The organism is Lentzea flaviverrucosa (assembly GCF_003350445.1).
GTDB classification, from domain to species: Bacteria; Actinomycetota; Actinomycetes; order Mycobacteriales; family Pseudonocardiaceae; genus Lentzea; species Lentzea californiensis.
The window spans coordinates 57,064-113,305 of the sequence record NZ_QQAU01000022.1 but is presented as its reverse complement, the minus strand read 5'-3'; the positions used below and the strand labels follow the sequence as shown (position 1 = coordinate 113,305).

Genomic DNA, 56,242 nt, shown 5'->3' with positions numbered 1-56,242 from the left:
GTGTGCCGGGCAAGACCATCGTCAGGGACGTGACGCTGGCGGTCGAGCCGGGGGAGACGGTCGGGCTGATCGGGCCGAACGGGTCCGGGAAGTCGTCGCTGCTGCGGTGCGTGGCAGGTCTGCGCACGCCGACGGCCGGGGTGGTGCGGTACGACGGCGTGGAGATCGCGTCGTGGCCCGCCCGTGAACGGGCGCGCAGGATGGCGTTCGTCGAGCAGACGGCCGACACCGACAGCGATCTGCGGGTGTCCGAGGTGGCCATGCTCGGCCGGACCGCGCACCGGTCGCGCTGGCGTGGCCCCGATCCCGCCGACCACGAGATCGTCGCCGCCGCGTTGCAGCGGCTGGACCTGACGGCGCTGGCCGACCGGCCGTGGAAGCAGCTGTCCGGTGGTGAACGGCAGCGCACCCATCTGGCCCGGGCACTGGCGCAACGCACGGCCGGGCTGCTGCTGGACGAGCCGACGAACCACCTGGACGTGCGCCACCAGCTCGAACTGATGGAGCTCGTGGGCGGCACACCGCAAACCGTTGTCGTTGCACTGCACGACCTCGCGCTGGCCGCTCGCTACTGCGACCGGCTGGTCCTGATGCACGGCGGCACGGTCGTCGCGGACGGCGCCGCCGCCGACGTGCTGACCGCGCCGTTGCTGCGCGAGGTGTTCGACGTGGAAGCCGAGATCGGGCGCGACAGCCTGGGCCACCTGGCCGTCGGGTATCGCGAGCCGGTCCGCTGAGAGGGGGAAGCAAATGTCCACTGTGGATGATCTGATAGCCGAGGTGCTGGAGGGCCGGCACGGTCCCGATCCCGCGGAGGTGGCGGCCACCAGCGTGTTCTGGGTGCACCACGGCACCCGGCTGGCCGGTGGCGACACCACCTACCGCAACCAGTACGTGCTGGCCCGTGTCGGAACGGCGTTCGGCGCGTGCGCGTTCGCCGAAGGCGACGCCGACCCGGCGGTGTGCGCGAACTACTCGGGCGCTCCGGTCGCGACGCTGCTGACCGGAGCACCGGCTCCGGTGCGGGTCGCGGCGCTCGACGCCTACCTCGGCAGCGTCCGTCCACATCGGACCTCGGACGCCGAGCGGGTCCTGCTGCCCTCCGGCACGCCGGAGGAACGGGCGCGTGCCCGCGACGCCGCCGTGGCCGGTCTGCTCGACGTGCCGCCGGGCGCCAAGGTCGCGTTGATCGGCGTGGTGAACCCGCTGGTGGCCGCGATCCGCGAACGCGGCGCCGAGTGCCTGCCGTGCGACCTCTCGTTGCGCACGACGCAGTGGGGCGACCCGGTGACACCGGACATGCGGGACGTCCTCGGGGTCGCGGACGCCGTCGTGGCGACGGGCATGACGATCGGCAACGGCACGTTCGACGAGATCCTGCGCTCGTGCCGTTCGCGGGAGATCCCGCTGATCGTCTACGCCCAGACCGCGAGCGCGGTCGCCCGCCACTTCCTCGGCGAGGGCGTGACGGCGCTGTCCGCGGAGCCGTTCCCGTTCTCGCAGTTCAGCGCCGACGAGACCGCGCTGTACCGCTACCGAGCCCGAACATGAGAGAAGACGTGGACCACCACATCGCCGACGCGCTCAGCCGTCCCGCCCTGGTACGCCTCGACTCCCGCACCCTCTGCCTGCGCTTCGAGACGATGAAGGTCGCCTCGGCCCTCGAAGCCGTCCGCCACCTCCTCGAACGCGGCACCATCGCGCGCGGGGACACGCTGGTCGACAGCTCCAGCGGCATCTACGCGCACGCCCTGGCGCTGGCCTGCCACCGCCACGGCCTGCACTGCCACATCGTCGCGTCCACGACGGTGGACCTGACGTTGCGCACGCAGCTGGAGATCCTCGGCGCCACCGTGGAACCCATGCCGCCGTCGCCGAGCCTCAAGCTCGACCAGAGCCGCCGGGTGGCACGGGTGCGGGAGATCCTGCGCGACCACCCGCGGCACCACTGGATGCGCCAGTACCACGACGACGTCCACTACCGCGGCTACCGGCCGATCGCCGACCTCATCCGTTCCCACGCCGACTGCTCCAGGCTGTCCGTCGTGGGCGGCGTGGGCACGGGTGCGTCGACGGGCGCCCTGACGACGTTCCTGCGCGAGACCGCGCCCGAGGTGGAGCTCGTAGGCGTGCAACCGTTCGACAGCGTCACGTTCGGCAGCGAGCACGTGCACGACCCGGAGATCATCATCGCCGGGATCGGCAGCTCGATCCCGTTCGGCAACGTCGACCACACGCTCTACGACACGGTGCACTGGCTCGGCTTCGACGCCGCGCTGTCCGGCAGCGTCGCCCTGCTGCGCGAACACGCGATCTTCGCCGGCCTGTCGGCGGGGGCGGCGTACCTGGCGGCCCGGTGGGAACAGCGGCTGGACCCGGACCGGCACGTCGTCGTGCTCGCTCCGGACACCGGCCACCGCTACGTCGACGCGGCCTACTCCCGGCACGCGGAGGCGCCGGCGCCGGAGGACTTGCGGCCACGGCAGATCAGTTCGCTGGGCGACATGGACCTGCCGTGGTCCCGGATGCGCTGGAACCGGGCGGAGGCGCCGCCGAACGCGACCGTCAGCCGATCGATCCCGGTCGCTTCCTGAACGACACGGCGGCCAGCAAGGCGGCCGCGCGCTGGCGCAGGTTCCTCTGCGATTGAGGGCCTTCGCTCAGCGCGCGGGCCAGGTCCGGGTCGGAGACCCGGAAGCGGCCCTCCATGTCGATGAGCCGCTGGTGTTCCTCTCGACTGAGCATGGCGTGCTCCAGAGTGGGTTCCGGCAGTGCCACCCCGCCATTACCCGGATCTTGGTCGCTCAAACCTCTAAATCGGCCTCGGTTCCGGCGGCAGCGGGTCCGGATCCGGCCCAGGCGGGCGCAAGGGATCCGGGTCCGGTCCGGGCGGCTGGGGCTGGCCGGGTCCGGTGGGACGCGGCTGGTCCGGGCCCGGCGTGGTCGGCACGGGCTCCGCAGGCGGAACTGGTTGGCTCATGACCGAGGGGTACCCGCCGGCCAAACCTTCTCACCGCATTCCCGACCGCTTCGAATCAGCGCGTTCCCGCTAATGCGGAGGTCGTCCTGATCGACAATCCGACCAGGTTCCGTTTGGGGCCAGCGGAACGGGGGCGGGGAAGATGGCGCTGTCCAAGATCACGTCACAGGGGTGGTTCCTGGGTTCCGAGCAGACCCGCGGTCTCCAGTTCGGCGGTGCCATCGAGCTGCTGCGGCTGCTGGACCGACTTTCCAGCCGCCCGCGCTGGCCGTCTCGTGACGTGCCGCTGCCGATCGTCTCCCTGCGCCGGCCGCCGGGTGCGTCGAAACCGCTCGAGGCCTTGGCGAACCGGCCCGCCGGCGCGCGTGGGCGCAGGGTGCCGTTCGCGCTCGTCAACGGCGCGGTGGAGTCCCGGCGAAAGCTGCTCGACGAGGTGGTCTCGCAGCTCGCGAGCGAGGTGCGGGGCGTGGCCCGGTTGCGGTTCCCGCGGTTCGCGCTCGTCATGTGGTTGCTCGACCTGACGTTGCCCGCGGGAGTCGAGGCGGACGAGGAGGAACGGGAGATCGCGCGGGAGTTCCGGGCCCACGTGCACCGGCGCACGCGGGTGACGCAGGACGGGACGCAGCACCTCGTGCAGAACTTCCCCTGGTGGGTCGGGCTGCTCATCGGGGTGATGCCGCGCATCGGCCTGGCACTGACGGCGTTGCTGTGGCGCCCGGCGAAGTGGGTGGGCGAGCAGTCGCTGAACAAGCGGTCGTACCACGGTCTCTACCGGCTCGCGCGGGCCTTCGTGAAGGACCGCTTGGCGGAGAACGTGAAGGACGACGTCGACGACTTGCTGGTGCGCGCTCTGCTGGAGGACCTGCGGCGCTCGCACCGGCGCTGGACGGTGCGCGGGACCGGCCGCCGGCGGACCGGGCACCCGTGGCTGTTGCTCGACAACCACAACGGCGACTGCGCGGGGCAGTGGCTGGTGGACTCGATCTGCCGCGCTCGCGGCGCCGGCGAGAGCGAGCAGTCGTACGACGTCAACCCGTTGAGCAGCCCGGATCCCCTGCTCGTGATCGTGGCTGAGGAATCGGCCGACGTTCCGGCGACGCACGCCGCGGACGCGCTCGCGGGTCATCACGACTGGCTCCGCCGCCTGTCCCGGTCGCGCAACGGGGTGCTGGCGCTGGACACCGATGCCACCGAGCCGGCGCGCGGCATCGTCGGTGCTCTCTCCGAGTTCCCGCCGCTGCGCCTGCGCAGAGCCCTCGTCGCGCCGCTCGTGCTGCTGGTGCTGGCCGGATCGCTCGTGGCCGTGCCGTTCCTCAACCACGCCCGGTGCGACGAGTGGTGGTCGCCGTCGCCGCGCTCACCGCTGGAACGGATCGGCGAGGAGTGCATCGGGGTGTCGGCCGATCCGTTGCGGCACTTCGTCCCCGACTGGACACCGGCCGACATCCGGCCCGCGCTGGAGGACGTCTACGGCCGGATCACGGCCGAGAACCGCAGGGCGGCGCAGCGACCGGACGCGATCACCATCGTGTTCCTCAGCGTGTTGACCCCCAGCACCGCCAACAGCTTCCACGCCCTGGTGGAGGAACTGCGCGGCGTGTGGGTGGCGCAGAAGAACAGCGACGTGCCCATCGAGGTGCTGCTCGCCAACGGCGGCGAAGGACCGGGCGGGCGCGGCCTGGCGTCCGGTGACGTCGCTGCGGACAAGATCATCGAACTGGCCGCCCGCGACCGCAGCGTGGTCGCGGTGACCGGGTTGTCGATCAGCACCGACACCGCGAAGTCCGCGGTGAAACGGCTGGGCAGCAACGCTTTGCCGATCATCGGCACGCTGACGTCCGCCGACGACATGGCGAGCGTCAACGAGTACTACTACCAGGTCGGGCCCAACAACCTGCGCGAGGCGAAGGTCGCCGCCTACTACGCGCGGAGCCGCCTGAACGTGACGGACGTGGCGATCTTCTTCTCCGGCGACCCCGGCGACAGGTACAGCCAGAACCTGGCCGAGGACGCCCGGCTCTCCTTCGCCGAGCGAGGGATCACGGTCAGCCAGTACAAGTCGTACCGGGTCGCGAACGACGACGAGGGCCTGGCGCCGGCCAGCCTCGGCCAGGGCGCCTGCCCGGCTCCGGGCAGGCCCGGCTACGCGGTCTTCTACGCCGGCCGGGCCCAGTACCTGGCGGAGTTCCTGCGCGGGATGAACAGCAGGTGCCAGGGAGGCACGCCGCCGGTGATCGCGAGCGACTCGTCGACGCGGTTCATCCTCGAGGGCACCATGGCGCAGTTCCCCAACGTGCGGCTGGACTACCTGTCGTTCGCGAGCCCCGCCGCGTGGACCGACTGCGCGAAGGTGCCGTTCTACAAGAACTACCTCGACGTGTTCCGCAAGACCTGCCAGACGCTGGGGGACGGGCGTTCGGCCGCGGCCTACGACGCGATGCAGGTGCTGGCGGAAGGGGTCCGGCAGGTGCGGCGGACGGACCCCGGCGCACGGGTGAGGGAGGGACTGCTGGCCGGGATCGGGAGCATCCGGCCGGACAACGCCATCCAGGGCTCCACCGGCACGATCGGGTTCGGGGCGAGCACGAGGCTGCCGTCGAACAAGGCCGTGCTGGTGTTGCAGGGCAACACCGACACGACCTCGACGCCGCGGTTGCTGTGCGGCGAGCTGCCGTTCCGCGACGACCTGGTGCCGGGGCTCGAGCAGGACGGCGGGTGCCCGCGCGACCCCCAGTAGGTCAGCGTTCCGAGCCCAGCACCGGCTTGACGTCGATGATCGGCGTGCCGTCGATGGCCTCCAGGTGCGCGACCCGCACCCCTAGGCCGTCCACCGCCGTGATCCGGACGTGGTGCAGGCCGATGGGGTTCGGCCGGTCCGGCGACCGCGTGGCGAACACGCCGGTCTCCGGCCGGTCCAGGTCGTCGCGGGGGTGCACCGCCAGCACCGACCTGTCGGCGCGGTCGAGCCAGGTGAGGACGAGGACCTCCTGGCCCGCTTCCAGTTCCCGCATCGCCCGTGCGTACTCGGGCGCGAACACGAGCAAGGCCTCCGGCGCCCCCTCGTCCGCCTGCCTGGGCGCGGCGGAGCGGTCGGTGAGGGGCGATTCGACGTGGCCGATCGGCTGCAGCTTCATCAAGTCCCGCAGTAGGTCCGGTAGGTGGCACTGAAGTCCTGCGGCGCAGGGGCCGCGAAGTATTCCAGGCCGGGCCGTTCGCCGAACGGGGAGGTAACCGCTTTCAGCAAACGGTCGAACGGGCCCATGTCCCCGGCCGCCCCGGCCGCCAGCGCCTCCTCCACGAGGTGGTTGCGCGGCACGTAGACGGGGTTGACGCGGTCCATCGCCTCGCCGTCCGGGCCGAGCTCCCGCCAGCGCGCGAGCCACGCGTCGATGGCCGCGAGGTCCAGGAACAGGGAACGGGCGGGCTCCGCGTCACCCCTGGCCGCCTTGCCGAGCAGGTGGAAGAACGACGTGAAGTCGACGTGGTTCTCGTGCATCAGCGCGAGCAGGTCCTCGAGCAGGGGCTTGACGTCACCGGACACGCCGAGCTTCGCCCGCATGCCGCTGGTCCAGGCCTCCTCGAAGTGCGCGTCGAACGTCCGCAGCGCCGCGAGGGCGAGCGAGACGGCCTCGTCCTCGTCGTCGGCGAACAGCGGCAGGAGGGCTTCGGCGAGGCGGGCGAGGTTCCACTCGGCGATGATCGGCTGGTTGCCGTACGCGTAGCGGCCGCGGTGGTCGATGGAGCTGTACTTCGTCGTCGGGTCGTAGGCCTCCATGAACGCGCACGGGCCATAATCGATCGTCTCGCCGGAGATCGTCATGTTGTCGGTGTTCATCACGCCGTGGATGAAGCCGACGAGCATCCACCGGGCGACCAGGGACGCCTGGGCGGCGACGACGTGCGAGAAGAGCTCCAGGTACGTGCTGCCGGGGTGGTGGCGGGCGATCGCGTGGTCGGCGAGGCGGCGCAGCAGTTCCAGGTCGCCGGTGTTGCGGGCGTACTGGAAGCTGCCGACGCGCAGGTGGGAGGCGGCGACCCTGGCCAGGACGGCGCCCGCCAGCGGTTCCTCGCGCTGCACGACGTTGCCGGTGGACACGACGGCCAGCGCTCGGGTCGTCGGGATGCCCAGGGCGTGCATGGCCTCGCTGACGAGGTACTCCCGCAGCATCGGGCCGACCGCGGCCAGCCCGTCGCCGCCGCGGGCGAACGGGGTGCGGCCGGAGCCCTTCAGGTGCAGGTCGCGGAGACGGCCCTCGGCGTCGGTCAGTTCACCGAGCAGGAGCGCGCGGCCGTCGCCGAGCCTGGGGGAGTAACCGCCGAACTGGTGACCCGCATAGGCCTGTGCGACGCCCTTGCCGCTCACGAGGAAGGGCAGGCCGTCGGCGCGCAGCCAGGCAGGATCGAGTCCCAGTTCCGCCGCGAGCGGCCCGTTGAGTGCCAGGAGTTCCGGTTCGGCGACCGGGACGGCCTCCCAGGAGACCGCCATCTCCGGCACCGCGTCCGCGAAGTCGCTGCTCAGGCTGATGTTCACGCCTCCAACGGTACCGGGTGAGCTCCGCGGCGACTGTGATCGCGCTCTCACCTCGAACCCGGTTGAACCTTTCGGGGAAGCCGTACGTGAATGCGGATGAACAGGTTGGCGAAAGTCCACTCAGGAATGAGAAAAACAATGCGTCGCAAGCAAGTCGGGTTCGTTGCTGCCCTTTTCGCGGTCGGTGTCGTCGCTCTGACGGCCTGCGGTCAGGGTGTCGCGCAATCCGGATCTGCCGTTCCCGCAACGGAACCGGCCCAGGAGGCGCAGCAGGCTTCCGCCGATGAGTCCGGTGTGGACTTCCTCCGCGGATCGGCGAACTCCAACAAGGCCGACCAGAACACCGGTGACCGTGCTCCGGCCGCCGCTTCTCCTGAGGTGAAGCAGAAGTGGGTCGAACTGCGCGTCGCCAACGCCGGCGGTCTGGAGCCCGCCGTCGTCAACGGGAAGGGACTCACGGTCTACTGGTTCAGCGACGACCCGGTGAAGGGCGGAGTGTCCAACTGCAACGGTGACTGCGCGAAGACGTGGGCGCCGATCACGGTCACCAAGGGCACCAAGCTCTTCTTCCCCGGCATCGAGCGGGAGAACATCGGCTTCGTCAAGCGCCAGGACGGCGCGGTCCAGGTGACGATCGGCGGTCGCCCGGTCTACCTGTTCAACAAGGACGAGAAGCCTGGTGACATCAAGGGCCAGAACGTCGGCAACAAGTGGTTCGTGATCAACCCCGAGGGCAAGCGCGCCGTCGCCCCCGCCGAGGCTCCCGCCACCCAGCCCGCCCCGCCGGCTCCCGGCGCCAAGCCCGCGAACTCGGTGACCTTCTTCACCGGCAAGAACTTCGACGACTTCAGCGGCGACAACTTCGCGACCGGCGTCAAGGTTGCAGCCCAGTGCGCCGACCTCCGCGGTGGCTTCAAGTCGCTCTCCCCGGACGGCGCCGTGAAGATCTGGTCCGAGCCGGGCTGCAAGGGCAAGTCCGTCGTCGTGAGCGACGACGTCGCCGACACCACCGCGCTCGGCTTCCCGGACGGCGTGAAGTCCTACATCCGCGCATGAACCTGATCGGGTGAACGCAGGGCCGCCAGAGCCTCCCCGGCTCTGACGGCCTCGTCGTCTCGCTACTCTGCTCGGCATGCGCTACTCCGCCATTGCGCTGGCTTTCCTCCTGATCGGGTGCGGCACCGGCACGTCGTCCCTGCCCACGATCACCCCGGCCGTGACCTCGGCCACCGGCTCGCCGCTGCCGGACCTGCAGCCCCGGCTCGACGCGATCGGCGTCCTGCTCACGGACTGCGCCGCCCGGCTGCGCGGCGAACCCGTCGCGCCCGCCGACAACTGCAACCACGTCATGCCGGACGTGACGGGGGTGATCGACGAGGTCGAGAAGCAGTCCGCCAAGCTGCCGCCCGCCGGCCAGGCCGCGATCAGCGAGGTGCGTCGCCAGCTGACCGAGATCGTGCCGTGCGAGCCGTGGTTCGCGGCCGGTGGTGTGAGTGAGGACGGGCAGCTCAACGCCCGCTGCAAGAAGGCGTGGGACGCGCTCTACAAGGGGTACAACGCCATTCGCAACTCGGCTTAGAACAGGGCCTGGGCCGCTATTAGAGTCTCCGCATGCTCGAGATCAAGGTGGAGACCGAGAACGGCGAGCGGCACGTGCGCGTGTCCGCCGAGGCGCTGGCCGCACTGGTGCGGCGCATCGGTGGTGAGGGCGACCGGTTCCTGGTCGTCCAGCGGGTGCCCGACCTGCCCGGCGTCTTCGCCCAGGTCTGGCACGAGACCGGCGGCGACTACTCGGTCGAGCACCGCGACGGCGGAGCCGACCGGCACTTCACGGCGGCGGCCGGACTCGACGGCACGATCACGGCGCTCATCGGCTGGGCGCGCCAGGACGCCGGGTGGGACAGCGGTCTCACGTGGTCGTTGCTGGGTCTGCCGCCCGCGCCCGAGGTACCGCCGCTCGACCTCGCCGACGACGCCCGCGCGCAGCTGGAGGAACGCGTCCGCGAGGCGCTGACCGGCGGCTATTCCACCCGCGCCCAGCTCACCGAGCTGGCGGAGGAGTACCTGGTCACCGAGGACCGCCGGCCCGTGTCGCGTGAGCAGGCGGCGGCGCTGGTCGACCGGCTGTGGCTGGAACGGGTCGCGCAGCAGGCCACGTGGCGGGGCGAGACCGATCCCGAACGCCTCACCCGCGCGTTCGCCGCGCTGGAGCAGACCGGCATCACGGCCCGCGAGAACTTCACGTGCTGCCGCAACTGCGGTCAGGACGAGATCGGCGGCGAGAGTGCGCCGGGTGCGCGCGGCTTCGTCTACTTCCACAGCCAGTGCACGGATTCCGCCGCGGCCGGGAACGGGCTGACGCTGCTGTACGGCGGGTTCGACGGAACGGCGGACACCACCACGGCCATCGGCGACGAGGTCGTGGCGGCGCTGGAGGCGGCAGGCCTTCAGACCAGGTGGGACCGCGACCCCGGCCGGTCCATCACGATCACTCCTCTGGACTGGCGCCGGCGTCTGGTGGGATGACGAAGCGGGCGGTCAGCTCGTTCGAGATCTCGTAGTGGCGCACCAGGAACGTGCGCTCGTCGAGCTTCTTGCGCCGCAGCCAGCCCGTCACCTCGGCGTTGCACTTGCTGGCGTTGCACGACCCGCACGCGGGCACGACGTTGCCGAGCGTGTAGCGGCCGCCGCGCGAGATGGCCTGCACGCAGTCCTTCTGCAGCGAACCGGCCGGAGCCGTGCAGTACGCGCAACCGCCCCACGACGTCTTGAGGGCGTCCCACTGCGCATCGGTGAGGTCGTGGACGACGCGAGCCATGCGCTTCTTGCGCTTGCGCGCGGCGCGAACCTGTTTGCTACCGCCGGTCGGCACGGTGGGTGAGAGTACGCGTCGCGATGGTCAACAGGTCGGAGGCGGGGCCCCGGGGTGTCCGGCCGGACGGCCAGACCGCCCTCAAGTCGCGGTGCAGGTCCACCTCGCCGACCTCGACGCGGACGAGCGTGCGGGCGGCGATGTCCGTGGCCACGGTGTGGAGGCTGAGCACGGCCGGGCCGATGCCGCCGATCGCGGCCGCCTTGATCGCCGTGGTCGACGACATCTCCAGCAACGGCGCCGCGAACTCGCCGATGCCCGCGATGCCCAGGGCGTGCTCCCAGGCCTGCCGCGTGCCCGACCCGGACTCCCTGCTGACCATCGGCGTCGCGGCGGCCTTCGCGGCGGCGACCCGGCGGCGTCTGGCCCAGGGGTGGGCGGGTGCGACGACGAGGACGAGCTCGTCCGTGGCGACGACGCGGCTGGCCAGACCCGCCGGCACGTCGGTGCTCTCGACGAACCCCAGGTCGGCCTTCCCGGCCAGGACCTGCTCGGCGACGTGCACCGAGTTGCCCGCCGACAGCACGGTCGCCGTGCCGGGGCTGACGGACCGCAGCGCGATCAGCCACGCGGGCAGCAGGTACTCGGCCACGGTGAGGCTCGCGGCGATCCTGAGGTGGCTCTGCCGGTCCGCGCGCAGGCTGGTGATGCCGGCGTCGAGGTCCGCCGCCCGGACGATCACCTGCGCCGCCCAGCCGGCCACCAGCTGACCGGCCGTGGTGAGCCGCGCGCCGCGCGAGGTGCGTTCCAGCAACGTCACGCCGACGCGGGCCTCGAGGGTCCTGAGCCGCTCGCTGGCGCTGGGCTGGGACATGCCGTGCGCCTTGGCCGCCCGGCCGATGCTGCCCAGCTCGGCGACGCTCAGCAGGAGGTCGAAGCTGGTGAGGTCGGTGACCCTGGGCGGGAGAGGCATAGGGGCAGCCTATGTCCACATCGGCTATTGGTGTCTACCGAGGCAGGTCCTGCGCGAGGATTGTCATGTCGTGACCGCTCTCGCACCTCGACCACACCGTGCCCCAGAGGTGCGACGAGCGGCGCCTTTCGGCCCGAACCTCTTCGCGTCCGTGATGGGGACGGGGATCGTCGCCACGGCCGGTGCCTCGATGCCCGGCCTGCACACCGCCGCCACGTACGTGTGGGCGCTGGACGCCGCGCTGCTGGCGTTCCTCGTGGCCGCAGCCCTGCGGCGCTGGACGTGGAGGACGGTGCGCGCGCAGCTCGCCGACCCCGTGATGGCCCAGTTCTGGGGCGCGCCGCCGATGGCGTTGATGACCGTCGGCACAGGAGCGCTGCTGCTCGGGACGGACTGGATCGGGCTGCCCGCGGCGCTGGCCGTCGACTGGACACTGTGGACGATCGGCACGCTGCTCGGACTGGCCACGTCGGTGCTGGTGCCGTTGCGGATGATCGGCAGCGGCGAACGCGCGTTCGCCGGCTGGCTGATGCCCGTGGTGCCGCCGATGGTGTCCGCCGCCTCCGGCGCCCTGCTGGCGCAGCACCTGCCGGAAGGGTCGTCGCGGCAGGCCATGGTGCTCGGCTGCTACGCGTTGTTCGGCGTCAGCCTGTTCGCGACGATGGTGATCGTGCCGCAGATCTGGCAGCGGCTGGTGCAGCACGGCCTGGGCGCGGCCTCGACCGTGCCGACGCTGTGGATCGTGCTCGGGCCGCTGGGCCAGTCGATCACCGCGGCGAACCTGCTCTCGGGCGTCCACGTGCTGCCGGGCCAGGTCGCGTTCGGCGTGTTGTACGGCACGATCACGTGGGGCTTCGCCCTGCTGTGGGTCGCGCTCGCGGCGGCCGTCACCGTGCGGACCGCGCGGCGCGGGCTGCCGTTCGCGTTGACGTGGTGGAGTTTCGTGTTCCCGCTCGGCACGCTGGTGACCGGCACGAGTGCGCTCGCGGTCCGGGTGCCGTCGGCGATGTTCTCCGGAGTCGCCGTGGTGTTGTACGGCGCGCTGGTGCTCGCGTGGGCCACCGTGGCCGTGCGCACGATGTTCCAGCGGTAGAGTGTCCCGGACATGGGGGACAACAGCGCCAGCGAAGAAGGTCCGGACGTGCGGTACGTCGTCGTTCACGGTGACGGGCAACGGCTTCCGCTCGCCGTCGTGCGGCTGACCGGTGAGGCCGAGGAGTCCTTCACGCACGACCTGCGCTGGGAGCCGTCGGACCTGCTGAGCCGCGTTCCGTCCGAACCGGACTGGCAGGCCCGCGACGTGAACGCCGGCCACGCCAACGAGTTCCTGGTCGAGATGGTCAAGACGATCCGCGCGCGGACGCACGAGTCGGAGCTGACCGACTACAGGTACTACGGGTCGTTCAAGCAGACCTCGGACGTGCTCGACCTGACCACTGTGGACCGGTTGATCCGCCGGCCGGAGGGCCAGGTCGAGGAGGAGTACGCCGGGCACGAGACGTGGGAGCCCAGCGACAAGCTCCACCGCATCGACTCCGGCCTCGACGTGCACGAGGAGTACGTCGCGCTGAGCCTCACCGAGGCCGCGTACGTCAAGCGGCTCGTCGACGCGCAGTGGGACCGGGGCTGCTCCCACCACGTCGTCCTCGTGGACGGCCTGCCGGTCGCCGCCGTCACGAAGGTGGTGGACGACCCGGACGGCGAGCACGGTGAGCTCGCGTTCACCGGTGAGCCGGAGCCGCAGCCCTCAAGACTGCTCGCCCAGGCCACCCGCGAGCCGCGCATGACCGCCGTGCGGACGTCCATGGCGAGCGTCGTCGAGACGATGGCGCGCCTCACCATCCGCCGGCGGACCGCGCGGGTGCAGGAGACGGCCGGGTACGCGGTCTTCCACCGGCTGACCGACGTCCTCGACCTCGACTCGGCCTACGACGTCGTGCCGAAGCTCCAGCGCCGGCACGAGTTCTCCCTGCCGCTCACCGGTGCCGAGCGCGCCGCCCTCGGCGCACGCCTGCGCGTCCGCAACGCCCGCCGCGCCGCCCGGCCGATCGACGGCCACTTCCACTTCGCCGTCTTCCGGCGCCTGCACGACGTCACGAACCCCGACAAGGCGTACTCGCTCCTCCGCGTCCCCGCTGACGGCTCCGAGCAGTGGGAGATGTTCCTGCGCGACGGCCAGTGGCTGCGCACGAGCAAGCCGCGCACGCTGATCACCCTGCCGCTCACCAGGTCCGGCCTCACCCGTGTCACGCGCAGGATCGCCTCGGCGGAGCCCCGCTTCGTCGAGATCCGCGCCGAGGAGGGCCGAGTCGCGTTGCTGCGTCTCACCGGCGGTGTCGAGGAGACCTCGCAGGCCTCCGGCTGGGTGCCGTCCGAACTGCTGGGGCGGTGGCAGGACGAACCGGGCTGGGTGATCTCCGAAGTGGATGCCGCCGACGCCGAGCCGCCTCTGCCGCTCAGTCCGGCGGAGTTGGAGCGGTCGGCTCGCTGAGCGTCAGGTAGCAGCTCGGGGATCACCCACGGCTGTGATTCGCGAACGCAGCCGCGGTGCAGCGTGATCGTGCCCCGGATGGCGTTCTCGGCCTCGCTCCACCGGTCCAGGACGGCGAAGGACCTGGCCATCGCCGCGGTGGCGGTGGCGCACTCGGCCGCGTAGGCGGACGGGAACCGCTCGACCAGCGCGTACAGCACGCGCGTCGCGATGCGGTAGCCCTCCAGCGCGTTGGCGTGATCACCGCGGCCCACCAGGCGGTTCCAGAAGTTCAGCACCACCTGGGCGTACTGCGGGCCGTGCGCGTCCTGCCGGTGCAGGTCCTGGATCAGCGGCAACGCCTGCCGGTCGATGTCGAACGCGTGCTGGCCCGACTGGTCGAGCGCGGTCGCTTCCGCAAGGTGGTCGTCACCTACCTACGCGATCTACGTAACGACCACCGACGCGAACGACCCCGCTCCGGCGCGAACCTTGGAGCGTGACAACACGAACTGCGCCAACGCGAACGGCCCGGGCGGTGGTCCTGGCCTCCGCCACTCTCACGATCATGGCCGCGGCGATCATCGCCCCGAGCCTGCCCGCGATGGGCGAGGTGTACGGCGAGGGGGTCCTGGTCCGCCTGGCCCTGACCACCACCTCGCTGGCCATCGCGGTGAGCGCGCCGCTGGCGGGCCTGGTGGCCGACCGCACGGGCCGCAAACCGCTGCTCACCGCCGGCCTCGTCCTCTACGCGGTGGCGGGCACGGCCGGGTACTTCGTGACCAGCCTGCCGGTCCTGCTGGCCACCAGAACCCTGCTGGGCCTGGCGGTGGGCGGCATCATGACCGCCGTCAGCGCCCTGATCACCGACTGGTTCGAGGGTCCGGAACGCGGCAGGTTCCTCGGCTTCCAGCAGGCCGCGGCGAGCCTGGGCGGGGTCGTCTTCCTGCCGCTGGCCGGCGTGCTGGCGGGCGTCGACTGGCGGTTGCCGTTCTGGCTCTACAGCGTCGCCGCGCTGATCGCACTGGCCGCGGCGACCGGCCTCACCGCCGAACGACGCACCCACCGGCAGGCCACGGGAGCCCAGGCGTTCCCGAGGAAGGCCATCGGGATCTACCTGCTGGCCCTGGTCGCGACCCTGGTGTTCTACATGGCCCCGACGCAGCTGCCGTTCCTGCTGCGCGACCTGGACGCCGGTCCCGCCACGATCGGGTTCGTCATCGCGGGCAGCACCCTGACCAGCGTCGCGGGCGCCCTGGTCTTCCCGAGACTCACCACCACGAAGATCACCGCCATCAGCGTCGCGCTGCTGGGCGCCGGGTGGATCGTCATCGGTGCGGCCAACGGGGTCGTGCCGGTCGCCGCCGGACTGCTGATCGGCGGGTTCGGCGTGGGGCTGGTGGTCCCGAACCTCAACGTGGGCCTCGCGAACATGGCCGAACCGGCCCAGCGTGGCCGTGTCCTGAGTGGACTGGTCGCCGGCGTCTTCCTCGGCCAGTTCCTGTCACCGCTCGTCATCGCACCCCTCGTCCACGCGACCGGCATCGCCGCCGCGTTCGGCTGGACCGGGGTCGTCACCACCGTCGCAGGGGCGGTCCTCGCCCTGGGGAACAAGGAGAAGAACCGATGATCTACCACGGCAACCGCTTCACGCTGCGCGAGGACGCCTCGCCCGAGCAGGTCGAGGAGGCACTGGAGAGCCTGCGCAACCAGGGACGCGTCATCCCGTCCGTCAAGTCCTTCGTCGTCGGTCGCGACTTCGGTGGCGAGTACGAGTGGGGCGCCACGTTCGTCATCGAGGACCTCGACGGGTACTGGGAGTACCTGGTCCACCCGGCGCACCGCAACACCGACCGCGTCGGCCTGCCGCTCGTGGACAAGTTCGCCTCGTTCGACATCACTGACGACGAGGACCCCGAGATCGGCGCGAAGATCGCCGCCCTGCACCAGAAGCGGTACGACAGCGACCCCGAGCTCACGCAGCTCGTGTCCGACCTCGGCGAGTACACGGGCAGCGCTGCCCCCGGCTAGCACGGAGACAAGTGATGAGCGACCTCACGCAGGCCTGGCTCGACTTCTGGAACGGCGACCTCGCCCGAGCCGAGGACATCGTCCACGAGGACTTCGTCTGGCACGTCGCCCCGCTGACCGGCGGGCCCTCACAGGACCACACCGGACGCGAAGGGCTCGTCGAGTGGGTGCGCGGCTCCCACCAGACCATGCCGGGGCTGAAGTTCACCGTCGAGGTGGGGCCGATCTCGCAGGAGCCGTTCCACGTGCTGCGCTGGTTCGCCGAGGCCGGCGCGGTCTCGTTCCACGGCACGGACATCCTGCGCGTCGACAACGGCAGGATCGCCGAGTACTGGCTCAACGCGGACGGCCTCTGGGCGGCTCAGCAGCTCGGGATCACGCCGAGCTGAAGACGTCCTTGAGCTGACGGCGCGAGTTGATGCCCACCTTGCGGAAGATGTTGCGCAGGTGGGCATCGACCGTGCGGGGGCTCAGGAACAGCCGCGCGGCGACCTCCTTGGACGTGGCCCCGGTCGCCACCAGCCGCGCGATGTGCGTCTCCTGCATGGTCAGCTCGTCGGTGGCCTGGGCGGAACGGCTGCGCGCGACCTCCCCGGTGGCCCGCAGTTCCACCGCCGCGCGGGCTGCGAAGGCCTCCATCCCGATCGAGGACAACAGATCGTGCGCGGTGCGCAGCTGTGTGCGGGCGTCGACGCGGCGGCCGGCGCGACGCAACCACTCGCCGTAGACCAGGTGGGCCCGGGCGAGATGAGGCCGGGCCGCACTCGATCCCAGCTGCCGCAACGCCTTCACGAATGACTCCTCCTCGCCCGTGACGAGAGCCTGCGAGTACGCCGCGACACCGGCGGCCCACGAGGTCTCACAGGGCGAGGTGCGGGAAACGAGGTCCTCCAGCGCTTCCGCGGCCACAGCGGTCTCGCCGCACCGCACCGCCGCCTCGATCAGCTCGGGCAACGCCATCCCGGCCAGGTAGAGATCGCCGGGTGCGACCGCCTCACGGGCGGCGGCCAGCGCCACCGGGTAGTCGCCGAGACCGTTGTGCAGCACGGCGGACGCCCAGTGCGTGTTCGCGATCAGGCACCCTTCCCGCCGGGTGGCCTCCCGCAGCGAGTGCTCGATCTCGGCCAGCACCTCCTGCTCCTGCCCGCGGAACGCCGCCAGGTGCAGCCGCTGATAGCGCAGCGGCGGCAGCCCGAGGGCATCGGCGATCGCCTCTTCCTCCGCGATGGCGGACACGGCCTCGCCGAACTCGCCGGTGATCACCGCCCCGATCGCCAGCTGGGCGAGCCCGAGCCGCAGCACGAACGGCGATCCGTTCTGCTGCCCGGTCTTCACCAGCCAGCCGGTCACCGACGAGTGCACCTCGGTGTCCCACAGCTCACCCGCGAGGACCGTCGCCAGCGCGGGGTGCCGGGTCCACGCCAGGTCGTCGCCGGAGAACAACCGCCGCAGCAACGGAACGGCGGCCCCGTGTCCCTCGTCCGCGAGAAGCACCAACGCCTCCAACGCATCCGAGCCACGACCAAGCCCGCGGGCCTCCCGCACCACGGCGTCCATCACGCCGCTGGGCCGCCCGAACGCGAGCGCGATCTCCAGCGCGTCCAGCACACCGTCACGAGCGGCGGCACCGGTCATCCGCCGAGCCGCGTTCAGCACGAACGACGGCCCGTTGTTCGACTTGTCGCGCACGAAGGCGATCCGCCCGCGCAGCAGGTCCGCTCGCGGGTCATCCGCGGGGAAGGTCGTAAGCAGCTCGGCCGCCACGTCCACCGCACCCGCGTCGAGCTTGGCCTCGGCCGCGGCCAAGGTGCGCCCGGTCCGCAGGTCGGCCGAGAGCGACAACGCCGCCGCGCGCTCCAGGAACGCCGCCGCGGCAGCCACCCCACCGCGCGAACGGGCGCGGTCGGCGGACCGCTCCAGCTCCGCCGCCAGCGAGTCGTCCGGCCCGGTGCCGGCCTGCGCGCGGTGCCACACCCGCCGGTCCGGGTCGGTGCGCGGATCGGTGGCGGAGGCCAGTGCGAGGTGCACCGCCTGCCGTTGCGCGGGCGAGGCCGCCAGGTAGACGGCCGACCGTGCGAGCGGGTGGCAGAACCGCACCCGCGCCGAGATGCTGACCAGCCCGGACGCCTCGGCCTCGACCCAGGCGGACGCCACGTCGATGCCGAGTTCGGCCGCCGCGGCCCACAGCAGCTGCGGCTCACCGGTCGGTTCGGCTCCGGCCACGGTCAGCAGCAGCCGCGTGCCGGCCGGCAGCCGCCCGGCACGTTCCTGGAAGCCGCGTTCGATCCGGTTCGGCACCGAGGCCACGTCCGGCAGCGCGAACCCACCCGCCTTGGGCAGTTCCAGCAGCGCCAAGGGGTTCCCGCGCGCCTCGGCGAGCAGCCGTTCCCGCACCTTGTCGTCCACCACCGCGACCGGTCCGGACGTCAGCAACGCGCGGGCCTCGGCGTCGGCCAGCCCTCGCAGTTCCAGACCGGGCAACTCGTCCAGCCGCGACGGCGCCCACGGCCGGCGCGCGGCGAACACGAGCACGACCGGTTCGGAGGCCAGCCGCCGCCCGAGGAACGCGAAGACCTGCGCGGAGGCCTCGTCCAGCCAGTGCCCGTCGTCGAGCAGGCACAGCACCGGGTCGCCGCCGCCGAGCAGTTCCAGCGTGGCCATGCCGATGCGCAGCACGTCCGGCTTCCCGCTCGCCAACCCGAACGCGACCTCCAGCGCCTCCCGGTGCTGCCCGGACAGCGAATCCACCAGTGGAGCGCACAACTGGTGCAGCGCCGCGAACGGCAGCTCGGTCTCGAACTCCGATCCGGACGCCTCCAGCACCCGGAACCCGTCCGCCGACTCCCGCACGTGGCCGAGCAACGCGCTCTTGCCCATGCCCGCCTCGCCGCGCAGGACCAGGGCGCCGCCGCGCCCGTCCCGGGCAGCCGTGAGCATCCCGGCGAGACAACGGATCTCGTCGTCCCGTCCGAGGAGCGATGCCGAGGTGAGCGCGTCCATGACGAGCACGTTATGCGAGAGGTGAGATCACCCGTTCGGCCCACAACCGGCCATCGGCCCCGCGCCTCACCGTACGAACGTCCTGAGAAGCGTTTGGCCGACACCCCGCACGGGTATCCGACCTGCGCAGAACTGGGTGTACAGCTGACGGAGGCACGGCTCGCATGGACCGCGACATGACGATCGACTTCGGCTTCGACTTTCCCTTCGACATCGACTTCGACGACTCGGTGGCGCGCGACGTGCAGCGCTACGTCCGCGAGGTCGTCTCCAAGCTGGGGCTCCGCGGCGACAGCTCGTGCGTCGAGATGACGCCGCGCGTCAGTGCGTACGTGGCGCTGGACGGGCGCCTGCGCGACTTCCCCGACCACTACGTGGCGCTCGTGTGGAACGAGCAGAGCGGCTGGTCGGTGGCGGTCGAGGACCGGCTGGGCGAGCTGGTGGAGGTGGCACGGTTCGGTGGTGAGCCGCGCCCGGCACCCGCCGTCGTGGCCGGCTGGGTGGACCGCGTGCTGCACGAGGAACAGGTGCGGGAGCAGGGCAACCGCGACTTCGCCGCCTTCGTTCCGGTGCAGCGGGCCGCCGCTCTGTCGTGACCAAGGCCGAAAAGTCTCGTTTGACCGTTGGGCAGCGCGGGTAGTCAGGGGCGCGTCAAGCAGTCGGCGCGCCCCTGACCCCCGACTGTCTGCAAGGCGGAGCACATGAACACCAAGGCATTCGACCGGGCGATCTGCGACGCCCTCGTCCTCCTGCGCACCACGGCCGGAGGGGATCTCGCCGACCAGGCCGAGCAGGCGCGGAAGTGCCTGGCGAAAGCCGTGAACGACTCCCCAGGTGTGCCCGCGCGGGCGTTGGAGCACGTCGCGGCCGCCGATGAGCACCTGGAATACGGCGAGCTCATGGAGGCGCGGACGCTGCTGACCGCGGCTCGGGGCTTCCTGCCTGGCCGGCGGGCCGTGGTACCGGCCCGCGCCTAAAGGCTCCGCTGGTCCATGCCGCCCTCGTCGTGAGGCTCCGACTCGTCACGTCCCCGGTGCGGCCCGCCGGGGTTCTCGTCTGCGTAGGTCGGCCTGGTGTGCTCGCTGCCGATGTCGGCGTCCTCGAGTTCGCTCTCCGCCGTCACGCGGTCGGGTTCCGGCGTGCTCATCGCCATTCCTCCTGCCAGTCGTGGTCGGTGTCGTAGGCGCCGGCGAGCAGCCCGGAGAACTCAGTCCGGCGGCTCGCTCGCGTCCTCGGTGGTCTCCTGCGTGACCTCCGGCTCCTCGGTGTCGAGGTCGTCGAGGCTCGGGGTGCCCGGCGAGTGCGGTGCTTCCGGGTTGACGGGATCAGTCATGTCTCGCGGTTACCCGTGCCACCCGGCCTCAAGCACCGGGATGTGAGAGGCCGGCGCCCGCCGTCTTCGGGCACCGGCCTTCCCCTACCTACGCGGGCACGGTCCACCGTTGGTTGGCCCCGCCCGTGCAGGACCAGATCTGCAGCTTCGCGCCGTCGGCCGTGTTGTTGCCGATCACGTCCAGGCACTTGCCGCTGCCCGCGTTCACCAGCGTGCCGCCGGAGGCCGTCCACCTCTGGTTGGGTCCGCCGAAGCAGTCCCACAGCTGGACCGCCGCGCCGTCCGCCGTTCCGTTGCCGGTGACGTCGAGGCACTTGCCGAGGCCGCGCACCGTGCCGTCCGCCTGCAGGGTCCACGTCTGGTTCGGGCCGCCGAAGCACGTCCACAGCTGCGGCAGGGTGCCGTTCGCGGTCGAGCCGTCGGTGACGTCGAGGCACTTGCCGCCCAGGCCCGTGATGGCGCCGGTGCGCCCGCCGGGCTGGCCGGGGTCGAGCGTGCCGGGCCAGGTGAACGTCGCCATCGCACCGGCCGGCAAGGTGTAGCCGAACGTCTGGCCGCCGTAGGAGACGCGGAAGTTCTGCTGGCCGCCCGAGTTCAGCGCGACGAGCACGATCTGGCCGTTCGGGTTGCGGAAGGCGACGTTCTGGATGCCGCCCTCGCCGTAGCCGGTCGAGTCGATGCGGACGGCACCGGGCTGCACGAACTTCGACAGGTGGCCGAGGACGTAGTACTCGGCGTTGTACGTGACGTTGCCGCCGCTGGTCGTGACGACGCCCGTGCAGTTGGTGCAGCTGCCGATCACCGGGCCGTTGTTCTGGTCCAGCGCCATGTTCCAGATGGCGACGCTGCGCGCGTGGTTGCGCGTGGCGCCGATCGCCAGGTTGATGCCCTGCCAGCGCAACGTGTCGCGGAACGTCGCCGCGTCGCTGGCCGACTTCGTGCCGGAGCACTCGGTGAAGAAGACGTCCTTGCCGGGCTGGTTGTTCTTCACGATCGACTGCCGGCCGGGGTCGCCGCCGTAGCAGTGCCAGGCGGAACCGATCACGTTGCCGCCCGCACCGTTGTTGACGGTCTGCGCGTAGTCGACGTTGTCCCAGTTGTGGTCGTAGCCCAGCAGGCGGGCCTGCTCACCGGCGGCGCGCAGCTTCGGCACCAGGGTGTTGATGACGTTGACCTGCTGCTGCGGTGACATGTACATGCCCGGGTAGCCCGGCGGTTCGAAGAGCGGCTCGTTCTGCACGCTCAGGTAGTCGATCGGGATGCCCGCTGCCTTGTACGCCTGGGCGAACTTGACGAGGTAGTCGGCGTAGACCCCGATGCGGCTGTCGTTGAGCGACCCCCGGATGAGGTTGTTGTTGTTCTTCATCCAGGCCGGCGCGCTCCACGGCGTCGCCATCACGGCGAGCTGCGGGTTGAGCTGCTTGGCCTGTTGCAGCAGCGGCAGGACGTACGGCCGGTCGTGGTCGATCGAGAACCGCGAGAGCGACGGGTCCGCCGCGCCGTCGTCGTAGGTGTAGAAGCTCCGGGAGAAGTCGGTCGAGCCGATCGGCTGGCGGAGGAAGCTCATGCCGATGCCGTTGTTCTTGTCGAACAGGTTGTTCATGATCTCGTTGCGGCGCGGCGAGTTGAAGATGTTCCACGCCGCCGCGTCCGTGAACGACGCGCCGAAGCCCACCATCGACTGGTAGGTGGAGTTCGGGTTCACGGTGATCGTCGACCCGGTGCCACCCGAGCCGAACGTCACGTCCGCCTGTTTGGTCAGTGCGTTCGACTTGTCACCGGTGGTCAGCCACACGCTCGCGTTGGTCGCGGCGGTGGCGGCGGGGGAGACCAGCGTGCTTCCCGCCGTCACCACGACTGCCGCGATGGTGATGCCGCGCCAACGTTTTGTCGCCTTTGACATAAGCGCTCCTTGCAGGGGTTTGGGCGCCCGACAGCAGTTTCTTCAGTTGTACAAGCGGAAATCGGCGATGCTCCACCAGTTGCTCGCGGCACCGGTGGACGTGATGCGGACGTAGCGCGCGCTCGTGCGGCGGACGTCGACGTTCGTCAGCTGGCCGACGCCCGCGCCGGACGCGATCGAACGCCAGGACGTGCCGTCGTCGCTGACCGAGAGCTCCCAGTTGCGGGCGTAGTCGCCGAGGTTGCCGCCGGAGTCCACGGCCACGCGGCGGAAGTCCTTGCGACGCCCCAGATCGACCTGCAGGAACTGGCCGGGAGCCTGGGCCGCGCCGTTCGACCACCGGGTCGACGCGTCGTCGTCGATCGCGTGCGCACCGTCGGGAGAGGCAGTGGCGCCGGTCAGCGGCACGGCGTCCAGCCTGCTGCGGAGCTGGCTCGTCCAGGTGAACGTCGCCAACGCGCCACCGGGCAGCGTGTACTCGAACGTGCGGTCGCCGACGTTGACCGCGAACGAGCGCGGGTCGTCGTGCTGGTTGTGCACCACCAGTGCCGTGGAACCGTCCGGGTTGCGGAACGCGGCGTCCATGATCTGGCCGTTCCAGCCGGTGGTGCCGAACGACGTGCTGGCGATGCGGCGTGCGCCGGGTTTCACGAACTTCGAGAGGTGGCCGATCGTGTAGTACTCGGCGTCGGTGACGACCGAACCGTCCGGCTGCACGGTGACGAGGCCGGTGCACGTGCCGCAGCCGCCGTTGTGCGGGCCGCCGGTGCTGTCGAGCGCGATGTTCCAGTTCACCGCGCTCCGCGCCCAGTTGCGGGTGGTGCCGAGGACGACGTTGCGGGCGTGCCAGCGCAGGGTGTCGCTGAAGACCTTGGCGGGCGGGTCGGTGGCGCCCTTGGAACCCGAGCACTCGGTGAACCAGATCCCCTTGTCCGGGAACGTGTTGCGCAGTGCCGTCTGCGCGCTCGGGTCACCGTAGTAGCAGTGGTAGGCCGTTCCCGCGAGCCACTTCGCGGCCTTGCTGCTGAGGATCTGGTACGGGTAGTCGGCTTCCGCCGTGCCGTCGTTCGGGTGCGTGGCCCAGTTGTGGTCGTAACCCAGGATCTTCGTGCGCGGACTGGCGAGCCTGAGCTTCGGGCCGAGCGCCTCGATCACCTTGATCTGCGCCGCGACGGGCATGTCCGTGCCGGGGTAGGCGTCGGGCGTGCGGTTCTGCGGCTCGTTCTGCACGGACAGGAAGTCGACCGGCACACCGGCCCTCGCGTACGCCTGCACGAACTTCACGAGGTAACGCGCGTAGGCGTCGTAGACCTTCGGGTCGTCCTTGAGCTTGCCGCCGACGAGCGAGTCGTTGTCCTTCATCCACGCCGGCGGGCTCCACGGCGTGGCCATGACTTTCAGGCGCGGGTTGAGGCGCTTCGCCTCGCGCAGCAACGGGAGGATCTTGGCCTCGTCGTGGCGGACGCTGAAGTGGCGGAGCGGGAAGTCGGTCTGCCCGGCCGGCACGTCGTCGTAGGTGTAGTGCTCTTTCGCAGCGGTGAAGTCGGACGAACCGACGGGCTGGCGCAGGAAGCTGACACCGATGCCGTGCACGGGGTCGAAGAGCTTGCGCATGGTCTCGGCGCGGACCGCCGGGGAGAGGCCCGCGAGCAGTTCGGCGGACGAGTCGGTGATGGACGCGCCGAAGCCGTCGACCTCCTGGTAGCGGCGGCCGGGATCGACCACGATCGTCGGCTGCGCCGACTCGCCGGTGCCGAAGGTGACGCGCGGCCGTTCGTGCATCAGTTCCGCGCGATCGGGCGTGGTCACCCACACCCGCACCTGAGGCGCGCTGGACGCCTCCGCCGACGGGACGGCGGTGAGCCCGAGCACCAGGGCCACGATCACGGTTCGTCTCATGTAACACCCAATCATCACTGTGAAACATCAGCTTCCAGGATGAAACACCCGGCCGTGTCGAGGGTCAATGGTCTGGATGATTTCCGGTACATTGACCTGGTGGAACGCAAGATCGAACACGTGAAACAGCGCGCGAGTCTCCGTGACATCGCGGCGGAGACGGGCGTGTCGATCGCGACCGTGTCCCGGGTGCTGAACGATCACGTCAGCGTGGCCCCGCGGACCCGTGACCTGGTGCTCCAGGCCGTCGAACGGCGCAGGCAGGAGACGCCGGCGAGGCTCAGGACCGTCTACGTCCGGTGCCCGTACGTGCTCACCGACTACTTCGGCCTGATCGTCTCCTCGATCGCCGAGACGCTGAAGCTGCACGGCCTGCGCCTGCTGCTCGACGCGGGGGAGTCGGGCCAGCAGAGCGACGCGCTCAAGGTGTTGCCACGCGAGGCCGGCGTCGACGCCGCGATCCTCATCCTGCCGCCGGAGGAGGGGGACGAGCTGGTCGCCCTGTCCGAGTCGGGCTTCCCGTTCGTCGTGGTCGACCCCCGCACCCCGCCACCGCCGGACATCGCCGCGGTCTCGGCCGCGCACTCGTCCGGGGCGCGGGCCGTCGCCGACCACCTGATCGGCCTCGGCCACCGCGACATCGCCGTGATCGCCGGACCGGAGGAGTGGCTGGCGGGCGACGCGCGCCTGGCGGGCCACCGCGCGGCGCTGGCCAAGGCGGGCGTTCTGCTGACGCCGGACCGGTTGCGGCACGTGGAGGCCACCACGGCGCACGGCAAGCGCGCCGCGGCGGAGTTGCTCGACCTCGAACCGCGCCCCACCGCCATCGTCTGCTTCAACGACAAGGTCGCCGTCGGCACGTTGCAGGCCGCACGGGAACGAGGGCTGCGCGTGCCGGAGGACCTGTCGGTGGCCGGGTTCGACGACATCGACCTGGCCGAGGCGACCGACCCGGGACTCACGACGGTGCGGCAACCGTTGCAGGAGATGGGCAGGATCGCCGTCACGCAGCTGATGCGCGTGCTGGACGGGCATCAGCCGGAGGCGTTGCACATAGAGCTGGCGACGACGCTGGTGGTGAGAGGCTCCACAGCCGCCGTCTAGTGCACGACACCCCAAGTGCGCACGACGGGGTCGACGAGAACTCGAAGGTGCTGCTCGCCGCTGTAGTGGCCACAACGGTGGTGGACCTCGAAGCCGCCGCCTGACGGGATCCAGAGCGTCAGCTCGTGGCTGACGCCCTCGCCGTCGTCGTGCGCGGTGCTGTCGAGCACCTCGGCGACCACTACGGTTCCCTTGGCGCGCAATGCGACGGTCTCCTTGGCGGACTCGGCCGCGGTCGACCAGATCGCCAGCAAGCCGAAGAGGACCACCAGCAAGCCCAACTCCCACAGCACGATCGCCCACCACTGCTGGCCGGAGAAGGCGAGCCAGACCATGGCGGGGACCACGGCGGCGATCGCCGCCCCGGCGACGATGCGCTGGGCCCGTGCCGAACCAGGGGTCGTCAGGGTGACTTCAGCGGGGTTCGTGGTCACCGGCCGATCTTAGGCCGGTGACCACGAACCTGGTCGCGTTACGGGCGAAGCGTCACCGACTGGCCCCTCCGCAGGGTGATCCGCTTCTTCCAGCGGCCGAAGCGCACCTCGGTCTCCGTGCCGCCGACGCTGCGGACGGTCGCGCTGGTGACCTTCCCGTCCTTCCACGCCAGGTCGACGGAGAAGCCGCCGCGGGCGCCGATGCCGGTGACCGAGCCGGTCTTCCACGCCGAGGGCAGCGCGGGCAGCAGTTCGATCACGCCGGGGCGTGCGTACAGCAGCATCTCCAGCATCGCGGCAGGAGCGCCCAGGTTCGCGTCGATCTGGAAGATCGAACGGTCGCCGAAGCTGTACATGTCGAAGAAGTTCGGCGCCGTGCCGTTCGCGAAGCCGATCGACGGCCGGATGACCTTCCCGATCAGCTCGTACGACCGGTCGGCGTCCTTCAGCCGCGCCCAGCACGCCGCCCGCCACGCGAGGCCCCAGCCGAAGCTCTCCATGCCGCGGGTGATCAGGTGCTGCTTCACGCCCTCGACCAGCGCGGCGGGGGAGTCGTCGTGGTTGATGCGGTCACCGGGGAAGAAGCCGACGAGCGGCGACAGGTGCCGGTGCGTGGTCTCGCCGAGGTCGTCCGGCGACATCCACTCCTGCAGCATGCCGGTCTTCGGGCTGACGACCGGCAGGTACAGCCTGTCCCGCAGGGCCGACATCCTCCGGCCGTAGGACTGGTCGCGGCGCAGCACGTCGGTCGCGGTCCGGTACGTGCCGAAGAGGTGGTGCACCAGTTCCTGCGTGTAGGTGAGACCACGCGCGTCCTGCGGTCCGTGCTCCGGCGACCAGTCGTGGTCGTCGACCAGGCCTTCCGGCGTCTCGACCAGACGTGCCTCCCAGAACTCGCAGGCGCCCTTGAGCAACGGGTAGATCTTGGCCAGGTAGTCGCGGTCGAGCGTGTACTCGTAGTGCTCGAACAACGACATGCACAGCCACGCGTTGCCGCCGGGGTGCCACCACCAGCCGCTGCCACCGTAGATGTTGGTGGAGAAGGCGACCGCCCACCCGGCCACCCGGTCGTTGGTGTTGCGGAACCGGTTGCGCGAGTCCTGGAACACCGACTGCGTGGTGTTCGTCCACGCAGGCAGTTGCGCCACGCAGTAGTTCGCGAGCGCGTCGAACGTGTCCGACAGCGCTGCGCGGTCCGCGAGCCAGTAGTTCATCTGGATGTTGATGTCGGTGTGGTAGTCGCTGTACCAGTCGGGGTTGTTGTTCGACAGCCACAGGCCCTGCAGGTTGATCGGCAGGTTGTCGCGCGACCCCGTGATGGCCAGGTAGCGGCCGAACTGGAGGTAGCTCGCCTCCAGCTCCGGGTCGGGCGTGGTGCCCGAAGCCCTTGCCTGCAAACGGGTCCACGTGTCCATCGCGCGCTGGGCGTCGGTGGAACGGCCGAGGTCCACCTTCTGCCGGTCGTACTTCTTGCGGTAGTCCGCGACGTGCGTGCGCAGCAGAGCGTCGGCCTTGACGCGCACAGCCGCCTTCCGCAGCGCGAGCTTCGCCGGTTCCACGAGCGGGTCCATGAAGCCCGCCGAGGCGTCCGGGACGTAGTTCGTGCCGCCGGAGAACACGATCACGAGGTCCGAGCAGCCGGAGAACGACAGGTCGGCACCGTCTACTTCGACCGTTCCATCAGGACTGAACGCCGTGACGACACCGCTGTACGCCAGCTTGTTCGCGAACGAGCCGGTGAAGACGGCCGCGGTGTGGGGCGCGTCGCCCACGGCCGGTTCACCGTGCGCGCCCTGGAGCGTGATCTTGCCGGACTGGTCCGGGCCGGCGAGGCGGACGACCACCACGTCGTCCGGGTGGCTCGAGAAGATCTCGCGCCGGTACTGCTTGCCGCCGTGGGTGTACCTCGTGGTGACGAGGCCGTTGCTCAGGTCGAGCTCGCGGCGGTACCCGGTGGCTCCCGCATGGCCCGGCACCTCGACGTACAGCTTGGCCAGCATGGAGAACGTGCCGAAGCGCGAGTCGTACGGCAGCTGACCGTCGCCTTCGAGTGCGTCGTTGAGCTCGCCGGTCCACAGCGTGACGTCGGTCAGGTACAGGAAGTCCTTCTCGACGCCACCGCCGACGAGCGCGCCGAGGCGGCCGTTGCCGATCGGCAGGCCCTGCTCGATGATCTTCGCCTCGTCGGCGGGAGCGGGGTACCAGAGGGTGGTCGGGTTGGGGTTGAGCTGGGTGGACGTCGGGCGGTAGGGATCGGCGTGCGCGGTGAAGGCGGGCAGGGCCATGGCGCCCAGCCCCAGCGCGCCGGTGGCCTTCAGGAAGCTGCGGCGTGAGGTCATCGTTGGGCTCCAGCGAGGCCGGTGGTCTGGGGGACGGAACGGTGAAGGGTCATCCGTGGTGCTCCTGGGAGGGCGCTGGTCAGCGGGCGTCGAGGCTGGACACGTGCACGGCGTTGTCGGGTCCGCGCACGGCGACCCAGGTCGAGCCGCCCGCACCCGCGGCGCCGCCGGCCGCGCCGGTCAGCGCGTTGCTGACGAACTGGTCGCGCTTGGTCCACCAGGTGCCGGCGCCGTCGACGAGGTCCTGCTGCCACAGCGTGTAGTCGCTGCCGCGCACGAAGACGTTGACGCGGTCACCGTTCGCGACCGCCGTCGGGCTGCCGCTGATCACGCCGCCCAGCGAGGCCCACGCGGACCAGCCGTTCGCGGTGCGCTTGCGGTACCAGGCGGAGTCGTCCTGCAGGCGGACCGTGACGAACGTGCCCGCTGCCACCGTCGCGGCAGAGGGCCTGCCGTAGATCTGCTGGTTGCCGGGCGAACCGACCGACGTCCAGGTGCTGTTGCTCTTGTCGCGCGTCCACACGCGACCGTCGGCGCCGCGGCCGAACAGGTTCCAGCCGTCCGGTCCGGTGAACGCCACCGACACGGAGTCGGTCAGTGATCCGCCGAGCGACGTCCAGTTGCTCCACCTGTTGTTCGCGAAGGTCCTCTGGTAGGCCACGTCGTCGGTGCCGCGGACGAAGAGGTCGATGCGGCCGTCCGGGCTCGCGAACGCGGACGGCTGGCCGAGGACCTGGCCGTTCTTCGGACCACCGAGCACGACCCAGTTGCGCCACTCGCCGTTCACCATGGAACGTTGCGTGAGGCGGCCGGACCTGTCGCGCGCGAACGCCGCCATCGTCCTGTCGTCCCAGCGGATCAGCGCCGGACTGGCCGAGGTCTCGCCACCGAGGTCGGTGCCGGGAACGGCCGTCTCGCCGCGCAACTTGAGGAACGCGGTGCCGTGCGCGGGAACCGTGACGGTGTGGGTGCCGGTCGCGGTGCCGCGGTCCGCACGAGCGCGCAGGTCGCGGACGCTCACCGTCCCCTTGAGGCCGGTGTCGGCGAGGTCGACGGTGAACTCCGCGGGCCGGTCGTTGCGGTTGAGCACCGCGACTGCCCGCTCACCCCTGCCGGACAACACCTTGCTGTAGACGTCGACGTTGTTCGAGCCCGCGACGCGCACGCCCTGGATGGCGAGCGGGTCCTGGTCGACCGCGATGATCTCGGGGTTCTTCAGCGTCTCGATCATCGATGGCGGCAGCGTGCGCGGGTCCGACCCGATGATCAGCGGCGAGGCCATCACCGACCACATGACGAGCTGCGAGGTCGACTCCTCCTCGTTGAGCTCGTACGTGCCCTGCTCGGTCTTGCGCATCGGGATCAGGTAGTCCGGGTCGTTGTAGTGACCGGGACCCTGCGCGCCGGGCCGGTAGAGGTTGCGGTCCATGTTGCGCAGCACGTCGCGCCAGATGCCCTCGTACGGCGTGCCGAACGCGACGTCCGTGCTGGTGCGCCACGAGTCGCCGACGCGAGGCCCGTACGTGTAGGCCACGTACGCGGTCTGGTCCCAGCGGTGCGGCACGGCCCATTCGTCGGTGACCGGGTTGCAGAGGTTGAGGATCATCTTGCGCCCGGCCTTCTGCACCGCCGCGGAGAACTGCGTGAAGGCGACGGCCGGGTCCATGTTCTGCGCGATGCCGCACAGAAAGTCGATCTTGATGGCGTCGAACCTCCACCCGGCGAACTGCCGGGCGTCCGCCTCGTAGTACCCACCACCACTGCCGGCCGCGCAGTTCTTGCCGTCCCACGCACCCGCGTCGGTGTAGATGCCCGCCTTCAACCCCTTGGCGTGCACCGTGTCCACCAGCTTGGTGAACCCGGAGGGGAACCGCGCCGGGTCGGGCACGAGCGAGCCCCTGCCGTCACGCGGCGGGCTCGCGTTCCACCCGCCGTCGATCCACACGATGTTGTAACCGGCCTGCGCGAGGCCGCTGCTGACGAGGTGGTCAGCCACCCCGAGCACCTTCTCCTCCGACGCCGCGCCCACGGCGAAGTAGGAGTTCCACCCCATGTACGGAGTGCGCGCGATGCCCGAGTCGTAGTAGGTGGGCGCGCCTTGGTCGACACCCGCGTGTTCTGCCGGGGTGGACGGCGCGGCGTCGGCGAGCGCCGTGGGCGCCAATAGCGCCAAGGCGATGGTGGCCGCGGACAGCAGGGTTCTCGGCATACCCGTACCTCTCGTCGTCGAGTGGCCAAAGCATCCTTCGGTCGCTCGATCGCGTCAAGAATAAATACTAAATTAAGTTTAGAAATCCCTACGCCCGGACGTACCGTACAGCGCTCCGACCTATGACAACGAGACAAGACGTTCACGATCCATCCTTTGACGTGAACGCGCTGGTAGACGCGACGAAGCCCGCATTCGATCATCGAGTGCGGGCTTCATGTCGTCCGAGGTGTAGCGTCAGGGCACCACGAGAACCGGCCAGTGACCCGACCTGATCAAGCGCGTCGCCACCGACCCGGCGAACCGGTGCCCCGCCTGCTGCGAGGCCCCCACGACCACCATGTCGGCCTGGCACTGGTCGGCCGAGTCGCGCAGCACCGTGTACGGGTCGCCGAACGTCTTCACGAACGTCACCGGCACGTCGAGCTCCTCGGCGAACGACCGGACCTGGTCGCTCAGTTCGGCGTGCAACCGGACCGTTGCCTCGTGCTCGAACACCGAGGCGACGGCCGGGCTCAGTGCCGCCAGGGAGGAGTGGCACGCCACGAACGTGACGACCAGGCGGGCTCCCTGGCGGCGGGCCAGGCCGAACGCGCTGGCTGCCGCTCGCATGGCGGTGTCGGTGCCGTCCATCCCGACCATGATGGTCCTCGACGACGGCAGGGGAGCGGGACCGAAGCAGTCCACTGTGGACTGGAAGGCGTTGTGCAGGCCGGCGCTCATGGTTGCTCCTCGGTTATCGTGCGACCGCTGAGTCTGCTTCCTTCTTCTCGAGATCGATCGTGGTGCGCAACGTGATCGGCTTGAGCAGCAGGGCCGCGATGATGCCGACGACGCCTACCGCGGCGGAGATCAGGAAGATGTGCGCCGTCGCGTCGCCGTAGACGGTGTGCACGATCGTCTGCACCTGCGGTGGCAGGGCGGAGAGGTTCAGCGCGCTGGTGCTGCCCGTCGACTGGCCCGCCGGCACGTGCAGCGCGGCGGAGAGGTCCGCCGTCACGCGGTTGGCGAGCACGGCGCCCAGTACCGACACGCCGATCGTGCCGCCGAGCGAGCGGAAGAACGTCACGGACGCCGAGGCGGCACCGAGTTCGCTCAGCGGCACGCTGTTCTGCACGGCCAGCACGAGGTTCTGCATCGTCATGCCGACGCCGATGCCCACGACGGCCATCGCGATGCCGACGATCCACAGCGCGGTGGCGTGGTCGACGAAGCCGAGGCCGAGGAAGCCGAGCACCAGGATGATCGTGCCCGAGACGATGTACGGCTTGATCTTGCCGGACCGGCTGATCATGCGGCCGGAGATCGTGGACGACAGCAGCACGCCCGCCATCAGCGGGATGGTCAGCAGGCCGGCCTCCGTCGGGCTGTAGCCGCGGCCGATCTGGAAGTACTGGCCGAGGAACACCGCGCCGCCGAACATCGCCATGCCCACGGAGAGGCTCGCGATGATGGCCAGGGCGGGGGTGCGCTGGACGACGATGTGCAGGGGCACGACGGGTTGCTCGACCCGGAGCTCGACGGCGATGGCCGCGGCCAGCAGCACGAGGCCGCCGCCGACCATGGTCCCGCTCTGCCAGGAGATCCAGTCGAACGAGTTGCCGACGAACGAGACCCAGACCAGCAGCACGCTCACGCCGGCGGCGATCAGGGCGGCGCCGAGGTAGTCGATCTTCACGTTCTCGCGGCGCACGGTCTCCAGCTTCAGCGTCGCCTGCAGCACGACGAACGCCAGCGCGGCGATCGGCACGGCGACCCAGAAGCACCACCGCCAGCCGAGCCACGACACGTCGACGATGAGGCCGCCGAGCAGCGGGCCGCCGACCGTCGCCACGGCCATGACCGCGCCGAGGTAGCCGTTGTAGCGGCCGCGTTCGCGCGGCGGGATGATCGCGGCGATCACGACCTGCACCAGTGCCTGCAGGCCGCCGACGCCGAGGCCCTGGAACGCGCGGGCGGCGATGAGCTGCCCGGTGTCCTGGGCGAAGCCGGCGAGCAGCGAGCCGATCACGAAGATCACGATCGCGGCCTGGACCAGCGTCTTCTTGTTGAACAGGTCGGCGAGCCTGCCCCAGAGCGGGGTGGTGGCCGTCGCCGTGAGCAGGGTGGCCGTGACCACCCAGGTGTACTGCGTCTGCGTGCCGTTCAGCGAGCCGATGATCCGCGGCAGCGCGGTGGACACCACCGTGGAGCTGACCATGGCCACGAACAGCGCGAGCAGTAGTCCCGACAGCGACTCCAGCACCTGCCGGTGCCCCATCGCCCTTGTTTCGATCTTCACGTGCCGCCCCTTCGTCACCACAATTCTTGCGCGTTGTGCAAGTTTGCGCAATGAGCAACTTACACCCGCTACGCTGAACGGCATGGAGACGCTCACCACGCGGCGCGAGCACAACAAGGCGGTGACCAGGCGATCACTGGCCGGAGCGGCGCTGAGGCTCGCCATGGAACACGGGTTGGACGGAGTGACGGTCGAGGACATCGCGGACGCGGCCGGGGTCTCGCGCAGGACGTTCTCCAACTACTTCACCAGCAAGGAGGACGCGGTGCTCGACGCCGACCGCGAGCGGCTCAGGGCACTGGTCGCCATGGTCGGGGAGCGTCCGGCCGACGAGGGCGCCTGGCAGGCGCTGCGCGCGTCCACGGCCGAGCTCTACCGCGTCCGGCCCCTGCCCGACGTCGAGTGGATGGCCCAGCTCCGGCTGCTGCGCCGGCACCCGTCACTGCTCGCACGGCAGGCAGGCGACCAGGTCGGGCTCGAACGCGACCTGGCCGCCGTTCTCGTCCTGCGCGAACCGGACGAGGAGGTCGCCCGGCTGATGGCGGCGACCTTCCTCACCACGATCCGCACCGGCATCGCGCTGTGGCTGGAGGGCGCCGGGGCGCAGGAGCTGCCCGACCTGGTGGACCGCCTCCTCGGCCGGGTCCAGGTTCAGGGCACGTAGACCTGCCCGGTCTGCCGTCCCTCGATCGACCGCACGTAGGCCCGCGCCACGTCGGCCAGCGGCACCGGCGTCATGCCGGGGAAGTAGTCGCCGTACACGTCGAGCGCCTCGGTGAAGACGGTCGGGCTGACGGCGTTGACGCGCTTCGGGGCGATCTCGATGGCGGCGGCGCGCACGAACGCCTCGACCGCGCCGTTGGCCAGCGCCGCGGCGGCTCCGGTGACGATCGGTTCGCGCGCCAGCACTCCCGTGATCAGCGTGAACGACTCCGTCACGTGGGCGAGCCCCTCCCGGACCAGCGCGACCTGGGAGAGCACCTTGCCGGTCACCCCGGCCTGGTAGTCCGCGATCGTCAGGTCACCGAACGGCTTGAACGGCACGTGCCCGGCGGCCGACGCGACGGCGTCGACCTGCCCGACGGTCCGGTAGAGATCGGCCACCTGGGCCGGGTCGGTCACGTCGTACTGCAGGTCGCCACCGGTGCGTGCGACGGTCACGACGTCATGCTTGCGTTCGACGAGCACCTCGTGCACCGCGGTGCCGAGCAGGCCGGTAGCTCCCACGAGCAGAATCTTCATGCCATCGACGCTAGGTGCGGTCTCGCGAGGTGGGAAATGCCGTTCGTGCAGCACTTATGATCGGCGGTCATGAATGTCGAGTTGCGTCATCTGAGGGCACTCACCGCGATCGGCGACCACCGGTCGATCACCGCGGCGGCTCAGGCGCTGCACGTCACGCAGCCCGCGCTCTCCCGCACGCTCGAGCAGCTGGAACGGCGCCTCGGCGTGCGTCTGGTGGAACGCACGACCAGGCACGTCGCCCTGACCGAGCCCGGCCTGCGCCTGTGGGAGCACAGCCACCGCATCCTCACGTCGCTCGACTCGGCCCTGGCCGAAGCCGTCCAGCCGCAGCCGATCCGGCTCACCTTCGCCTGGGCCGCGCTCGGCCGGTTCACGATCCCGTTCCTGCGCGAGTGGCGGGCCGAACACCCGGACGTCCTGGTGCGCATCCGCCAGGCCGACGACCCGGAGGCGGCACTGCGCCGCGGCGAGGCGGACGTGGCGGTCCTGCGCACCGAACCTGCCGGTGCCGGTCTCGGCCACGCGGCGCTCATCGAGGAACCCCGGATCGCGGCGGTGGCGGACGACCACCCGCTCGCCGCCCGCGACGCGCTGGTGCTCGACGACCTCGTGGGCGAGTGCGTGGCGGTGTGCGAGACGGCGGCGACCACCGGTGCCGACCTCTGGCCTGCGGGAGCACGCCCGCGCACGGTGGACGTGCCCGGCGTGGTCGAGTGGCTCACGTCGATCGCGACCGGCACGACGGTCGGGGTCACGGCGGCCGGTACCAGCCACCACCACCCCCACCCCGGCGTGACCTACCTGCCGCTGACCGACGCCGAGCCGATCGTCGTGCACCTGGCGTGGCCGGAGGCGACGGCGCACCCGTCGACCGAGGCGTTCATCGCCCTGGCACGGCGCCACTTGGCCGCCACAGCCGGAGCTGCAGCATCGCCGCGAACCGCGCGTCCGGATCGCTGAGATCGATCTCCCCGACCTCCGAGAGCCGGCGCAGCCGGTAGCGGAAGGTGTTGGGGTGCACGAAAACGGCGGCGGACGCGGCGGCGACGTCACCGAACGCGTCGAGCCACGCGCCGAGCGTCTCGACCAGGCACGCGCTGTGCTTGCGGTCGTACGCGATCAACCGCGCGACGGGCCCGGTCAGCGTGTCGCCGCGTTCGGCGATCAGGTCCGACAACTCCAGCAACAGTCCTTCACCGTGCACATCGGACACCCGCGCCACCGACCAGGACGCACGCCCGGCCCGCAACACCCGCAGCACCAGGTCGGCACCGGCCCGCGACCGCGACAACGTCAGGCCGTCGGACACCTCGCCGACGCCCACCAGCACGGGGTTGCCGATGCGGTTGCGGAAGTCCGTGGCGATCCGCAGGGCCCGCTCGTCCGACTCGGCGGGCAGGATCGCGTAGGCGACGTCGCCGATCAACGCGGCGGCGGCGCGGGGGTGCACGGCCGTCAGGTGCATGGCGAGCGCGTCGGCGATCTGCTGGCGTTCGGCCAGCAGCCGGGCGTGCGCGGCGGGGTCGTCGCCGTGCGAGTGGGCGAGCGCCAGAGCCAGCACCACGCACGCCTGGTCGGCCAGACCGAGCCGCCGCACCGCCTCCGTCGCACCTGCGCCTCCCTCGACCGCGGTCGAGACGAGATCCGCGCGCAGCCGCCGTTCGACGTCGGCGCCCGCCCGCTGGCGCATCATGTGCAACGCCACGAGCTTGGCCGCGTCGCCGAAGGCGGTGGAACTGTCTGGGGACAGCGGCGCGCGGACTGCGGCCCAGATCGAGCCGAGGAACTCGTCGCCCGCGCGCACCGCCACCGCGAGGCGCGGCAGGCACAGCGAGCCGTCGTCGGCGCGCAGGCCCTCGATGTAGACGGGCTGGTCGCTGCGGTAGAGCTGCTGGAACACCCCGCGCGCCTCCAGCATCTGCGTGTAGCGCGCGGGCACCTTCCTGCCGAGGATCGTCTCGACGCGGGACGAGTCGGCCTCGTCCTGACGCCCCGAGAACGCGAGCACGCGCGAGCTGCGGTCCTCGATCGTCACCGGAGCGCTGATCAGCGACGCCACCGCGTTGGCCAGCGCGAACAGGTCACCGGCCGGCACGCCGCCGAGGGTCTCGGACGGGTCGACCTCACCCTCGGCCAGCAGGGACCGCAGCATCGCGGCGAGCTGGGTCCACGACGCGCCCGGCGCCAGGCCGAGCAACGCCACACCGGAGGCGTCGACGGCCTCGGAGAGCTCCGCGGTGAGGACGATCGGGCCGCGCACGACCAGCGCGGCCGCCCCCTCCTGGCCCAGCAGGGCCAGGAGAGGAGCGGGTTCGCGCACACCGACGCCGAGCACCAGCGCGGACGGCGGCAGCACCTGGTCGTCGTCCGGGTCGTGGATCACCACGCCGCCGATGTCGGTGGCACGGCCCGGATCACCACGCACGAGGTCGATCAGCGTGGTGCCCAGGTCGTCCAGCACGCGGGTGAGGCCTGTTCGCGGGCTCATGCCACCACCTGCCAACCGTCTACAGAGGAACCCATCAAGTGTTCAACGATTGGAGTCTACTGACGCGTCAGCGTGTTCAGGCTGGTCAGTTGCCCTTCAGTTGCCCTTCAGTGGCTCCGGGTGTCCACATGCCGTCCAGGCCGATCGACGCCCGGCTGACACGCGACGCAGACGGTCCATTGTGGATGCCGCCGGTCACGGGGCAGACGGATCCAGAACGACCGCGTGCTTGGGAAGCATTCCGGGCAGGTCCCTGCCTCGCACAGTTACCCGAAACCAGGCCCGCCAGTCCGAGCGCCGTGAGTGCACCGCCTGCCCACACGCCCCATCGCCACCGCACGCGTCTGCGCTCCGTCGTCACGACGCTGTGCACGACGAAGGTCAGCTCACGCGCGCACACGGCACACCGGACCTGGTGCCGCACGAGCGGTTCTCAGTCCGTTGGACGTTGCACCTCGCCCGCGGCGGCGTCCCGGTACTCGAACGCGGTCTCGCCGGGCGAGGTACGCGTCCAGAAGTTCATCCGGTGACGCACCACAACCCGATGATTCTGGGCCAGCTCCACCGGCACGACGCCCCTTCCGCCACAGGACTCACACGCACGAGCGCATCGCCGACCTCAACGAATGCGGCGACGGAGCCGAGCTGGACGGCGGGGGTGCTCAACCGGCTGAGCCGGGAACTGGCGGCCGGGGCGCGTCGGTGGCGGAGTCGTGGGTGATCGCCGGGTCGCGGCCGGCCCACCAGCCGGCCGCGACGACCAGGACCATGCACCCCGCTGCGAGGATCAGACCGAGGTGGTCGACGGTCCCGCGTTCGGCAGGAAAGCCCAGGGTCCAGCCGAGTGCGGGGCCGAGGAACGCCAGACCGGTCAGCACGGCGGCGGCGTCGACCACCGCCACACGTGACCGGCGCACCGCGCCCTGCGCCATCGTGAGACCGATGCCGATGCCGATCAGACACAGCACGAACACCAGTGCGGGAACGGTCGACGTTCCGGAGCTGGAGTTGGCGAACGCCATCGCGCCGGAGATCGGGACTTCCGCCGCGAGGAGGAAGACGAGTGGCAGCACCGCGGCGAGCACGTGTCCGAGCCGGGCGCGGGTCCGGCAGACCGCGACCGACATCCCGATCAGCAGAGCGAGCAGGATGATCGTTCCGGCTTCCTTCACGTCGGGTCCGATCACCTGGCCGAACCCGGTGAGCGGCGCGGGGCGCAGTTCCAGCCCGGCCGCGGCGACCACGACCGGCACGCGTCGCCACGCGCCGTCGGCGCCGCGAACCGCGAGCCCTTCGACGCCGTTGGCCACGATCACTTCGTGTCCGCCTGGGACGGCACGGACCTGGACGTCCACACTGGCCAGTTTGGACACGCGTTCGATCCCGCCGGGGAACGGGTGCTGGCGCTTGACGAACAGCCACCGGGCGGCCGGCACCTCCCAGGCGGTGTGCCAGGTCCGACCGCCGTCGGTCGTCTCGTCGACGCCGAGCAGCCGGCCGCCGCGTGGCGTCGCTTCAACGGAGCCGAGGTCGAGGTCACCGCCGTGCACCCGGTAGCAGTGTGCGGTGTCATCAGGCACGCAAGCCTCGACCTGCTGACGCTCCGGCACCTGTCCGGTTGGCGTCTCCGGCAGCAGCGTCCAGTCGCCGACACCGGAGCCGGAACCGTACAGCCGCTCGTCCACCTCGATGACCACCTGCCCGCCCACGACCTGCACGGAGTCCACCGACGGAATCCTCGTGGAGGGCGGGGAAGTCGCGGCGATCGCCAGCACCGCGAACGGCATCGCGAGCACCACCCGCAACCGGTGAGCCGGGCGGTCCGGCAGTGGCGGAGCCGCCGCCGACCGCCGCCAGGCCCACCACGCGAGGCCCAGCGCGGGCAGCGCGATCAGGTCGCTCGGGTCGGCCAGAACGACCGAAGGCCCGTTGACGACAGACCACGCCGCCGACGCCACCTCGGCTCCCGTGCGGGTCAGCTTGACCCACGCGAACCCGGCTCCCGTCAGCAGCGTCGCCGCCGCGGCGCCGATGTGGCCGGCGCGGAACAGGCCGGACAACAGCGCCAGCACCGCCGGCGCCACCACCAGTCCGGCGACGTCGCTGAGCTTGCCGGTGACGAGGCCCGGCCACGCCTGTTTGAACACGTGGTCGTTGAGCAGCAGGACCGCGGTGGCCCCGACGGTCAGCGGATGCGCCACCCAGCGCAGGAAAACCCCAGCTCGCATGAGGCCAGCCTGCGTTGCCGTGATCACGGCAACGACTCGGCCCGGCCCCAGATCGGCCTAGTGAGTGTCCTGTGAGGCAACGAAGCCGGAGGACGATGGCGGCGATGGTGAGTTCGGCCTGGTCGTAGGTGACGCGCTGGGCACAGCGGGTGGCGAGGTCGCGGAACCGCTTGAGCCGGGTGAAGCACCGTTCATGGTGGAGCTGGCACCATCACGTTGGCAGTGGATCCAGCACCACCACAAGTCGGTGGTTGGCCTGATCGTTGACCGAGCGGGAAATTCCTGGGGTTCTCGTCATGGCCGAACACCCGATCCCCCTGCATCGCAAAGCGATCGCACTCACTTCCGCAGTTCTCCTCGCCGCGGCGACGCCGGCGGCTTCCAGAGCCGCACCGCGATCACCCCGGACGGCCGTGCGGTCACCATCGCCGTGACGAACGACGAAGCCGGCCAGGCCGAGGTCCTCGCCTTCTTCGACAAGGCCCTGTGCGCCAAGCAGAAGCAGTCGTGCTCGGTCTCCCCGGCCGCCCGGTGTGGTGGACGCCCCACCACACCGGGCGGCCGGCAGCCGTACTGACCTGCGGGAGTTGCCTTCCCGCAGGTCGATAGAGCGTTCATGTCACAGGAATCCACTCCGTCTTCACCGTCACCGCGTCCAAGGCGTCCGGCAACGGCGTCACACCCAGACCCGGACCGGTCGGCACGCTCAGATGCCCGTCGTCGAGCACGAACGGCTCGGTGATGTCCATCTGGTAGTAGCGGTCCGACGCCGACGTGTCGCCCGGCAGCGTGCAGCCGGGCAACGCCGCCAGCGCCACGTTCGCGGCGCGGCCGATGCCGGTCTCCAGCATCCCGCCGCACCACACCGCGATCCCGTGCGCCGCGCAGACGTCGTGGATGCGCCGCGCCTCCAGGTAGCCACCGACCCTGCCGGGCTTGATGTTGACGATCTGGCAGGCGCCGAGCTTGATCGCGTCGGCGGCCGACGACGCCGAGGTGATCGACTCGTCCAGGCAGATCGGCGTCCGCACGACCTTGGCGAGCTCGGCGTGCGCCAGCAGTTCCTCCTCGTCCAGCGGCTGTTCGATCAGCAGCAGGTCGAACGGGTCGAGCTTCGCGAGGTGCCGGGCGTCGCCGAGCGTGTAGGCGGTGTTCGCGTCGACCTGGAGCAGGACGTCCGCGAACCGTTCACGCACGGCCCGCACGGGTTCGACGTCCCAGCCGGGCTCGATCTTCAGCTTGATCCGCGCGTACCCCTCGTCGACGTACCCGGTGACCGCGTCGAGGAGCTCCGGGACGGAGTTCATGATCCCGACCGACACCCCGCACGGCACGCGATCGCGGACCGCGCCCAGCTCACGGCCGAACGACACCCCGCGCGCACGCAGTTCGGCGTCCAGCACGGCCATCTCCAGCGCTGCCTTGGCCATCCGGTGCCCGCGGAACCTCGCCAGCCGCGGGGCGACCGAGATGCCGTCGATCGGGCCGGTCAGCGCCGGGACCAGGAACCGCCGCAGCACGTCCGCACAGCCCTCCACGTACTCGGTCGAGTACACCGGGTCGGCCATCGCGACGCACTCGCCCCAGCCCTCACCCTCGTCCGTGACGGCGCGCAGGAGCAGCAGCTGCCGCACGGTCTGCGTGCCGAACGAGGTGCGGAACGGCGACTTCAGCGGCATCTCGATCCAGCGGATCTCCACCCCGTCCAGTTTCACGAACTGCTCCTGTCCACTACGTACCAACCTGACCTGTCGAACCCGGTGACGCGGGCACCGCTCGCGAGCAGCCCGCCGAGCACCTCCCGCACGGCGTGACGCCATTCGGTGGCCGCGGCCGGGTTCGTGACCCGCAGCGCCTCGATGTCCGCGGGGACGGCGACCAGCACGGTGGAGCCCGTGCACGTGCCCCGCACGGGCAGCCCGCCGTCGGAGATCCCCAGGGCGACCGCACCCCTGGCGCTGACGACCTTCGGCCGGCCGGCACAGGCGGCGACGGCCTCCGGGGACTCGACGCGCCAGCTGACCAGCAGCCTGTCGCTCTCGCCGCCGGCGTTGATGTCGTCGTGCATCAGGCCGTAGAAGTCCGGCAGGTACTCGGTCGCGTCCGCGCCGAGCTTGCCCAGGTTGAAGTGGGCGTTGCGGCGCACCAGCGGGTCGAACGTCCAGGTGACCTCGCGCAACCCCTGCTCCAGCGCCCACGTCCGCTGGTGCAGCTTCATCGCGTAGCCGACGTTGCGTCCACGCGCGTGCGCCGCCACCCCGGCGATGTGGCTGTGCAGGGCGCCCGCGTCCGGTGGTGAGCAGAAACCGATGCACGCGCCGATCAGGTCGGCACCGTCGAACGCGCCCGCGACGTAGCTGCCCGCCTTGGTCATCGCCCGCAGCAGCTCGGCGGTGACCGGGGGAGTGTTGCCGTTCGACCGCCAGATCGACTCGTAGAGCCGTTGGGTGGCAACGAGTTCGGCGAACTCGGTGAGCGGGCGGACGACGACGTTCTGCGCTACCAGGGTCATGTCAGCTCCCTCACGAGGGCCGCGAGCAACCGGGTGCGCGGCTCGAGCTCCGACACCAGCACGTGCTCGTGCTCGGCGTGCGCCCCGCCACCGACGGCGCCGAGCCCGTCGAGCGTCGGAATCCCCGCTCCCGCGGTGAAGTTGCCGTCGGACGCGCCGCCGACCGCCGCCTGCGTGATGCCCGGGAGGAGCCTCGACGCCAGCTCGAACAACGCCGAGGACGCGGACAGCTCCATCGGCGGCCGGTTCGGGCCGCCGTCGACCTCGACCTTCGCGCCGTCGAGCACGGGCAGCAGGGCCTTCATGTCCTCGTCGACCCGGAGTTGCTCGGCGAGGTTCCGCACGCGCACGTCCACCATGAACTTCCCTTGCGCGGGAACGGTGTTCGTCGTCGTGCCGGAGGAGAGCACGGTCGGCACCACGGTCGTGCCGGTGGCGGCGTCGGCCAACTGCGAGACCGCCAGGATCTGGTGCGCTGCCTCGATCGTGGCGTTCACGCCGCGTTCGGGTTCGAGCCCGGCGTGCGAGGCACGGCCGTGCAGCGTCACCTCGTACATCGACGTGCCCTTGCGCTCGGTCTTCAGCGCGCCGCCGTCCGCCGAACCCTCGCAGACGAGGACGGCCGTGTGCTCCACCGCCTCGGTCTCGATCAGGCCGCGCGACGACGGCGAGCCGATCTCCTCGTCGCCGGTGATGAGAACCGTGACGCCGTCGGGAGAACCCAGCGACGCGACGGCGTGGAAGATCATCACGACGCCGGTCTTCATGTCGAAGCAGCCGGGCCCGCGCAGCACGCCGTCCTGCACGCTGAACGGAATCCGTTGCAGCGTGCCGATCGGCCACACCGTGTCGTGGTGGCCGAGCAGCAACACCTTGCGCGGTCCCGAACCCAGCCGCCACCGCAGGTGGGTGCGGCCGTCGAGCACGATCCGTTCCGGCTCCGAGCCGAGCAGCGCGGCACCCACCGCGGCGGTGACCTCGGCGCTGCGGGCCACTGCCGCCAGATCGGTGGACGGCGACTCGCAGGACACGAGCCGCTCGATGTCGTTCAGCAGGTTCATCAGGACACCTTCGGGGTGGCGCGGACACCCATGTGCACGTACTGCTCCCCGGTGGGCAGCGAGTAGAACACCAGGGAGGACCAGCTCTTCGAGTCCGGCCACAGGTAGAGGAAACGCCCGTCGCCGGCCGGGACCAGATCGACCGCGGGAGGCTTGGGGAACATGTCGGCCATCGGACCGGTGGGCGTCACGTCCAGCTGCAGCCCGCTCTCTCCCTCGACGATGTCGAGGATCATGGAGGCCCGCTCGTACCTGCCGAGGTAGAGGGAGTTGTCCACGGCAGGCGGTTCGTCGTCCGGTACGCGCGGCATCGGCATGTCGAGGTCCGCCAGTTCGGCGAAGATCTCCTTGTACAGCTCCAGGTACACCTCGCGGGCGGTGTCGCCGTTGGTCAGCAACGTGACCGCGAGGTCGTGCCCGGGAAGGATGCGCAGGAACGCGGACTGCCCGATGGTGTTGCCGTCGTGGCCGATCAGCCGCTGCCCGTCCCAGCCGAACCGGATCCAGCCGATGCCCCAGGAGTCGCCCAGCGCCTCCGGATCGGGCACGTCGGTCTGCTTCTCGGTCATCGCGGCCGCCGACGCCTCCGACAACACCTGCGTGCCGTCCTGCGCCTTGCCGCCGCCGAGGTGCATCGCCGCGAACCTGAGCACGTCCTCGGTGCTGCCGAAGATCGTGCCGGCCGGGCCGACCGAGCGCGGCAGCATCCACACCGGCGCCGGTTCGAGCTTCTCGTCCTTGGTGACGTGGCCGACGGCGGCGCGGTGCAGCAGCGCCTCCTCCGGCAGCGTGCCGGTGCGGGTGAGCCCGAGCGGGGCGAAGAGCTTCTCCCGCATCGCGACGTCCCACGTCTTGCCGGTGAGCTTCTCGATCACGCGCCCGGCGAGGACGAAACCGGCGTTGCTGTAGGAGAACGTCGCGCCGAGCGGGTGGTTCTGGGCCGCGTCGGCGAGCAGTTCGGTGTAGCGCTCCAGGCACTCGTCGCCACGGCCGGTGTCGGTGAAGTTGTCGCCGTCGATGCCGCTGGTGTGCGTGAGGAGGTGCCGCATGGTCACCTTCTGCTCGACCACCGGGTCGGAGAGCTTCAGCTCGGGCAGCACGTCGACGATCGGGGCGTCGAGGTCGAGCAGGCCCTCGTCGACGAGCCGCATCACGACGGTCGTCGTGAACACCTTGCCCATCGAGCCGATCTGGAAGATCGTGTCGTCGGTGACCTCGACCCCGGTCGACAGGTTCAGCACGCCGTGGTGCGCGAGGATCGTCTCGCCCTTGTACAGCACGCCGAGCGCGGCACCGGGCAGGCCGTGCTTCTTCGAGAGCGCGGAAAGCCTGCGCTGCCAGTGCTTCTGGTCGAGCGGCTTGCGGTTCTCGGCGTGTTCGCGCACCCAGTCGACGACGCGGCGGTTGAAGTCCTCGCGGTGCGACGGCTTGCCGCCGAGGATGAACAGGTGCGACTCGTCCGGGTAGAGCACCAGCTCGACCGGCACGCCGTTGCGGCGCAACGCGGTGAACCACTGCTCGGCCTGACCCACGGGGCACCGGTCGTCGGCGGCGCCCTGGTAGACCAGGGTGGGCGTGCGGACGTCGGCCACGTGCGTCAGCGGGGAGAGCTCGGTGACGTGGTCGCCCGCGCCGCCCAGTTCCAGCTCGGTCAGGTAGTGGCCGCCGTCGGAGGTGCCCGCCATGCTGGTCAGGTCGCTGACGACACCGCCCGCGACGGCGGCGGCGAACCTGCTGTCGCGGCTGGTCAGGTAGCAGGTCATGTAGCCGCCGTAGCTGTAGCCGGTGACGGCGAGCTTCGCCGGATCGGCGAGCCCCTCGGCCACCAGCTGGTCGATCGGCTCCAGGAAGTCCTTGGCGTCGGACTTGCCCCACGCGCCGAGCGCGGCCTTGTAGAAGGCCTCGCCGTAGCCGTCGCTGCCGCGCGGGTTGAGGAGCAGCACCGCCCAGCCCTGCTGCGCCAGGACCTGGTGGTAGAGGTGGACCGGGTCGGCGGTGCCGTTCCACGCGTTGTGCGGGCCGCCGTGGATGTCGAGCAGCAGCGGCGACGGACCGGTGTTCTCCGGGTCGCGGACCAGCCAGCCGTGCACGACCGTGCCGTCCGAGATCGTGAACTCGCGTTCCTCACGGACGATGGGCTCGCTCTTGCTGTGTCCGGTGTGGACGGTGGCCTCGCCCGTGGTCAGGTCGACGGTGGCGACCTCGCCGAACGACGTGGGCGTGCTCAGCACGACCGCCGCGGTGTCGCCGGCGACGGAAAGCCCGGCCACGACTCGGGAATCCCCGCCCAGCACCAGGCGTGGGACGTCGCCGGACTCCAGGTCCACGGCGTAGAGCTGGGTGCAGCCGCGGTCACGGGCGCAGAACAGCACGGTGCTCCCGTGCAGGGCGGGCAGCCCGCCGGGGTAGCCCGCCATGCCGGGCATGACGTTGCGGTCGAGCGACGCGGACAGGGTGCGCACCTCGCCGTCCGGCGGCAGGTGCAGGAGGTCGAGGTGCCCGGCGTCCGCGGTGGTGCGGCCGGTCACGAGCAACCCGGCCTCGGTCCAGGTGACCGTCGCGGCCTGCCCCTCGGCGAGTCCGGCGACCTCCGGTTCCGAGGCGCCGTCGGCGTCGACGACGTGCACCGGCACGCGGAAGGTCAGGTCGGCGTCCTCGTCGCGAGCCGCCGTGAAGGCGAGCTTCGTGCCGTCCGGTGACCACGCGGGTGCGCTCGCGTGCCAGTCGCCGCCGGTCAGCTGGCGCACCTCGCGGGTCTCCAGGTCGAGGACGTGCAGGTGGGCGCGGACGCTGCGCAGGTAGCCGGCCCCGTCGGACTTGTGGTCGAGGCGGCTCGTGACGATCGGCGCGGTGGCGTCGGCGATGTCCACGGGCGCCGAGAACGCCAGCTTCGTGCCGTCGGGGCTCCAGACCGGTGCGCCCGCGCCGAGCGGGAGCGTCGTGAGCTGCTCCGGCTCGCCGTCCAGCAGCCAGACCTGGGCCGGGCCGTCCTGGGCGCGCAGGAACGCGATCCTGGCGCCGTCCGGTGACCACGCGGGTGACGTGTCCGCCCTGCCCCTGGTGAGCTGCTTCGCCGTGCCGTTCGTGATCCGCCACAGCGCCCGTTCGTCGCGGTCGTTCTCGCGGTCGGTGGTGCGCAGGACGTAGACGACCTCGGACCCGTCGGGTGAGATGGCGGGCTGCTCCGGCAGCGCGTGGCCGTACAGGTCCTCGATGGTGGTCACTTTGCGGATCCCCTCAGTTCGGAACGGAACAGGTCGAGCACGTTCAGGCCGAGGACTCGCACGACGTCCTCCTCCGGCCAGCCCCTCTTCTGCAGTGCCTCGGTCACCAGCGGCAGGCCCGCCGGTCCCTCCAACCCTGGCAGGAACCGGTCGGTCGGGACGCCCTCGATCAACTGCGCCTCGCAGCACGGCGGTGTGACGTCCTCGAGGACCTCCTTGACGAAGTCCGGGCCGAGGCCGACGTGGCGCACCCCCATGACGCCCGCGATGTGCTCGACGTGGTCGACCAGGCGGTCGATCGTGAAGTCGGACTCGTGCAGGAACGGCGCGAAGAAGTTCACGCACACCACGCCGCCGTTGGCGGCGATGCCCCGCAGTTGCTCGTCGGTGAGGTTGCGGTGGTGGTCGCGCAGCGCCCGTGCCGACGAGTGCGTCGCCATCACCGGACGCGACGAGAGCTCCAGGACGTGGTCGACGCCCGCCGCGCTCAGGTGGCTGACGTCGAAGATCATGCCGAGGCGTTCCATCTCGGCGTGCGCGGCGACTCCGGCCCTGGTCAGCCTGCTGCCGGTGGCGTCCTCGCCGCTGCCGTCGGCCAGCGCGGTGCGGCCGAAGTGGGCGAGGGACGCGATCCGCACGCCCAGCCGGTGCAGGGTCTCCAGGAGTTCCACGTCCTCGCCGACGCCCGGTGCGCTCTCCAGTGCGAGCACGAGCGCGATCTGGCCGTCGGCCAGCGCCTGGTCGATGTCGGTGCCGTCGAGGCAGAGCCTGGTCTCCGGGCTCGCCTCGGCGATGCGGTGCGCCGCCTCGATCATCCGCAGCGTCTGCCTGAGCGCGCCTTCGGGCCGGAACACGTCGTCGACGAACACCGGCAGGACCTGCAGGTTCACCCCGCCCTGCTGGAGCTGCGGCAGCCACCGTTCGCGGAAGTGCGGCACCCACCGCTCGACCGGGCGGTGGACGATGGCGTCCAGCAGGTCGTTGTGGGTGTCCGCGACGACGCTGCGCCCGTGCAGATCGTCGATCATGAAGCCTCCAGCCTCGTGTGCCGTCTGGGCGCGGCCGCGAGCAGCTCGCGCGTGTACTCGTGCTGCGGGTCCTCGAGCACCTGCCCGGCCGGCCCCTCCTCCACGATCCTGCCCGCCTTCATCACCGCGATGCGGTCGCTCACGTACCGCACGACGGCGAGGTTGTGCGAGATGAACAGCATGGAGAGGCCGAGCTGTCGCTGCAGGTCCCGCACCAGGTTCAGCACGGCGCCCTGCACGGACACGTCGAGCGCGGAGGTGATCTCGTCGGCGATGACGACCCTGGGGTCTCCCGCCAGCGCCCTGGCGAGCGCGACCCGTTGCCGTTGCCCGCCGGAGAGCCTCGCCGGCAGTGCCGAGGCACGGCCGGGGTCGAGGTTCACCAGTTCGAGCAGCCGGGCGACCTCGGCCTTCTTGTCGGTGCCCCGCGGCATGGCCTCGGCGATCGAGTTGCCGATGCTCATCCGCGGGTCGAGCGACGAGTAGGGGTCCTGGAAGACCATCTGGACCTTGCCGTCCGCCCTGATGTGGCCCTCCGTCGGCTTGCGGAGGCCGACCGCGGTGGCGGCGAGCGTCGACTTGCCCGACCCCGACTCGCCGACCAGGCCCACGACCTGTCCCGCCGGCACGGTGAGGCTGACGTCGTCGACGGCCGTGTGGTGGCCGAAGCGGACGGTGACGTTGGTGAAGACGAGTTCGCTCATCGCACACCCGCCAGTTCGGTCTCCGACTTCCAGCACGCGACCCGGTGGTCCGGCCCGAAGTCCGTGAGCTCGGGTTCCTCGGTGCGGCACTGGTCGTCGGCGAGCGGGCACCGCGGCGCGAACGGGCACCCGCGACCGATCTCGCCGGGCTCGGGTGGCCGGCCGGGGATGACGGCGAGCGGCGCGTCCCGGTCCGTGTCGAGGTCGGGCACCGCCTTCAGCAACGCCGTCGTGTACGGGTGCCGCGCGGCCGTGAAGAGCTCGTCGGTGGGCAGTTCCTCGACGATGCGGCCCGCGTACATCACGAGCACGCGATCGCAGGTCTGCGCCACGACGGTGATGTCGTGACTGATGAGCAACACCGCGGCACTGCGGTCCTCCCTGATCCTGGCGAGCAGCCTGAGCACCTCGCGTTGCACGGTGACGTCGAGCGCGGTGGTGGGTTCGTCGGCGATGACCAGCTGCGGTTCGCCCATCAGCCCCATCGCGATCATCGCCCGCTGCCGCATGCCGCCCGAGAACTCGTGCGGGTACTGCCTGGCCCGGCGCTCCGGCTCCGGGATCCGCACGGCGCCGAGCCGGTCGACGGCCTTGCGCGCCGCGTCCCCGCGGCCGAGCCCCTGGTGGACCTCGGACACCTCGGCGAGTTGCCGGCCGATGCGCTTGGTGGGGTTGAACGACGTCGTCGGGTCCTGGAACACCATCGCGAGCCGCGTGCCCAGCTCCCGGTCCGGGGTCTTGTCGAGCGGCTTCCCGCCGAACTCCAGCGCGTCCGCGGTGACGGTGCCGGGGTGCTCAACCAGCCGGGACACGGCCAGCGCGGTGAGGCTCTTGCCGGAGCCGGACTCGCCGACCACCCCGATCATCTCTCCGTTGTGGACGGTGAACGACACACCGCGCACCGGCGTGATGCCTCCGGGGAAGCTGACCCGGAGGTTCCGGACGGTCAGCAACCCGCCGTCGTCCGGTGCACTCGGCGTTGTCGCCGGCACGGCCGTGGCGCGGTGCGACCGCTGCCGGTGGCCTGCCGCGGCGGCCTCGCCGAACAGGTTGAACGCCAGCCCCGCGAGCACGACCGCGACCGCCGGCCCGAGCGCGGGCGCGGGGGAGATGTAGATGCGGTTGAGGCCTTCGCCGAGCAGCCGCCCCCAGTCGTAGGAGGGTGCCTGCACGCCGATGCCGAGGAACGACAGCCCGGCGAACGCGGTGAGCGCCGACCCGGCCGCCAGGGTGGCGTTGATGACGAGCGGCTCGGCGATGTTGGGCAGGACGTGCCGGGTCAGCAGCCGGAACCGGCCCACCCCGCACACCCGCGCGGCCGCGATGAAGTCACGTCCGCTCACCGAGGCCGTCAGCGTCTGGGTGAGGCGCGCGAACGACGGTGTGATCGCGAACGCGATGGCCAGCACCGCGCCGATCGTCCCGGTGCCGAAGATGACGGCGAAGAACAACGCCAGCAACAGGCCGGGGAACGCGACGGCGATGTTCACCCCGGAGGTGACGATCCGCGCCGCCCACCTCGGCAGCACCGAGGGCACGGAGCCGAGGACGAGGCCCGTGACGACGCCGATCACCGTCGCCAGCAGCGCGAGGCCGATCGTGAGCCGCGTGGCCACGAGCACCCGGAAGAAGATGTCGCGGCCGAGCTGGTCGGTGCCCAGCAGGTGGTCCGCGGAGGGGCCCTGCTGGAGGGCATCGGTGTCGATGGCGGCGGCCCGGTCGCCCCAGAGGACCGGGGCGAAGATCGCCAGCGCGAGGAGGACGGTGAGCAGCACGGCGGAGGCGGCGCCGACGGGGGAGCGGAGGAAGGTCAGGCGACGCATGCCGCCTCCCCGGACGTCGGTGGTGCGGGGCGCATCACGCCTCCCTGATCGTCGAACGCGGATCGAGCATCGCCAGCACCACGTCGACCACGAGGTTCACCAGCAGCACCCCGGCCCCGTACACCAGCACGATGCCCTGCACGGCCGGGTAGTCCTTCTGCTGGATCGAGCCGACGATGGTCGACCCGAGTCCGGGCCACGCGAACACGTTCTCCACCAGCACGGTCCCCGCGACGAGGGCGGCGAGCATCATGCCGCCCAGCGTCAGCGTCGCGGTGACGGCGTTGGGCAGCGCGTGCCGCACGTACACCAGCCGTGACGGCAGGCGCTTGGCCCGTGCGGTTCGCACGTAGTCGTTGCCCAGCACGGAGAGCAGCTCCACCCGCACGATGCGGGCGAGCACCGCGGCCGGTCCGATCGCCAGGGCCAGCACCGGCAGCACCCACGATCCGGCGGCGTCGTTGCCCGCCACCGGGAACAGGTTGAGCTGCACGGCGAGGAGGCTCACGAGTCCCACGGCGAGCAGGAACTCCGGGATCGCGGCCAGCACCACGCTCGTCGACGTGAACGCCAGCTCGCCGCCGCGCCGGCGACCGCCCTTCGTCAGGACGGCCATCACGACGCCCACGGGCACCGCCACGGCGACGACCACCAGGAAGGCGAGCACCGCCAGCTGCATCGTGGCGGGCAGGCGGTCGCCGATCAGCGACGCCACCGGGGTGCCGCTGATCAGCGACGTGCCGAACTCACCGCGGAACAGGCCGCTCAGGTAGTGCCAGTACTGCACGGGCAACGGGTCGTCGAGGCCCAGTGCGGCGCGGCGGGCGGCGACGAGGTCCGGTGGTGCGGTCAGGCCCAGCGACTCGCGGACCGGGTCGCCCGGGATCAGGTGGATCATCAGGAAGGCCGCGGTCACGAGCACCCACAGCGAGGTCAGGAAGCGCAGCGCCCGCCGCCGCGCGAACGGGACCCAGCCAGTGGTCATGAGGCGAGCATCCGGATCGAGGCCGGGTCGACGCTGTCGCTGATGGTGAACCGCGCCCCCTTGACGAACGTCGGCACGACGGCGTCGAAGTACGGCACCAGGCCGGCTTCGCGGACCAGGGCGGCCTCGGCCTTGCCCCAGTGCTCGCATCCCTGCGCACCGGCCAGTGACGCGGCCTGCTTCGACTCCGAGGCGAACTCCGCGTTGGTGATGTGGGCGAAGTTCACGCCCTGCGGCGGCACCGGGCCGGACGCGAACGGAACGAGCTGGCTCGGCAGCGACAACGTCACCGGTGCCATCGACACGTCCCACGCGCCGGTGCCGAACAACGTCTGGTTGACGCCGGCGGCGTCGACGGGCTGGATCTCCACCCGCACACCGATCGCTTGCCACGCCTGCTGGATCAGCTCGGCGGCCGAGGTCAGCGTCGGGCCGAGGACGGTCGGTTGGAGCAGCTTGACCGACAGCGGTGTGCCGTCCTTCGACCGCACGCCGTCCGATCCGGCACGCCACCCCGCCGAGTCCAGCGCACCGGCGGCGGCCGTCTTGTCGAACGCGGGCAGGTTCGGCCCCACGTTGTCAGTGGTGCAGGGACGGGGTTCCACGGTCACGAGGCTCTTGGACGGCCTGCCCTTGCCGTTGGTCAGCACCTTGCCGACCTGGGCGAGGTCGAGCCCCTGGACCAGTGCGCGCCGGACGGCGGGGTCCTGGCCGGGATGGCCGGCCGCCTGGTTGAACCACAACGTTCCCAGCGGGGTCGCGGTGTCGACGTGGTCGAGTTTCTGGCCCAGCAGGCGTTCCTGGTCGGGTCCGGCCACGGTCGCGGCGGTGAGCTGGCCGGACAGCAGCAGGTTCACGGCGGTCGTCTCGTTCGCGATCACCCGGACGACGACCTTCTCCGGCAGGCCCTGCTGGTCCTTCTCCCAGTCGCCCGGTCCCCACGCGAAGTCCTTGCGCCGCACCAGGGTGTAGTGGTCGTTGGGTACGATCTCGGAGACCGTGAACATGCCGGTGCCCTGCTCGCCCTTGGCCAGCAACGCGCGGTCGCCCAGGCCCTTGGCGCACACGATCGGCAGCGTGCCGACGTTGGTCAGCAGGAACGCGTCGGGCGCGCCGCTCGTCACCGTGACGGTGCGGGTCGCCTCGTCCGCCGTGGCCGTCGTGCCGGGGGCGACCTGGAGTCCGGCCAGCGGCGAGTTGTTCTTGGGGTCGCCGACGAAGGTGATGTTCGCGGCGACGTCCGCGGCGGTCAACGGCGCGCCGTCGGCGCACGTGATGCCTTGGCGCAGCGTGAAAGTCGCCGTCGTGACGGTGGCGTCCCACTTCTCGGCGAGACCGGCCACGATCTCGCCGCTGGACGTGCGTTCGATCAGCCTGCCGTAGAGGAACCGGCCGACCTGCCGTGCCACGGAGAGGACGGTCAGTGCGGGGTCGAGCGAACCCGGATCGGCGCCGACCGACATCGTGAAGGTCTTGCCCTCGGCCAGGTTCTGGCTGCCGGAGTTCGCCGACGTTCCGCATCCGGCCAGGGCAACGGCCGCGAACAGGGCTACCGCGCGCTTCATGACGTCCTCCGGAGCTGGTCGACGGCGAGGCGTCCGGCGCGGCCGATCACCGCGTCGGCACTGGGGTTGCGCAGGTCGAGCGACTGCGAGCGGGTGAACACCGCGACGGCGTAGGCGCGGCCGTCCGGGTAGGTGACGACGCCGGCCTCGTTGCGGACGCTCGGCAGCGTGCCGGTCTTGGCGGCGACCAGGACGTCGGCGGGGAAGCCGGACGAGAGCCGGTGCGGCCAGATCTGCTGGGCCATGATCGCCCGGACCCGTTCGCACGCCTCGGGTGCGGCGGCGCGATCGGTCCAGATCGCGTCGAGCAACGTCGTGATCTCCCTGGGCGTCGAGGAGGTCGTGCGCTCGGGGTCCACGATGGACAGCTTCGGCACCACGGCGGGATCCGTCATGGCCTCCTCGACGTCCCCGGTGCCGAGGTCCGCGACCACCGAGGCGAAGAGGTCCTCGCAGCAGCCCAGGATCCGGGTCCGCGGCAGCCCGGCCACCACCGCGTCGACGGCGGCCTGCCCGACGCGGTGGAACACGACGTCGGTCGCGGCGTTGTCGCTCATGGTCATCATGAACAGGGCCAGGTCGCGCCAGCTCATCTCGACGTCGTCGCGGCACCCGGCCGTGCCGATCCCGCCGATGCGGTAGCGGGGCGTGACGCGCGTCCGCTCCGTCTCGTCGAGCCGTCCCGCCGCCACCTCGGCCGCGTAGGCCACGACGACCGGGATCTTGAACACCGACGCCAGCACGACCTGCTCGTCCGCGCCGTGCCCGGCCTCCGGGCCGTCTACCCCGATCTCACGGGCGTGGACGAACCCCTCCACGCCCGCTTCGGCGAATGCCTCCGCGATCACCGGACGACCCGGCGGTCCGCGCGGCCGGTGTGCAGGAACAGCGCCCGCCCGTTGCCGTCGTCACCGACGAACGCGTGCGGCATGTGGATGCCCATGACGGGCTCGGCGGCGACGAGCGTGTCGTCGCGCCACGGCACCAGCTCGGTCTTGCCGGCGGACTCCGGGCTCAGCTCGGCCATGATCCCCTTGGGGATGACCTCCATCCAGATCCGGCCGTCCTCGTCCTGGGTCACAACGCGCTCGCTGACCGCTGACACGTACACGCCGGTGAACCGCTCGCCGTCCACGCGCGGGGGTTCCGCCGCGGGTTCGGGCATCGCGGGCAGTTCGACGCCGGTGAGCTCGCGCAGCACGTGCCGGAAGATCGCCTGGTACAGGTCGATCGTCTTGCCGCCGTTGGTCAGCAACGCGACGGCGACGCCGTGCTCGGGAACCAGGCGCAGGAAGGCGTTCTGGCCGATCGTGCCGCCGTCGTGCCCGATGACCGTCGCCTGCGGGTAGTGGAACAGCTCCCAGCCCAGCCCCCAGGCGTCGCCCATCAACGCCAGGTCGGGCACCTGCACCTGGACCTGCCGCATGGCCGCGGCGCTCTCCGGCGACAGCACCCCGCCGCCGTCGTTCATGTGCATCCGCGCGAACTTCAGCAGGTCGCGAGGGCTCATCGCGAGCATCGACCCGGCCGGGGCGTTCGACCGCACCAGGGCCCAGACCGGCGCCGTCTGCGGCCCGGCGGCCTCGTCGTGGGTGAGGTGCCCGGCGGCGGCGCGGTACAGGATCGCCTCGTAGGCGTCCGCGGCGGCGTGGGTCAGGCCGAGCGGGGCGAACAGGTGCTCGCGCAGGCAGTCGTCGTAGGACTTGCCGCGCACGACCTCCACGATCCGGCCGAGCACGCAGTAGCCCGCGTTGTTGTAGCTGAACATCTCGCCGGGCGCGAAGAGCTGGGGCGTGTCGTGCAACGTGGCGACGTACTTCTCCACGCAGTCGTCACCGCGGCCGGTGTCGGTGAAGAGGTCGCCTTCGAAGCCCGACGTGTGGTTCATCAACTGCCGCACCGTGATCCGCGCGGCGGCCTCCTCGTCGGCGATCTTGAACTCGGGCAGGTAGTCGCGCACGGGTGCGTCGAGGTCCAGGAGGTCCTCGTCAACCAGTTGCATCGCGAGCGTCGTCGTCCAGACCTTGGTGATCGACCCGATCTGGAACAGCGAGTCGGTCGTCGTCTCGACGCCGGTGTTCTTGTTGAGCACTCCCGCCGCCGCCTCGGCCACGTCGTCGCCGACGGTGACGGCGACAGCGGCCCCCGGTACGCCGTGCTCGGCCACCAGTCGCGGCAGGTTCTCCTGCAGCCAGTCGTTGATCTCGTTGAGCTTGGACATCCGCGCCCCATCCAGGTCGACGTGACTCCGGTCACCGCCAACGCTAGGTTCGGCGCCCTCTCGCTCACCTCGTCGCAGCGGACGAATCTGGCCTCCCCGATCTGTCCGCGCCGACGAACCCACTCGGTGGTAGAGCCTGCTCCACCCCGGTCCCGGCAGTCTGCGTGATCGATCCGCGCCACCTCGCAGAACTACCTTCTTGCTCAGAAGTCGTTGCGAGCCAAGGAGAACGTGATGAGTGCAGACGCGCTGTCGCTGCAGGCGGTGCGGAAGGTGTACGGCTCCGGGGGTGGTGCCGTCACCGCGCTGGACGAGGTCACCGTCGGCATCCGGCGGGGCACGTTCACCGCCGTGATGGGACCGTCCGGCTCGGGCAAGAGCACCTTCCTGCACTGCGCGTCGGGCATGGACCGGCCGACGTCCGGGCGCGTGCTGCTCGGCGACACCGACCTCGGCGGACTCAAGGAGGCCGCGCTGACGCGGGTGCGGCGCGACCGGATCGGGTTCGTCTTCCAGGCCTACAACCTGTTGCCGTCGCTGACCGTCGAGCAGAACGTCACCCTGCCGCTGCGCCTCGCCGGACGCACGGCGGACCGGGGCTGGCTGCGCGAGGTCGTCGGCAGGGTCGGTCTCGACGGACGGCTCGACCGGCTGCCGTCCGAACTGTCCGGCGGCCAGCAGCAACGCGTCGCGATCGCCCGCGCGCTGGTGGCCCGGCCCGAGGTGGTGCTGGCCGACGAACCGACCGGCGCGCTGGACTCCAGGACCGCGCACCAGGTGCTGACGCTGCTGCGGTCCATTGTGGACGACATGGGGCAGACGGTGCTGATGGTCACGCACGACCCGGTCGCCGCCTCGGCCGCGCACAGCGTGCTGTTCCTGGCCGACGGACGGCTGGCGGGCGAACTGGTCGCACCGACTCCGGAGAAGGTCGCCGAGCGCATGACGCACCTGGGGGAGTGGTGAGCGTGGGACAGGTCCTGACCGCCGAGTTGCTGGCGTTCGCGCTGGTGATCGCATGGAAGTTCGTGGGGAGTGACCGGCGGTGCTGAGCCTCGCCTGGCAGACCGTGAAGGCCCGCACCAGCGGGTTCGTCGGCGCGTTCGTCGCCATCCTGTGCGGCACCGCGCTCGTCGCGGCCTGCGGGATCCTGATGGAGTCGGGCCTGCGCGGCGGCGTGCCGACCCAGCGTTACGCGGCCGCCGACGTGGTCGTCACCGGCGACCGGACCGTGCGGCCGCCCGGCGGCGACGTCATGGCGTTCGAACACGCCGCCGAGCAGCCCTCCGTGCCCGCGGCGCTGGTCGCCAAGATCGCCGCGGTGCCGGGTGCGCGGGCCGTTCCCGAGCAGACGTTCCCCGCCGTGGTGGTCGGGCAGGACGGGCAGCCGCTCGCGAGCAGGTCGTACGGCCACAACTGGGACTCCGCCGTGCTCGCGCCGTTCACGCTGAGGGCGGGCGACGCGCCGAAGCAGGGCGAGGTGGTCCTGGACTCGGCGCTGGCGGCCGAGGCGGGCCTCGGCGTGGGTGGCGAGGTCCGGATCATGACCCGCTCGGTCCCCGAGACCTACCGCGTGGCCGGAGTCGCCGAGGCGACCGGACGGGCGCGCCAGGCCTCGGTGTTCTTCAGCGAGACCGAGGCGGCCGCGCTGTTCGGACGCTCCGGGCAGGTGAGCGCCATCGGCGTGCTGGGCGCCGGCGCCCGGCAGGTCGAGAACGCCCTCGCGAACGACCACGTCACGGTGTCGTCCGGCGCCGACCGCAGCGCCGCCGAGTTCGACGACGTCAGCCAGACCAAGTCGATCCTCGCGATCCTGGCCGCCTCCTTCGGCGGGTACGCGGTCCTGGTCGCGATCTTCGTCGTGGCCAGCACCCTCGCCCTCACCGTCGAGCAACGCCGCCGCGAGTTCGCCCTGCTGCGGGCCGTCGGCGCGACGCCGCGGCAGATCCGCAAGCTCATCGGCGTCGAGACCACGGTCGTCTCGGTGGTCGCCGGCGTGATCGGCAGCCTGCTCGGCATCGGGGTCAGCCAGGGACTGCGCGCCGCGTTCGCGCGGATCGGCGTGGTGCCGGACGACTTCGCCCTCTCGATCAGCCCGATTCCGCTGGTCGCGGCCCTGCTGATCGGGGTGGGCGCGGCGCGGCTCGCGGCCTGGAGCGCGTCGCGCAGGCCGTCGTCGATCAATCCCGTCGAGGCGCTGGGCGAGGCCGCGGTGCAGAAGCGGGACGTCGGCAAGGTCCGGCTGGCCATCGGGTGGGTCCTGACCGCGCTCGGGCTCGGCGCGACCGCGGTGCCGCTGTTCATCGGCGGGCAGATCGGCGCGGCGCTCGCCGTGTCGGCGGCACTCGTGCTGATCATCGGGCTGGCGCTCACCGGGCCGAGGGTGATCGGGGCGGCGGTGCGGGTGATCGCGCCGGTGCTGGCCAGGTCGTCCGGTGTGAGCGGCTACCTGGCCTCGGCGAACGTGCTGAAGAACTCGCGCAGGCTCGCGGCCGCGGTGACGCCGCTGATGCTCGCCATCGGGTTCGCGGTGGTGAACTACTACAGCCAGACGACGCTCACGGCCGCCGTGCAGCAGCAGACCGAGCGGTCGATCACCGCCGACCACGTGATCACCGGTGTCACGGGCGTGCCCGCCGAGGTCGTCCGGCAGGTCCAGGGCGGGACGGCCACGTCGCTGGTGCGCACGCAGGTGATCACCGCGAGCAGGACCGGGGACAGCGTCGAGGTGCAGAGCCGTCCGGCCAACGGCCTCGACTCCACGGCGAGCGGCATGGTCGACCTCGGCGTCGTGTCCGGCAGCCTCGACGACCTCCGGACGGGCACGGTCGCGTTGAGCGACGCGCACGCCTCCTGGGA

At 71.0% G+C, this 56,242-nt stretch carries 49 protein-coding genes and 1 pseudogene (2 of these 50 running past the window's edge); 21 read left to right on the top strand and 29 right to left on the bottom strand.

Annotated elements, in window-relative coordinates; translation table 11 throughout:
- The 3 genes in view from DFR72_RS43520 to DFR72_RS43510 are tightly spaced (at most 13 nt apart) and all read left to right on the top strand, a layout consistent with a single transcriptional unit that may run on beyond the window.
- Positions 1 to 737, top strand: the 3' portion of a protein-coding gene (locus DFR72_RS43520; protein WP_090073565.1) for an ABC transporter ATP-binding protein. 31 nt of this gene lie to the left of the window's left edge; the window shows 737 of its 768 coding nt (coding positions 32-768); its start codon lies beyond the left edge, outside the window; it ends in the stop codon at positions 735 to 737.
- Positions 738 to 750: 13 nt separating this feature from the next.
- Positions 751 to 1,551, top strand: a complete 801-nt coding sequence (locus tag DFR72_RS43515; RefSeq protein ID WP_090073568.1) for a Rossmann-like domain-containing protein — start codon at positions 751 to 753, stop codon at positions 1,549 to 1,551.
- Positions 1,548 to 2,594, top strand: a complete 1,047-nt coding sequence (locus DFR72_RS43510; RefSeq protein ID WP_245984013.1) for a pyridoxal-phosphate dependent enzyme — start codon at positions 1,548 to 1,550, stop codon at positions 2,592 to 2,594. The genes DFR72_RS43515 and DFR72_RS43510 overlap by 4 nt, the downstream gene beginning before the upstream one ends.
- Here DFR72_RS43510 and DFR72_RS43505 read toward each other — a convergent pair.
- Entirely contained in the window at positions 2,566 to 2,745 is a 180-nt protein-coding gene (locus tag DFR72_RS43505) for a DUF3040 domain-containing protein (protein ID WP_143087007.1), read from the bottom strand. The two genes, DFR72_RS43510 and DFR72_RS43505, sit on opposite strands and share 29 nt — an antisense overlap.
- Before the next feature lie 377 nt (positions 2,746 to 3,122).
- On the opposite strand from DFR72_RS43505, the gene DFR72_RS43500 reads away from it, so the two are divergent.
- A complete protein-coding gene (locus DFR72_RS43500) occupies positions 3,123 to 5,717 on the top strand; it encodes an ABC transporter substrate-binding protein (protein ID WP_090073578.1) in 2,595 nt (864 codons plus the stop codon).
- 1 nt (position 5,718) lies between these two features.
- Here DFR72_RS43500 and tsaA read toward each other — a convergent pair whose 3' ends face one another.
- Positions 5,719 to 6,114: a tRNA (N6-threonylcarbamoyladenosine(37)-N6)-methyltransferase TrmO gene (gene tsaA, locus DFR72_RS43495; protein WP_090073579.1), complete on the bottom strand. Its 396-nt coding sequence runs from the start codon at positions 6,112 to 6,114 to the stop codon at positions 5,719 to 5,721.
- A complete protein-coding gene (locus DFR72_RS43490; protein ID WP_245984010.1) occupies positions 6,114 to 7,511 on the bottom strand; it encodes a protein adenylyltransferase SelO in 1,398 nt (465 codons plus the stop codon). Before DFR72_RS43490 ends, tsaA begins: the two co-directional genes overlap by 1 nt.
- A gap of 138 nt (positions 7,512 to 7,649) precedes the next feature.
- Between DFR72_RS43490 and DFR72_RS43485 the strand changes: the two genes are divergently transcribed.
- The 3 genes from DFR72_RS43485 to DFR72_RS43475 all read left to right on the top strand — a co-directional run bounded on the left by DFR72_RS43485 (position 7,650) and on the right by DFR72_RS43475 (position 10,037).
- Positions 7,650 to 8,567, top strand: a complete 918-nt coding sequence (locus tag DFR72_RS43485; protein WP_090073581.1) for a COG4315 family predicted lipoprotein — start codon at positions 7,650 to 7,652, stop codon at positions 8,565 to 8,567.
- A 76-nt stretch (positions 8,568 to 8,643) separates the two neighbouring features.
- On the top strand, positions 8,644 to 9,090 hold the full coding sequence (locus tag DFR72_RS43480; RefSeq protein ID WP_090073583.1) for a hypothetical protein: 447 nt from the start codon (positions 8,644 to 8,646) through the stop codon (positions 9,088 to 9,090).
- 32 nt (positions 9,091 to 9,122) lie between these two features.
- Positions 9,123 to 10,037, top strand: a complete 915-nt coding sequence (locus DFR72_RS43475) for a DUF6891 domain-containing protein (RefSeq protein WP_090073585.1) — start codon at positions 9,123 to 9,125, stop codon at positions 10,035 to 10,037.
- Here DFR72_RS43475 and DFR72_RS43470 read toward each other — a convergent pair.
- Both DFR72_RS43470 and DFR72_RS43465 read right to left on the bottom strand, forming a co-directional pair.
- Positions 10,000 to 10,383: an HNH endonuclease gene (locus DFR72_RS43470; RefSeq protein ID WP_211335770.1), complete on the bottom strand. Its 384-nt coding sequence runs from the start codon at positions 10,381 to 10,383 to the stop codon at positions 10,000 to 10,002. The genes DFR72_RS43475 and DFR72_RS43470 overlap by 38 nt on opposite strands.
- A complete protein-coding gene (locus DFR72_RS43465) occupies positions 10,367 to 11,296 on the bottom strand; it encodes a LysR family transcriptional regulator (protein WP_090073587.1) in 930 nt (309 codons plus the stop codon). The genes DFR72_RS43470 and DFR72_RS43465 overlap by 17 nt, the downstream gene beginning before the upstream one ends.
- A gap of 109 nt (positions 11,297 to 11,405) precedes the next feature.
- On the opposite strand from DFR72_RS43465, the gene DFR72_RS43460 reads away from it, so the two are divergent.
- The 6 genes from DFR72_RS43460 to DFR72_RS43435 all read left to right on the top strand — a co-directional run bounded on the left by DFR72_RS43460 (position 11,406) and on the right by DFR72_RS43435 (position 16,186).
- Entirely contained in the window at positions 11,406 to 12,389 is a 984-nt protein-coding gene (locus DFR72_RS43460; RefSeq protein ID WP_245984007.1) for a TDT family transporter, read from the top strand.
- A gap of 12 nt (positions 12,390 to 12,401) precedes the next feature.
- Entirely contained in the window at positions 12,402 to 13,787 is a 1,386-nt protein-coding gene (locus DFR72_RS43455) for a hypothetical protein (protein ID WP_090073592.1), read from the top strand.
- Positions 13,788 to 14,023: 236 nt separating this feature from the next.
- Positions 14,024 to 14,269, top strand: a complete 246-nt coding sequence (locus tag DFR72_RS43450; protein WP_090073595.1) for a hypothetical protein — start codon at positions 14,024 to 14,026, stop codon at positions 14,267 to 14,269.
- On the top strand, positions 14,266 to 15,396 hold the full coding sequence (locus DFR72_RS43445; protein WP_090073597.1) for an MFS transporter: 1,131 nt from the start codon (positions 14,266 to 14,268) through the stop codon (positions 15,394 to 15,396). Before DFR72_RS43450 ends, DFR72_RS43445 begins: the two co-directional genes overlap by 4 nt.
- Positions 15,393 to 15,797: a Dabb family protein gene (locus tag DFR72_RS43440; protein WP_090073599.1), complete on the top strand. Its 405-nt coding sequence runs from the start codon at positions 15,393 to 15,395 to the stop codon at positions 15,795 to 15,797. The genes DFR72_RS43445 and DFR72_RS43440 overlap by 4 nt, the downstream gene beginning before the upstream one ends.
- Before the next feature lie 14 nt (positions 15,798 to 15,811).
- Positions 15,812 to 16,186: an ester cyclase gene (locus DFR72_RS43435; protein ID WP_090073601.1), complete on the top strand. Its 375-nt coding sequence runs from the start codon at positions 15,812 to 15,814 to the stop codon at positions 16,184 to 16,186.
- Here the strand turns inward: DFR72_RS43435 and DFR72_RS43430 are convergent.
- Entirely contained in the window at positions 16,173 to 18,797 is a 2,625-nt protein-coding gene (locus DFR72_RS43430; protein ID WP_090073796.1) for an AAA family ATPase, read from the bottom strand. The genes DFR72_RS43435 and DFR72_RS43430 overlap by 14 nt on opposite strands.
- 176 nt (positions 18,798 to 18,973) lie before the next feature.
- Between DFR72_RS43430 and DFR72_RS43425 the strand changes: the two genes are divergently transcribed.
- Both DFR72_RS43425 and DFR72_RS43420 read left to right on the top strand, forming a co-directional pair.
- Positions 18,974 to 19,393: a DUF6292 family protein gene (locus DFR72_RS43425; RefSeq protein WP_143087008.1), complete on the top strand. Its 420-nt coding sequence runs from the start codon at positions 18,974 to 18,976 to the stop codon at positions 19,391 to 19,393.
- Between the two features lie 105 nt (positions 19,394 to 19,498).
- A complete protein-coding gene (locus DFR72_RS43420) occupies positions 19,499 to 19,774 on the top strand; it encodes a hypothetical protein (protein ID WP_090073606.1) in 276 nt (91 codons plus the stop codon).
- Here the strand turns inward: DFR72_RS43420 and DFR72_RS46115 are convergent.
- From DFR72_RS46115 to DFR72_RS43405, 4 genes are all read right to left on the bottom strand, one after another.
- On the bottom strand, positions 19,771 to 19,944 hold the full coding sequence (locus tag DFR72_RS46115) for a hypothetical protein (protein ID WP_170176673.1): 174 nt from the start codon (positions 19,942 to 19,944) through the stop codon (positions 19,771 to 19,773). The genes DFR72_RS43420 and DFR72_RS46115 overlap by 4 nt on opposite strands.
- A gap of 60 nt (positions 19,945 to 20,004) precedes the next feature.
- Positions 20,005 to 20,130 (bottom strand): hypothetical protein, encoded by a 126-nt coding sequence (locus DFR72_RS47645; RefSeq protein WP_256240858.1) that lies wholly within the window; start codon positions 20,128 to 20,130, stop codon positions 20,005 to 20,007.
- Between the two features lie 88 nt (positions 20,131 to 20,218).
- On the bottom strand, positions 20,219 to 22,033 hold the full coding sequence (locus DFR72_RS43410; protein WP_090073610.1) for a ricin-type beta-trefoil lectin domain protein: 1,815 nt from the start codon (positions 22,031 to 22,033) through the stop codon (positions 20,219 to 20,221).
- 42 nt (positions 22,034 to 22,075) lie between these two features.
- Positions 22,076 to 23,932, bottom strand: coding sequence for a discoidin domain-containing protein (locus DFR72_RS43405; protein ID WP_090073613.1), 1,857 nt, complete (start codon positions 23,930 to 23,932; stop codon positions 22,076 to 22,078).
- Between the two features lie 99 nt (positions 23,933 to 24,031).
- Here DFR72_RS43405 and DFR72_RS43400 point away from each other — a divergent pair, with 99 nt between their 5' ends.
- Positions 24,032 to 25,036, top strand: coding sequence for a LacI family DNA-binding transcriptional regulator (locus DFR72_RS43400; RefSeq protein ID WP_211335768.1), 1,005 nt, complete (start codon positions 24,032 to 24,034; stop codon positions 25,034 to 25,036).
- Here DFR72_RS43400 and DFR72_RS43395 read toward each other — a convergent pair.
- The 5 genes from DFR72_RS43395 to DFR72_RS43375 all read right to left on the bottom strand — a co-directional run bounded on the left by DFR72_RS43395 (position 25,033) and on the right by DFR72_RS43375 (position 32,278).
- Entirely contained in the window at positions 25,033 to 25,470 is a 438-nt protein-coding gene (locus tag DFR72_RS43395; protein ID WP_090073617.1) for a hypothetical protein, read from the bottom strand. The genes DFR72_RS43400 and DFR72_RS43395 overlap by 4 nt on opposite strands.
- 38 nt (positions 25,471 to 25,508) lie before the next feature.
- Positions 25,509 to 27,809, bottom strand: coding sequence for a glycoside hydrolase family 95 protein (locus DFR72_RS43390; protein WP_090073619.1), 2,301 nt, complete (start codon positions 27,807 to 27,809; stop codon positions 25,509 to 25,511).
- A gap of 79 nt (positions 27,810 to 27,888) precedes the next feature.
- On the bottom strand, positions 27,889 to 30,018 hold the full coding sequence (locus DFR72_RS43385; protein ID WP_090073621.1) for a DUF8189 domain-containing protein: 2,130 nt from the start codon (positions 30,016 to 30,018) through the stop codon (positions 27,889 to 27,891).
- A 237-nt stretch (positions 30,019 to 30,255) separates the two neighbouring features.
- Positions 30,256 to 30,741, bottom strand: a complete 486-nt coding sequence (locus DFR72_RS43380) for a universal stress protein (RefSeq protein WP_090073624.1) — start codon at positions 30,739 to 30,741, stop codon at positions 30,256 to 30,258.
- A 13-nt stretch (positions 30,742 to 30,754) separates the two neighbouring features.
- Complete coding sequence (locus tag DFR72_RS43375) at positions 30,755 to 32,278, bottom strand: MDR family MFS transporter (RefSeq protein ID WP_090073626.1); 1,524 nt, start codon at positions 32,276 to 32,278, stop codon at positions 30,755 to 30,757.
- Between the two features lie 103 nt (positions 32,279 to 32,381).
- Here DFR72_RS43375 and DFR72_RS43370 point away from each other — a divergent pair, with 103 nt between their 5' ends.
- Positions 32,382 to 32,963, top strand: coding sequence for a TetR/AcrR family transcriptional regulator (locus DFR72_RS43370; protein WP_090073629.1), 582 nt, complete (start codon positions 32,382 to 32,384; stop codon positions 32,961 to 32,963).
- Here DFR72_RS43370 and DFR72_RS43365 read toward each other — a convergent pair.
- Positions 32,951 to 33,541, bottom strand: a complete 591-nt coding sequence (locus tag DFR72_RS43365) for a short chain dehydrogenase (RefSeq protein ID WP_090073631.1) — start codon at positions 33,539 to 33,541, stop codon at positions 32,951 to 32,953. The two genes, DFR72_RS43370 and DFR72_RS43365, sit on opposite strands and share 13 nt — an antisense overlap.
- A 69-nt stretch (positions 33,542 to 33,610) precedes the next feature.
- Here DFR72_RS43365 and DFR72_RS43360 point away from each other — a divergent pair, with 69 nt between their 5' ends.
- A complete protein-coding gene (locus DFR72_RS43360; RefSeq protein ID WP_090073633.1) occupies positions 33,611 to 34,504 on the top strand; it encodes a LysR family transcriptional regulator in 894 nt (297 codons plus the stop codon).
- Here DFR72_RS43360 and DFR72_RS43355 read toward each other — a convergent pair.
- Together DFR72_RS43355 and DFR72_RS43350 are read right to left on the bottom strand one after the other, a co-directional pair.
- The gene (locus tag DFR72_RS43355; RefSeq protein WP_090073636.1) at positions 34,425 to 36,032 is read right to left on the bottom strand and encodes a PucR family transcriptional regulator; all 1,608 of its coding nucleotides are present in this window, start codon (positions 36,030 to 36,032) and stop codon (positions 34,425 to 34,427) included. The genes DFR72_RS43360 and DFR72_RS43355 overlap by 80 nt on opposite strands.
- Before the next feature lie 662 nt (positions 36,033 to 36,694).
- Entirely contained in the window at positions 36,695 to 38,260 is a 1,566-nt protein-coding gene (locus DFR72_RS43350) for a hypothetical protein (protein ID WP_114773988.1), read from the bottom strand.
- Between the two features lie 193 nt (positions 38,261 to 38,453).
- Here DFR72_RS43350 and DFR72_RS45215 point away from each other — a divergent pair, with 193 nt between their 5' ends.
- Positions 38,454 to 38,837, top strand: a complete 384-nt coding sequence (locus DFR72_RS45215) for a hypothetical protein (RefSeq protein ID WP_143087009.1) — start codon at positions 38,454 to 38,456, stop codon at positions 38,835 to 38,837.
- A 37-nt stretch (positions 38,838 to 38,874) separates the two neighbouring features.
- Here DFR72_RS45215 and menC read toward each other — a convergent pair whose 3' ends face one another.
- From menC to DFR72_RS43295, 11 genes and pseudogenes are all read right to left on the bottom strand, one after another.
- Positions 38,875 to 39,975: an o-succinylbenzoate synthase gene (gene menC / locus DFR72_RS43345; protein WP_090073638.1), complete on the bottom strand. Its 1,101-nt coding sequence runs from the start codon at positions 39,973 to 39,975 to the stop codon at positions 38,875 to 38,877.
- Positions 39,972 to 40,772 carry a GNAT family N-acetyltransferase gene (locus DFR72_RS43340; RefSeq protein WP_090073641.1) on the bottom strand — a complete coding sequence of 267 codons (801 nt, stop codon included), beginning with the start codon at positions 40,770 to 40,772 and terminating at the stop codon, positions 39,972 to 39,974. Before DFR72_RS43340 ends, menC begins: the two co-directional genes overlap by 4 nt.
- Positions 40,769 to 41,833: a M20 family metallopeptidase gene (locus DFR72_RS43335; RefSeq protein WP_090073644.1), complete on the bottom strand. Its 1,065-nt coding sequence runs from the start codon at positions 41,831 to 41,833 to the stop codon at positions 40,769 to 40,771. The genes DFR72_RS43340 and DFR72_RS43335 overlap by 4 nt, the downstream gene beginning before the upstream one ends.
- Positions 41,833 to 45,066, bottom strand: coding sequence for a serine hydrolase (locus DFR72_RS43330; protein WP_090073798.1), 3,234 nt, complete (start codon positions 45,064 to 45,066; stop codon positions 41,833 to 41,835). Before DFR72_RS43330 ends, DFR72_RS43335 begins: the two co-directional genes overlap by 1 nt.
- Positions 45,054 to 46,085 carry a dipeptidase gene (locus tag DFR72_RS43325; protein ID WP_090073647.1) on the bottom strand — a complete coding sequence of 344 codons (1,032 nt, stop codon included), beginning with the start codon at positions 46,083 to 46,085 and terminating at the stop codon, positions 45,054 to 45,056. The genes DFR72_RS43330 and DFR72_RS43325 overlap by 13 nt, the downstream gene beginning before the upstream one ends.
- Before the next feature lie 8 nt (positions 46,086 to 46,093).
- Positions 46,094 to 46,789, bottom strand: a pseudogene (locus DFR72_RS43320) (ABC transporter ATP-binding protein); the annotation flags it as partial.
- Positions 46,786 to 48,612 carry a dipeptide/oligopeptide/nickel ABC transporter permease/ATP-binding protein gene (locus DFR72_RS43315; RefSeq protein WP_090073652.1) on the bottom strand — a complete coding sequence of 609 codons (1,827 nt, stop codon included), beginning with the start codon at positions 48,610 to 48,612 and terminating at the stop codon, positions 46,786 to 46,788. The pseudogene DFR72_RS43320 and the gene DFR72_RS43315, both read right to left, overlap by 4 nt.
- Before the next feature lie 34 nt (positions 48,613 to 48,646).
- Positions 48,647 to 49,597 carry an ABC transporter permease gene (locus DFR72_RS43310; RefSeq protein ID WP_090073654.1) on the bottom strand — a complete coding sequence of 317 codons (951 nt, stop codon included), beginning with the start codon at positions 49,595 to 49,597 and terminating at the stop codon, positions 48,647 to 48,649.
- Positions 49,594 to 51,162 carry an ABC transporter substrate-binding protein gene (locus tag DFR72_RS43305; RefSeq protein ID WP_090073658.1) on the bottom strand — a complete coding sequence of 523 codons (1,569 nt, stop codon included), beginning with the start codon at positions 51,160 to 51,162 and terminating at the stop codon, positions 49,594 to 49,596. The genes DFR72_RS43310 and DFR72_RS43305 overlap by 4 nt, the downstream gene beginning before the upstream one ends.
- Positions 51,159 to 52,010 carry a serine hydrolase gene (locus DFR72_RS43300; protein WP_090073660.1) on the bottom strand — a complete coding sequence of 284 codons (852 nt, stop codon included), beginning with the start codon at positions 52,008 to 52,010 and terminating at the stop codon, positions 51,159 to 51,161. Before DFR72_RS43300 ends, DFR72_RS43305 begins: the two co-directional genes overlap by 4 nt.
- Positions 52,007 to 53,383 carry a serine hydrolase domain-containing protein gene (locus DFR72_RS43295; RefSeq protein ID WP_090073663.1) on the bottom strand — a complete coding sequence of 459 codons (1,377 nt, stop codon included), beginning with the start codon at positions 53,381 to 53,383 and terminating at the stop codon, positions 52,007 to 52,009. Before DFR72_RS43295 ends, DFR72_RS43300 begins: the two co-directional genes overlap by 4 nt.
- 234 nt (positions 53,384 to 53,617) lie before the next feature.
- Here DFR72_RS43295 and DFR72_RS43290 point away from each other — a divergent pair, with 234 nt between their 5' ends.
- The gene (locus tag DFR72_RS43290) at positions 53,618 to 54,349 is read left to right on the top strand and encodes an ABC transporter ATP-binding protein (protein WP_090073666.1); all 732 of its coding nucleotides are present in this window, start codon (positions 53,618 to 53,620) and stop codon (positions 54,347 to 54,349) included.
- 79 nt (positions 54,350 to 54,428) lie between these two features.
- Positions 54,429 to 56,242 carry the 5' portion of an ABC transporter permease gene (locus DFR72_RS43285; RefSeq protein WP_090073670.1) on the top strand. Its footprint extends 664 nt past the window's final position, so 1,814 of the gene's 2,478 nt are visible here — the first part of the coding sequence; it begins with the start codon at positions 54,429 to 54,431; its stop codon lies off the right edge, out of view.

What these genes read in the sequence shown, in the direction of transcription:
- DFR72_RS43515 (WP_090073568.1), top strand. Translation starts at nt 751, where the DNA reads ATGTCCACTGTGGATGATCTGATAGCCGAGGTGCTGGAGGGCCGGCAC.
- DFR72_RS43510 (WP_245984013.1), top strand. Translation starts at nt 1,548, where the DNA reads ATGAGAGAAGACGTGGACCACCACATCGCCGACGCGCTCAGCCGTCCC.
- DFR72_RS43505 (WP_143087007.1), bottom strand. Translation starts at nt 2,745, where the DNA reads ATGCTCAGTCGAGAGGAACACCAGCGGCTCATCGACATGGAGGGCCGC.
- DFR72_RS43500 (WP_090073578.1), top strand. Translation starts at nt 3,123, where the DNA reads ATGGCGCTGTCCAAGATCACGTCACAGGGGTGGTTCCTGGGTTCCGAG.
- tsaA (WP_090073579.1), bottom strand. Translation starts at nt 6,114, where the DNA reads ATGAAGCTGCAGCCGATCGGCCACGTCGAATCGCCCCTCACCGACCGC.
- DFR72_RS43485 (WP_090073581.1), top strand. Translation starts at nt 7,650, where the DNA reads ATGCGTCGCAAGCAAGTCGGGTTCGTTGCTGCCCTTTTCGCGGTCGGT.
- DFR72_RS43480 (WP_090073583.1), top strand. Translation starts at nt 8,644, where the DNA reads ATGCGCTACTCCGCCATTGCGCTGGCTTTCCTCCTGATCGGGTGCGGC.
- DFR72_RS43475 (WP_090073585.1), top strand. Translation starts at nt 9,123, where the DNA reads ATGCTCGAGATCAAGGTGGAGACCGAGAACGGCGAGCGGCACGTGCGC.
- DFR72_RS43465 (WP_090073587.1), bottom strand. Translation starts at nt 11,296, where the DNA reads ATGCCTCTCCCGCCCAGGGTCACCGACCTCACCAGCTTCGACCTCCTG.
- DFR72_RS43455 (WP_090073592.1), top strand. Translation starts at nt 12,402, where the DNA reads ATGGGGGACAACAGCGCCAGCGAAGAAGGTCCGGACGTGCGGTACGTC.
- DFR72_RS43440 (WP_090073599.1), top strand. Translation starts at nt 15,393, where the DNA reads ATGATCTACCACGGCAACCGCTTCACGCTGCGCGAGGACGCCTCGCCC.
- DFR72_RS43435 (WP_090073601.1), top strand. Translation starts at nt 15,812, where the DNA reads ATGAGCGACCTCACGCAGGCCTGGCTCGACTTCTGGAACGGCGACCTC.
- DFR72_RS43430 (WP_090073796.1), bottom strand. Translation starts at nt 18,797, where the DNA reads ATGGACGCGCTCACCTCGGCATCGCTCCTCGGACGGGACGACGAGATC.
- DFR72_RS43425 (WP_143087008.1), top strand. Translation starts at nt 18,974, where the DNA reads ATGACGATCGACTTCGGCTTCGACTTTCCCTTCGACATCGACTTCGAC.
- DFR72_RS43420 (WP_090073606.1), top strand. Translation starts at nt 19,499, where the DNA reads ATGAACACCAAGGCATTCGACCGGGCGATCTGCGACGCCCTCGTCCTC.
- DFR72_RS46115 (WP_170176673.1), bottom strand. Translation starts at nt 19,944, where the DNA reads ATGAGCACGCCGGAACCCGACCGCGTGACGGCGGAGAGCGAACTCGAG.
- DFR72_RS47645 (WP_256240858.1), bottom strand. Translation starts at nt 20,130, where the DNA reads ATGACTGATCCCGTCAACCCGGAAGCACCGCACTCGCCGGGCACCCCG.
- DFR72_RS43410 (WP_090073610.1), bottom strand. Translation starts at nt 22,033, where the DNA reads ATGTCAAAGGCGACAAAACGTTGGCGCGGCATCACCATCGCGGCAGTC.
- DFR72_RS43405 (WP_090073613.1), bottom strand. Translation starts at nt 23,932, where the DNA reads ATGAGACGAACCGTGATCGTGGCCCTGGTGCTCGGGCTCACCGCCGTC.
- DFR72_RS43390 (WP_090073619.1), bottom strand. Translation starts at nt 27,809, where the DNA reads ATGACCTCACGCCGCAGCTTCCTGAAGGCCACCGGCGCGCTGGGGCTG.
- DFR72_RS43385 (WP_090073621.1), bottom strand. Translation starts at nt 30,018, where the DNA reads ATGCCGAGAACCCTGCTGTCCGCGGCCACCATCGCCTTGGCGCTATTG.
- DFR72_RS43380 (WP_090073624.1), bottom strand. Translation starts at nt 30,741, where the DNA reads ATGAGCGCCGGCCTGCACAACGCCTTCCAGTCCACAGTGGACTGCTTC.
- DFR72_RS43375 (WP_090073626.1), bottom strand. Translation starts at nt 32,278, where the DNA reads ATGGGGCACCGGCAGGTGCTGGAGTCGCTGTCGGGACTACTGCTCGCG.
- DFR72_RS43370 (WP_090073629.1), top strand. Translation starts at nt 32,382, where the DNA reads ATGGAGACGCTCACCACGCGGCGCGAGCACAACAAGGCGGTGACCAGG.
- DFR72_RS43365 (WP_090073631.1), bottom strand. Translation starts at nt 33,541, where the DNA reads ATGAAGATTCTGCTCGTGGGAGCTACCGGCCTGCTCGGCACCGCGGTG.
- DFR72_RS43360 (WP_090073633.1), top strand. Translation starts at nt 33,611, where the DNA reads ATGAATGTCGAGTTGCGTCATCTGAGGGCACTCACCGCGATCGGCGAC.
- DFR72_RS43355 (WP_090073636.1), bottom strand. Translation starts at nt 36,032, where the DNA reads ATGAGCCCGCGAACAGGCCTCACCCGCGTGCTGGACGACCTGGGCACC.
- DFR72_RS43350 (WP_114773988.1), bottom strand. Translation starts at nt 38,260, where the DNA reads ATGCGAGCTGGGGTTTTCCTGCGCTGGGTGGCGCATCCGCTGACCGTC.
- DFR72_RS45215 (WP_143087009.1), top strand. Translation starts at nt 38,454, where the DNA reads ATGGTGGAGCTGGCACCATCACGTTGGCAGTGGATCCAGCACCACCAC.
- DFR72_RS43340 (WP_090073641.1), bottom strand. Translation starts at nt 40,772, where the DNA reads ATGACCCTGGTAGCGCAGAACGTCGTCGTCCGCCCGCTCACCGAGTTC.
- DFR72_RS43335 (WP_090073644.1), bottom strand. Translation starts at nt 41,833, where the DNA reads ATGAACCTGCTGAACGACATCGAGCGGCTCGTGTCCTGCGAGTCGCCG.
- DFR72_RS43325 (WP_090073647.1), bottom strand. Translation starts at nt 46,085, where the DNA reads ATGATCGACGATCTGCACGGGCGCAGCGTCGTCGCGGACACCCACAAC.
- DFR72_RS43315 (WP_090073652.1), bottom strand. Translation starts at nt 48,612, where the DNA reads ATGCGTCGCCTGACCTTCCTCCGCTCCCCCGTCGGCGCCGCCTCCGCC.
- DFR72_RS43310 (WP_090073654.1), bottom strand. Translation starts at nt 49,597, where the DNA reads ATGACCACTGGCTGGGTCCCGTTCGCGCGGCGGCGGGCGCTGCGCTTC.
- DFR72_RS43305 (WP_090073658.1), bottom strand. Translation starts at nt 51,162, where the DNA reads ATGAAGCGCGCGGTAGCCCTGTTCGCGGCCGTTGCCCTGGCCGGATGC.
- DFR72_RS43295 (WP_090073663.1), bottom strand. Translation starts at nt 53,383, where the DNA reads ATGTCCAAGCTCAACGAGATCAACGACTGGCTGCAGGAGAACCTGCCG.
- DFR72_RS43290 (WP_090073666.1), top strand. Translation starts at nt 53,618, where the DNA reads ATGAGTGCAGACGCGCTGTCGCTGCAGGCGGTGCGGAAGGTGTACGGC.